This window comes from Bacillus sp. V3-13 (assembly GCF_002860165.1).
Taxonomy (GTDB): Bacteria; Bacillota; Bacilli; order Bacillales; family Cytobacillaceae; genus Bacillus_BJ.
Genome location: NZ_PGUZ01000030.1, coordinates 1 through 56,533 on the forward strand (window position 1 = coordinate 1; position 56,533 = coordinate 56,533).

50 protein-coding genes and 1 tRNA gene are annotated in these 56,533 nt (G+C 41.1%); 39 read left to right on the forward strand and 12 right to left on the reverse strand.

Translation table 11 applies throughout. The features are described 5' to 3' along the window. Positions 1–219: 219 nt before the first annotated feature. From CU633_RS12055 to helD, 5 genes are all read left to right on the forward strand, one after another. Positions 220–765 carry an outer spore coat protein CotE gene (locus tag CU633_RS12055; protein ID WP_101660881.1) on the forward strand — a complete coding sequence of 182 codons (546 nt, stop codon included), beginning with the start codon at positions 220–222 and terminating at the stop codon, positions 763–765. A gap of 126 nt (positions 766–891) precedes the next feature. Next, positions 892–3,483, forward strand: coding sequence for a DNA mismatch repair protein MutS (gene mutS / locus CU633_RS12060; protein WP_180954947.1), 2,592 nt, complete (start codon positions 892–894; stop codon positions 3,481–3,483). Positions 3,484–3,508: 25 nt separating this feature from the next. Further along, positions 3,509–5,383 (forward strand): DNA mismatch repair endonuclease MutL, encoded by a 1,875-nt coding sequence (gene mutL / locus CU633_RS12065; protein WP_101660831.1) that lies wholly within the window; start codon positions 3,509–3,511, stop codon positions 5,381–5,383. 262 nt (positions 5,384–5,645) lie between these two features. Next, complete coding sequence (locus tag CU633_RS12070; protein ID WP_101660833.1) at positions 5,646–5,903, forward strand: hemolysin XhlA family protein; 258 nt, start codon at positions 5,646–5,648, stop codon at positions 5,901–5,903. A gap of 220 nt (positions 5,904–6,123) precedes the next feature. Beyond that, positions 6,124–8,466 (forward strand): RNA polymerase recycling motor HelD, encoded by a 2,343-nt coding sequence (helD, locus tag CU633_RS12075; RefSeq protein WP_180954948.1) that lies wholly within the window; start codon positions 6,124–6,126, stop codon positions 8,464–8,466. 49 nt (positions 8,467–8,515) lie between these two features. Here helD and mreBH read toward each other — a convergent pair whose 3' ends face one another. Further along, positions 8,516–9,523 (reverse strand): rod-share determining protein MreBH, encoded by a 1,008-nt coding sequence (gene mreBH / locus CU633_RS12080; RefSeq protein ID WP_101660838.1) that lies wholly within the window; start codon positions 9,521–9,523, stop codon positions 8,516–8,518. Positions 9,524–9,828: 305 nt separating this feature from the next. Here mreBH and miaA point away from each other — a divergent pair, with 305 nt between their 5' ends. The 9 genes from miaA to CU633_RS12125 all read left to right on the forward strand — a co-directional run bounded on the left by miaA (position 9,829) and on the right by CU633_RS12125 (position 18,639). Next, positions 9,829–10,791 (forward strand): tRNA (adenosine(37)-N6)-dimethylallyltransferase MiaA, encoded by a 963-nt coding sequence (gene miaA / locus CU633_RS12085; RefSeq protein ID WP_101660840.1) that lies wholly within the window; start codon positions 9,829–9,831, stop codon positions 10,789–10,791. Positions 10,792–10,818: 27 nt separating this feature from the next. Next, on the forward strand, positions 10,819–11,055 hold the full coding sequence (gene hfq, locus CU633_RS12090) for an RNA chaperone Hfq (RefSeq protein WP_101578045.1): 237 nt from the start codon (positions 10,819–10,821) through the stop codon (positions 11,053–11,055). 439 nt (positions 11,056–11,494) lie between these two features. Continuing rightward, on the forward strand, positions 11,495–12,442 hold the full coding sequence (spoVK, locus tag CU633_RS12095) for a stage V sporulation protein K (protein WP_101660842.1): 948 nt from the start codon (positions 11,495–11,497) through the stop codon (positions 12,440–12,442). A 134-nt stretch (positions 12,443–12,576) separates the two neighbouring features. Then, positions 12,577–13,818, forward strand: coding sequence for a GTPase HflX (hflX, locus tag CU633_RS12100; protein ID WP_101660844.1), 1,242 nt, complete (start codon positions 12,577–12,579; stop codon positions 13,816–13,818). A gap of 30 nt (positions 13,819–13,848) precedes the next feature. Next, positions 13,849–15,117: a methionine gamma-lyase family protein gene (locus CU633_RS12105; RefSeq protein ID WP_101660846.1), complete on the forward strand. Its 1,269-nt coding sequence runs from the start codon at positions 13,849–13,851 to the stop codon at positions 15,115–15,117. 163 nt (positions 15,118–15,280) lie between these two features. Continuing rightward, complete coding sequence (locus tag CU633_RS12110) at positions 15,281–15,688, forward strand: MerR family transcriptional regulator (protein WP_101660848.1); 408 nt, start codon at positions 15,281–15,283, stop codon at positions 15,686–15,688. Positions 15,689–15,727: 39 nt separating this feature from the next. Further along, complete coding sequence (glnA, locus tag CU633_RS12115; protein ID WP_101660850.1) at positions 15,728–17,062, forward strand: type I glutamate--ammonia ligase; 1,335 nt, start codon at positions 15,728–15,730, stop codon at positions 17,060–17,062. 119 nt (positions 17,063–17,181) lie between these two features. Then, a complete protein-coding gene (locus tag CU633_RS12120) occupies positions 17,182–17,481 on the forward strand; it encodes a hypothetical protein (protein WP_101660851.1) in 300 nt (99 codons plus the stop codon). Positions 17,482–17,898: 417 nt separating this feature from the next. After that, positions 17,899–18,639, forward strand: coding sequence for a hypothetical protein (locus CU633_RS12125; RefSeq protein ID WP_101660852.1), 741 nt, complete (start codon positions 17,899–17,901; stop codon positions 18,637–18,639). Positions 18,640–18,811: 172 nt separating this feature from the next. On the opposite strand, the gene CU633_RS12130 is transcribed toward CU633_RS12125, so the two are convergent. Together CU633_RS12130 and lexA are read right to left on the reverse strand one after the other, a co-directional pair. After that, the gene (locus tag CU633_RS12130; RefSeq protein WP_101660853.1) at positions 18,812–19,141 is read right to left on the reverse strand and encodes a DUF4257 domain-containing protein; all 330 of its coding nucleotides are present in this window, start codon (positions 19,139–19,141) and stop codon (positions 18,812–18,814) included. Between the two features lie 281 nt (positions 19,142–19,422). Beyond that, entirely contained in the window at positions 19,423–20,046 is a 624-nt protein-coding gene (gene lexA / locus CU633_RS12135; RefSeq protein WP_101660854.1) for a transcriptional repressor LexA, read from the reverse strand. 159 nt (positions 20,047–20,205) lie between these two features. Here lexA and yneA point away from each other — a divergent pair, with 159 nt between their 5' ends. From yneA to tkt, 4 genes are all read left to right on the forward strand, one after another. Further along, entirely contained in the window at positions 20,206–20,523 is a 318-nt protein-coding gene (yneA, locus tag CU633_RS12140; protein WP_257958684.1) for a cell division suppressor protein YneA, read from the forward strand. Positions 20,524–20,537: 14 nt separating this feature from the next. Next, positions 20,538–21,185 carry a YneB family resolvase-like protein gene (locus CU633_RS12145; RefSeq protein WP_101660855.1) on the forward strand — a complete coding sequence of 216 codons (648 nt, stop codon included), beginning with the start codon at positions 20,538–20,540 and terminating at the stop codon, positions 21,183–21,185. A gap of 114 nt (positions 21,186–21,299) precedes the next feature. Then, positions 21,300–21,533 (forward strand): DUF896 domain-containing protein, encoded by a 234-nt coding sequence (locus tag CU633_RS12150; RefSeq protein ID WP_101660856.1) that lies wholly within the window; start codon positions 21,300–21,302, stop codon positions 21,531–21,533. Between the two features lie 266 nt (positions 21,534–21,799). Next, entirely contained in the window at positions 21,800–23,806 is a 2,007-nt protein-coding gene (gene tkt, locus CU633_RS12155; RefSeq protein ID WP_101660857.1) for a transketolase, read from the forward strand. A 179-nt stretch (positions 23,807–23,985) separates the two neighbouring features. On the opposite strand, the gene CU633_RS12160 is transcribed toward tkt, so the two are convergent. From CU633_RS12160 to CU633_RS12180, 5 genes are all read right to left on the reverse strand, one after another. Further along, positions 23,986–24,618: a DUF2238 domain-containing protein gene (locus CU633_RS12160; RefSeq protein ID WP_257958687.1), complete on the reverse strand. Its 633-nt coding sequence runs from the start codon at positions 24,616–24,618 to the stop codon at positions 23,986–23,988. A 222-nt stretch (positions 24,619–24,840) separates the two neighbouring features. After that, positions 24,841–26,313: an alkaline phosphatase family protein gene (locus tag CU633_RS12165; protein WP_101660858.1), complete on the reverse strand. Its 1,473-nt coding sequence runs from the start codon at positions 26,311–26,313 to the stop codon at positions 24,841–24,843. A gap of 128 nt (positions 26,314–26,441) precedes the next feature. Further along, entirely contained in the window at positions 26,442–27,158 is a 717-nt protein-coding gene (locus CU633_RS12170; protein ID WP_101660885.1) for an endonuclease/exonuclease/phosphatase family protein, read from the reverse strand. A gap of 393 nt (positions 27,159–27,551) precedes the next feature. Next, the gene (locus CU633_RS12175) at positions 27,552–28,511 is read right to left on the reverse strand and encodes a diacylglycerol/lipid kinase family protein (RefSeq protein ID WP_308314751.1); all 960 of its coding nucleotides are present in this window, start codon (positions 28,509–28,511) and stop codon (positions 27,552–27,554) included. 9 nt (positions 28,512–28,520) lie between these two features. Further along, a complete protein-coding gene (locus CU633_RS12180; RefSeq protein ID WP_101660860.1) occupies positions 28,521–29,417 on the reverse strand; it encodes a YegS/Rv2252/BmrU family lipid kinase in 897 nt (298 codons plus the stop codon). A gap of 167 nt (positions 29,418–29,584) precedes the next feature. Here CU633_RS12180 and CU633_RS12185 point away from each other — a divergent pair, with 167 nt between their 5' ends. From CU633_RS12185 to CU633_RS12225, 9 genes are all read left to right on the forward strand, one after another. Further along, positions 29,585–30,808, forward strand: coding sequence for a zinc-dependent alcohol dehydrogenase (locus tag CU633_RS12185; RefSeq protein ID WP_101660861.1), 1,224 nt, complete (start codon positions 29,585–29,587; stop codon positions 30,806–30,808). A 35-nt stretch (positions 30,809–30,843) separates the two neighbouring features. Then, positions 30,844–31,929, forward strand: a complete 1,086-nt coding sequence (locus CU633_RS12190; protein WP_101660862.1) for a class II aldolase/adducin family protein — start codon at positions 30,844–30,846, stop codon at positions 31,927–31,929. A gap of 214 nt (positions 31,930–32,143) precedes the next feature. Beyond that, complete coding sequence (gene lgt / locus CU633_RS12195; RefSeq protein WP_101660863.1) at positions 32,144–32,962, forward strand: prolipoprotein diacylglyceryl transferase; 819 nt, start codon at positions 32,144–32,146, stop codon at positions 32,960–32,962. A gap of 359 nt (positions 32,963–33,321) precedes the next feature. Continuing rightward, complete coding sequence (locus tag CU633_RS12200; protein ID WP_257958695.1) at positions 33,322–33,930, forward strand: YkoP family protein; 609 nt, start codon at positions 33,322–33,324, stop codon at positions 33,928–33,930. Positions 33,931–34,038: 108 nt separating this feature from the next. Next, the gene (locus CU633_RS12205) at positions 34,039–35,724 is read left to right on the forward strand and encodes a DUF6044 family protein (RefSeq protein ID WP_257958689.1); all 1,686 of its coding nucleotides are present in this window, start codon (positions 34,039–34,041) and stop codon (positions 35,722–35,724) included. 133 nt (positions 35,725–35,857) lie between these two features. Beyond that, entirely contained in the window at positions 35,858–36,298 is a 441-nt protein-coding gene (gene sirA / locus CU633_RS12210) for a sporulation inhibitor of replication protein SirA (RefSeq protein WP_101660865.1), read from the forward strand. Between the two features lie 88 nt (positions 36,299–36,386). Continuing rightward, positions 36,387–36,599, forward strand: coding sequence for a YneF family protein (locus CU633_RS12215; protein WP_101660866.1), 213 nt, complete (start codon positions 36,387–36,389; stop codon positions 36,597–36,599). Positions 36,600–36,781: 182 nt separating this feature from the next. Beyond that, the gene (locus CU633_RS12220) at positions 36,782–38,530 is read left to right on the forward strand and encodes an ABC transporter transmembrane domain-containing protein (RefSeq protein ID WP_101660867.1); all 1,749 of its coding nucleotides are present in this window, start codon (positions 36,782–36,784) and stop codon (positions 38,528–38,530) included. A gap of 3 nt (positions 38,531–38,533) precedes the next feature. Beyond that, on the forward strand, positions 38,534–40,327 hold the full coding sequence (locus tag CU633_RS12225) for an ABC transporter ATP-binding protein (protein ID WP_101660868.1): 1,794 nt from the start codon (positions 38,534–38,536) through the stop codon (positions 40,325–40,327). A 133-nt stretch (positions 40,328–40,460) separates the two neighbouring features. Here the strand turns inward: CU633_RS12225 and CU633_RS12230 are convergent, their stop codons facing one another. Next, positions 40,461–40,649, reverse strand: a complete 189-nt coding sequence (locus tag CU633_RS12230) for a Spo0E family sporulation regulatory protein-aspartic acid phosphatase (RefSeq protein ID WP_374703368.1) — start codon at positions 40,647–40,649, stop codon at positions 40,461–40,463. 335 nt (positions 40,650–40,984) lie between these two features. Between CU633_RS12230 and CU633_RS12235 the strand changes: the two genes are divergently transcribed. From CU633_RS12235 to CU633_RS12245, 3 genes are all read left to right on the forward strand, one after another. Next, the gene (locus tag CU633_RS12235; RefSeq protein WP_101660870.1) at positions 40,985–41,692 is read left to right on the forward strand and encodes a cytochrome c biogenesis CcdA family protein; all 708 of its coding nucleotides are present in this window, start codon (positions 40,985–40,987) and stop codon (positions 41,690–41,692) included. Between the two features lie 190 nt (positions 41,693–41,882). Continuing rightward, positions 41,883–42,242 (forward strand): response regulator, encoded by a 360-nt coding sequence (locus CU633_RS12240; RefSeq protein WP_101660871.1) that lies wholly within the window; start codon positions 41,883–41,885, stop codon positions 42,240–42,242. Between the two features lie 236 nt (positions 42,243–42,478). Continuing rightward, the gene (locus CU633_RS12245; RefSeq protein WP_101660872.1) at positions 42,479–42,970 is read left to right on the forward strand and encodes a CcdC family protein; all 492 of its coding nucleotides are present in this window, start codon (positions 42,479–42,481) and stop codon (positions 42,968–42,970) included. A 138-nt stretch (positions 42,971–43,108) separates the two neighbouring features. On the opposite strand, the gene CU633_RS12250 is transcribed toward CU633_RS12245, so the two are convergent. Next, positions 43,109–43,537, reverse strand: coding sequence for a DUF2621 domain-containing protein (locus tag CU633_RS12250; protein WP_101660887.1), 429 nt, complete (start codon positions 43,535–43,537; stop codon positions 43,109–43,111). 262 nt (positions 43,538–43,799) lie between these two features. Here CU633_RS12250 and CU633_RS12255 point away from each other — a divergent pair, with 262 nt between their 5' ends. From CU633_RS12255 to CU633_RS23640, 4 genes are all read left to right on the forward strand, one after another. Next, complete coding sequence (locus CU633_RS12255) at positions 43,800–44,510, forward strand: N-acetylmuramoyl-L-alanine amidase (RefSeq protein WP_101660873.1); 711 nt, start codon at positions 43,800–43,802, stop codon at positions 44,508–44,510. A 192-nt stretch (positions 44,511–44,702) separates the two neighbouring features. Further along, positions 44,703–44,796 (forward strand) — tRNA-Sec (locus tag CU633_RS22860). Positions 44,797–45,015: 219 nt separating this feature from the next. Next, positions 45,016–45,993 (forward strand): tyrosine-type recombinase/integrase, encoded by a 978-nt coding sequence (locus CU633_RS12260; RefSeq protein WP_257958693.1) that lies wholly within the window; start codon positions 45,016–45,018, stop codon positions 45,991–45,993. A gap of 169 nt (positions 45,994–46,162) precedes the next feature. Beyond that, entirely contained in the window at positions 46,163–46,276 is a 114-nt protein-coding gene (locus CU633_RS23640) for a hypothetical protein (protein ID WP_374703369.1), read from the forward strand. Here CU633_RS23640 and CU633_RS12265 read toward each other — a convergent pair. Further along, entirely contained in the window at positions 46,224–46,469 is a 246-nt protein-coding gene (locus CU633_RS12265; RefSeq protein WP_101660874.1) for a transposase, read from the reverse strand. The genes CU633_RS23640 and CU633_RS12265 overlap by 53 nt on opposite strands. A 91-nt stretch (positions 46,470–46,560) precedes the next feature. Here CU633_RS12265 and CU633_RS12270 point away from each other — a divergent pair, with 91 nt between their 5' ends. Continuing rightward, positions 46,561–47,247 (forward strand): hypothetical protein, encoded by a 687-nt coding sequence (locus CU633_RS12270; RefSeq protein ID WP_101660875.1) that lies wholly within the window; start codon positions 46,561–46,563, stop codon positions 47,245–47,247. 1,312 nt (positions 47,248–48,559) lie between these two features. Here CU633_RS12270 and CU633_RS12275 read toward each other — a convergent pair. Further along, positions 48,560–49,909, reverse strand: coding sequence for a sigma-54 interaction domain-containing protein (locus CU633_RS12275; RefSeq protein ID WP_101660876.1), 1,350 nt, complete (start codon positions 49,907–49,909; stop codon positions 48,560–48,562). A 369-nt stretch (positions 49,910–50,278) separates the two neighbouring features. Between CU633_RS12275 and CU633_RS12280 the strand changes: the two genes are divergently transcribed. From CU633_RS12280 to CU633_RS12295, 4 genes are all read left to right on the forward strand, one after another. Then, complete coding sequence (locus CU633_RS12280; RefSeq protein ID WP_101660877.1) at positions 50,279–51,364, forward strand: aromatic ring-hydroxylating oxygenase subunit alpha; 1,086 nt, start codon at positions 50,279–50,281, stop codon at positions 51,362–51,364. After that, on the forward strand, positions 51,361–52,809 hold the full coding sequence (locus CU633_RS12285) for an aldehyde dehydrogenase family protein (RefSeq protein ID WP_101660878.1): 1,449 nt from the start codon (positions 51,361–51,363) through the stop codon (positions 52,807–52,809). The genes CU633_RS12280 and CU633_RS12285 overlap by 4 nt, the downstream gene beginning before the upstream one ends. 2 nt (positions 52,810–52,811) lie before the next feature. Then, positions 52,812–53,903 (forward strand): tartrate dehydrogenase, encoded by a 1,092-nt coding sequence (locus CU633_RS12290; protein ID WP_101660879.1) that lies wholly within the window; start codon positions 52,812–52,814, stop codon positions 53,901–53,903. A gap of 152 nt (positions 53,904–54,055) precedes the next feature. Then, positions 54,056–55,603 (forward strand): BCCT family transporter, encoded by a 1,548-nt coding sequence (locus CU633_RS12295; RefSeq protein WP_101660880.1) that lies wholly within the window; start codon positions 54,056–54,058, stop codon positions 55,601–55,603. The last annotated feature ends 930 nt before the right edge of the window (positions 55,604–56,533 follow it).

Consider the following 56,533-nt stretch of genomic DNA (forward strand, 5'->3'; position numbering starts at 1 on the left):
AAACTACCGGATTTCCTCTAAACAAAAAAGGACCGGGCATGGTTTTCGCCCGGTTTTTCTTATATTTAAACACTCCACCGAACTCTGCACCCACAAGTGTTTATCCGCATAGTATGGACTATATTCCGGTGTGAAACTAGACCTGCTAAAAAGATAAGCACACTAGTCTAATATCCCGCATAGGATGAAGTGAAAATGAATGAGGAGGGTTTGCTCGCAATGGGAGAATACAGAGAGATTATAACAAAAGCGGTCGTAGCGAAAGGACGCAAGTTTACCCAGTCCAATCATACGATCAACCCCGCACACCATCCGTCCAGTATCCTCGGCTGTTGGATTATCAACCATAAGTATGAGGCAAACAAGGCCGGCAAAACAGTGGAAGTCAGCGGCTCCTATGACATTAACGTTTGGTACTCCTTTGATGATAATACAAAAACAGAAGTAGTGACTGAACGCGTAACGTATACAGATGTCATTAAACTTAAATACCGCGACCCTGATTCTCAGGATGACTCTGATGTAGTCGTCCGGGTATTACAGCAACCGAACTGCGTCGAAGCCGTTATTTCTCCTAACGGAAACAAAATCATCGTTCATGTTGAAAGAGAGTTTCTTGTTGAAGTAATCGGCGAAACAAAGGTATGCGTGGCCATTTACCCTGATGAGTGTGAGTGTGACGATGATGATTGGGGCCTCGATGTTGACGATGAAGAATTCGAAGATTTGAATCCTGACTTTTTAGTAGGAAGTGAAGAAGAATAACCGGCAACTAGGAAGATTATGCTTCCTAGTTTTTCTTTTTTTCCTGGTGCGTCAGTACCTTAAGTCAATTCTCTATTTATGATATAATAAGTTGTCGAAAGAAATAGAAGAATGTTGGGGGATATTATGGCTGCTTATACGCCGATGATCATGCAATACTTGCAAGTAAAGGCAGATTACCAGGATGCCTTTTTATTTTTTCGTTTAGGTGATTTTTACGAAATGTTTTTTGACGATGCGATCAAGGCATCCCAGGAGCTGGAGATCACATTAACAAGCCGGGATGGCGGCGGGGACGAGCGGATCCCAATGTGCGGGGTTCCATACCATTCTGCGTCTGGCTATATTGAACAGCTGATTGACAAAGGCTACAAGGTCGCGATCTGTGAACAAACAGAGGATCCAAAACAAGCGAAAGGCGTTGTCAAAAGGGAAGTTGTCCAGCTGATCACACCCGGAACGATGATGGAAGGCAAAGGGCTGAATGATAAGGAAAATAATTATATCGCTGCGATCAGCATCTTTGAAAATCATACATACGGATTTATTTGCAGCGATATTACAACCGGCGAAAGCCGGGCTACCCTGTTGTCAGGCAGCTTCGAAGAGGTATTAAACGAGCTCTCTCTATCCGGTGCCCGGGAAGTTGTCATTGCCAGCGACTTTGCTGAAGAGCTGCAGCGAAAAATGCGTGAGCGTGCCAGCCTGACTTTATCGTTTGAAGATGATACAGACAGTAAGGATGCATACCGCGATCTGTTGAAAAATTTAAACCATGACAGGCTCAGCGTCACAGCGTCCAGGCTGCTGAATTATTTATACCGGACACAAAAGCGCAGCCTCGATCATTTACAGCCGGTAACGCTATATCAAATTCATCAGTATATGAAAATCGATTATTTTTCAAAGCGGAATCTTGAATTAACCGAGACAATCCGCTCAAAGGGCAAGAAGGGTTCACTTTTATGGCTGCTCGATGAAACAATGACGGCGATGGGGGGAAGGCTTTTAAAGCAATGGGTGGACCGGCCCCTTATTGAACAGGACGCGATCCTGAGGAGACAATCGCTTGTCGGGATTTTAATAAATTCTTATTTTGAAAGAATTGAGCTGCGTGAAAGGCTGAAAGAAGTCTATGATTTGGAGCGCCTTGCCGGCAGGGTCGCCTTTGGCAATGTTAATGCACGAGATTTAATGCAGTTAAAGCGGTCGCTTCTGCAAGTTCCGGAATTGAAGGATTTGGTCGGAAAGCTTCCGGATGAAGAGGCAGCGAGACTTGCCGAAAGCCTCGATCCTTGCGAAGCGATTACCGGGCTGCTTGACCGCGCCATTGTCGAGAATCCGCCGCTCACGGTTAAAGAAGGGAACATCATCCAGGATGGCTATCACGAGGAGCTGGACCGCTATCGAGATGCGAGCCGAAACGGCAAAACGTGGATTGCCCAGCTCGAGCGCCAGGAACGCGAGAAAACCGGCATAAAATCACTGAAGATCGGCTATAACCGGATTTTTGGCTATTATATCGAAGTCACCAGAGCCAATCTCCACCTGCTTCAGGAAGGGCAGTATGAACGAAAACAGACGCTGGCCAACGCAGAAAGATACATCACTCCTGAATTGAAAGAGAAAGAAACGTTGATTTTACAGGCGGAGGAAAAAAGCGTTGAGCTCGAATACCAGCTGTTTAGCGAAATTCGCGAGCAAGTGAAGGAATACATTCCGCGGCTCCAGGCTCTTGCCAAAACATTAAGCGAGCTTGATGTTCTGCAATGCTTTGCCACGATAAGCGAAGAGCGCCATTATGTAAAACCGGAATTTTCGAGCGACCGGAAAATGATCATCAAAGATGGAAGGCATCCTGTCGTTGAAAAAGTGATGAATGCACAGGAGTATGTTCCGAACGATTGCGCTATGAATGCGGAAAGGGAAATGCTGCTGATTACCGGGCCAAACATGTCCGGAAAAAGCACTTATATGCGGCAAATCGCCTTAACGGCCATTTTGGCGCAAATCGGCTGCTATGTACCTGCGTCCAGCGCGGTTATGCCCATTTTTAACCAGGTATTTACGCGGATTGGGGCGGCTGATGATTTGATCTCGGGCCAGAGCACGTTTATGGTCGAAATGCTCGAAGCGCGGAATGCGATTGTCCATGCAACTCCGGACAGCCTGATTCTTTTTGATGAAATTGGCCGCGGGACATCGACTTATGATGGGATGGCACTCGCCCAGGCGATGATCGAATACATTCACGACCGGATCGGGGCAAAAACGCTTTTCTCGACCCATTACCATGAACTGACTGTACTCGAAGCTGAGCTTGCGCATTTGAAAAATGTCCATGTCAGTGCAATTGAACAAAACGGGAAAGTCGTTTTTCTTCATAAAATAAAAGAAGGTGCAGCAGATAAAAGCTATGGGATTCATGTCGCCAAATTGGCCGGGCTTCCTTCCGAACTGATCCAACGTGCAAACGATATTCTCTTCGAACTGGAACGAAAAGACAACAATCAAGGCGGGCAGAACACGAAACCAACTGCGGCTGCACAAGCGCCGGAACAGTTGTCATTTTTCGCAGAACCCGGGGAAGAAAAACTCCCTCTAAAAAGAAAAGAGAAACAGTTGATAGAAGATCTGAAAGAATTGAATATTCTTGAATTGACGCCGCTTCAGGCTTTAAATACATTATATGAGCTGCAAAAAAAATTGAAGGCTTAGGCACGCATGCCGGGAGGTGGAAAGAATGGGGCGAATCATTCAGCTTGATCATGCACTTTCAAATAAAATTGCCGCTGGCGAGGTAGTCGAGCGGCCAGCTTCGGTCGTCAAGGAACTGGTTGAAAATGCGATTGATGCCGGAAGCACGCTCGTGGAGGTAGAAGCTGAAGAAGCGGGACTTGCCAAAATACGGGTCATTGATAACGGCGATGGAATTGAAGCGGAGGATGTTCCGGTTGCTTTTCAGCGCCATGCGACAAGCAAAATCAAAGATGAAAACGACCTGTTTCGGATCAGGACGCTTGGTTTTCGCGGCGAAGCACTCCCGAGCATTGCTTCTGTCTCAAGGCTGGAGATGAAAACGTCAACCGGCGCTGATGCCGGAACACGGATTGTCATTGAAGGCGGGAACATCGAGATCATTGAAAAAGCAGCGAGCCGAAAAGGTACCGACATTTCGATCACCGATCTATTTTTTAATACACCAGCCCGCTTAAAATACATGAAAACGATTCACACGGAGCTTGGCAATATGACGGATGTCCTGAACCGGCTTGCCCTTGCCAATCCGCATGTATCGATCCGGTTTGTCCATAACGGCAGAAAGCTGTTGCATACGAATGGCAATGGCGATGTCCGCCAGGTACTCGCCGCCATATACGGCTTAAATATCGTCAAAAGCATGACAACGATTTCTGCGCAAAGCCTTGATTTTACCATCAGCGGGTTTATTTCAGTTCCGGAAGTGACAAGGGCTTCGCGCAATTATATTTCGACGATGATTAACGGCCGTTTTATTAAAAATTATCAGCTCGTTAAGGCGATTCAGGAGGGGTATCATACACTCCTGCCAATCGGCAGGTTTCCGATCGCGCTTCTTCATATCGAAATGGATCCGTTGCTTGTCGACGTCAATGTGCACCCATCGAAAATGGAAGTCCGTTTAAGCAAGGAGCAGGAACTGTATGAACTGATCTCAAATGGCATCAAACAAACCTTTAAGTCGAAAACCCTGATTCCGACTGGTTTCATACACGAAAGAAAAACCCGGCCTGTTTCCGTGCAAACAGCGTTGGAGCTTGATCATTTGCCGGCAAAAGAAAATCAACATGACCAGTTATTCAATAGTGGCCGGTCAGTGGATGGCAGCCGCAACGAAAGTACAATAAAGGAACCGCCAAATAATACGTTTCAGCCTGCCGAAGACACTCAGCCAATCATTTCCGCTGAGCCTCCAGCGCTGGAACAGGAAGTATTTGAACAGCCGGCAGACGATGATGATATCTCATTCGAAAAAACGGATCAGCAGCTGCCGGAACGGGTACCGCCTTTGTATCCAATCGGGCAAATGCATGGGACGTATATTATCGCGCAAAACGACAAAGGGCTCTATATCATTGACCAGCATGCCGCCCAGGAACGAATCAAATACGAGTTTTATAAAGAAAAAGTTGGCGAGGTCGCGAGCGAACTGCAAGAACTGCTTGTTCCGCTCACCTTTGAGTATTCCGCCGATGAATATATCAAAATTGTAGAATATCAAGATGAGCTGGAAAAGATCGGCGTTTTTCTTGAACCGTTCGGCAATCATAGTTTTATTGTCCGCTCCCATCCGCAGTGGCTTCCAAAGGGAGATGAACCAAGGATGATTGAAGGGATGATTGAACAGCTGCTGGCGATGAAAAAGGTCGATATTAAAAAGCTCCGCGAAGAAGCGGCGATCATGATGAGCTGCAAAGCTTCGATTAAAGCAAACCAATATTTACGCACTGAAGACATGCAGGCTCTCCTTGACAAACTGAGGCAAACGACAGACCCGTTCACATGCCCGCATGGCCGCCCGATCATTATTCATTACTCCACCTATGAAATGGAGAAAATGTTTAAGCGGGTCATGTAGCGACTAAATCTATTAGAAATCGTCTTTCCGAAAAAACGGGAGACGATTTTTTTAGATATTTTTTGTAAAAAATGACGCGGTGGTAGTTACCCGTACAAGCAATTATGCTAGCTATTAATATAAATATATCAGGAGGAGTTCAAGGCAATTTTAAAGTTTTAATGACATAGTAGAATCAGTTTCAAGCAATGATTCCTTCATAGATGTATGGGGGTTTTTTTAATTTTTACATGATCCTTAAGCAAGGAGGGAGGAAAGGGGAATGAAAAAAGAAGAGATCGAAACGTGGAAGGAAGCGATAGAAAATGATATTGATGAATTGAAAGAAGACGTTCGCCGACTGCAAGAAAAACAGCTGATTCAAGACCAGATCATCCAAAGCATTCAAAGCGACCTCGAAGAAATAAAGGAAGATACAAAGTGGCTGAGACGGACATTCACGAACGCAATCATCACTTCCATTTTAACAGCAGTCATCGGCGGTGCAATTACTGTTTTTATCTCTATTCTTATAGAGTAAAATGACACATTTCGTTACACTGATTGGATGAAGGGTTATATTTTGTTTAAAATAAAAAACACCCTTGAAAAATTCAGGGGTGTCTGTTAGTCTGAATATTGGTCTAACTCTTTTTCACTAAAAAAACATTATGTATAAAAAAACTCTATAATAACATTACCACAATCAAAACTGATTGTCAATGGTTAGACTAAAAAATTTTTACCGGGAAGTGACCTGTGTGAATAATCGCAATACCGAATGGCAGGAGGAACAAGCAAGAGTCAACCATGTGGTTAATAAAATCAACAGGCAAATTGAAAAATTAACTGAAGGGGCAAGCCGTATTAAAGCAGATGCTTCCGAAATTCGCAAGACGTTTTGGCATGATGTTACTGTCAACTTTGATGAAGCCGATGACATTGCTGAAACATATACAAGCATAAAGCAGCAGGCTGAACTTTTGGCGGAACGTGAGAGGAGCCAGCGACAATTTAACATTGCCCAAAGAACGCTTGAACGATTGGGGAATTCGCCTTATTTTGGCCGGATCGACTTTATTGAAGATGGTGAAGCTGCAGCCGATCCGATCTATCTCGGAATTGCTTCCTTTCGCGATGAAGAGAAAGATCAATTTCTCATTTACGATTGGCGCGCCCCTATATCAAGTCTCTATTACGATTTTATTCCCGGTCCGGCCGGGTATAAGACCCCGTCAGGTTTAATCGAAGGTGAGATAACGCTAAAACGTCAGTATATTATTCACCGCGCACAGCTGACCGGCATGTTTGATACCGGAATCACGATCGGAGACCAGCTTCTCATCGAAGTGCTCGGCAATCATGCTGATACGCAAATGAAAAGCATTGTCGCAACGATTCAAAAGGAACAAAATCAAATCATCAGGAATGAAAAAAGCAAACTGTTAATCGTAAAAGGCGTTGCCGGAAGCGGAAAAACTTCAGCAGCCCTTCAAAGGGTCGCCTATTTGCTGTATCGCTATCGGGGAACGCTGAATCCTGAAAATATATTGCTGTTTTCTCCAAATCCATTATTCAATAGCTATGTCTCTTCCGTATTGCCCGAGCTTGGCGAAGAAAACATGCAGCAAACCACCTATCAGGAATATGTGAGCAGCCGGATTAACCATGATATTCAATGTGAAGATGTTTATACCCAAATGGAATACTTGCTCACCAAAAGCGATGATCCGGATTATGACGACCGGGTCAAGAGCATCCGTTTTAAATCGAGTCTTAATTTCAAGGAGCTGATTGATGAATATGCCGGGTTTCTGGCAAACGAAGGGCTTGTATTTAAAGACCTAAATTTCCGTAAAAAAACGTTAATCAGCAAGGAACAGATTTATCAATATTTCTATTCTTTCGACCGTGGAATGCCGATTCCAAACCGTGTTGAACTTTTAAAAGCCCGGCTTCTAAAAGAGCTCAGGAAAGCGATGAAGCTGGAAGTGGAACAAGAATGGGTCGAAGAAGAACTGCATTATTTGGAAAAAGAAGATTATCTCGAGGCTTTTAAACAGCTGCAGAAGCAACAGCGATTCTTGGAAGACACCTTCGATGATTTCGAAAGAGAACGGCAGCTCCTCGCGCAAATGATCGTCAAGAAGCGGTTTAGACCTTTGTTTGCGCAAATGAAACGCTTAAAATTTATTGATATGCTTTCCGTGTACAATCGGTTGTTCCACCGTGATGTTCCCGCGGGGATTAAAGTCCCGGAACAATGGCCAGCCATTTGTTCGATGACAATCAAAAAATTGGAGGCGACCCGCGAAATATCCTGCGAAGACACAACGCCGTTTCTCTATTTACAAGATAAGATCGAAGGCAGGAAGTCCAACACCGCAATCCGTCATATTTTTATTGATGAGGCCCAGGATTATTCGCCATTCCAATTCGCTTTTTTGAAGGATCAGTTTCCCTATAGCAAAATGACTTTATTGGGCGATTTAAACCAGGCGATTTATGCCAATGCAACAGGCTCCGAACCGATTCTCGCTGCCGATGTCGATGGGGACGATGAGCAAGAAACGATTGTTTTGAATCGAACCTACAGGTCGACGAAAGAGATTGTCGAATTTACGAGCGAAATCATTGAAGATGTGAATATTGAACTTTTTAACAGGCGTGGCCGCAAACCGGTCTTGACTATCGTTCACAGCTTTGAACAGCTATACCGTTCGATTATTGAAACGATACAAACTTTTTTGAAATCAGGACATAAAACGATTGCTGTTATCTGTAAAACGGCAGATGAAAGCCGTGAAGCTTTTCAAAATCTGGACGGGATTGAGAAAAGGCTAATTGAAAAAGGTACTTCAGGATATGATGAGGGAGTGCTGGTGATTCCGGCATACTTGGCGAAGGGCATTGAATTCGATGCGGTCATTATGTATGATAGCTCAATCTATCAAAGAGAAAGCGAACGAAAGCTGCTATATACCGCCTGCACCCGTGCCATGCACGAGCTTCATATTTATTCATTAGAGAAAATCAGCCCGTTGCTCAAAAGGGTCAACGAGCAGAGGTACACACTTGTTAAACTGGATGACAGGAACAATTGACCTAAGAAAAAACGCCTCAAGCTGAGGCGTTTTTTCACAGTTGATTTGATTATCTGACCGCTTTTTGAAGCTTATGAATGAATTGCAGTGCTTTTCCGGTTCCGATTGCTACAGATTCAAGCGGGCTTGGCGCAAGGTGGACGGGAACGACGATTTCTTTGCTGAGCCAATCTTGCATTCCTTTCATCAGCGCACCGCCTCCGGTGAGGATGACGCCTCTGTCGACAATATCACCGCTCAACTCGGCAGGGCAATCCTCGAGGGTTGCGCGAATCGCTTCTAAAATATGTGAGAGTGATTCCTTCAGGGCATCACGAATTTCATAGGATGACAGGGTGATTGTTTTCGGCAGACCGGTCACAAGATCGCGGCCGCGAATATCCATGGTCAGCTCATCATGGTCAATCATTGCGTAGCCGATTTCCATTTTGATTTTTTCCGCTGTCCGTTCTCCAATCAGAACATTATAGACTTTGCGTACATATTGTACAATATCATCATCCAGGCGGTCACCGGCAATCCGGATTGAATGGCAGGCAACGACACCGCCAAACGAAATAATCGCGACTTCAGTGGTTCCGCCGCCGATGTCGACGATAACATTGGCAACCGGCTCATCCACGGGCAGTCCGGCGCCAATTGCCGCAGCAACCGGTTCTTCGATTAAATGGACCTTTTTTGCACCGGCGTTCCTAACCGCATCGTGAATAGCACGTCTTTCAACGCTGGTCGAGCCTGAAGGCGTGCAGACCACCACATTCGGTTTGCGGATCGCGAGACCGATCTTTTTGGATGCTTTTTTTATCACGTTCTTAAGCATTTCAGTCGTTACATCAAAATCGGCAATGACACCATCTTTTAACGGCCGGATTGCGACAATCTTACCCGGTGTTTTTCCGATCATGTCTTTTGCTTCTTTTCCAACTGCCAAAACATTTTTTGTTTCTGTATCAATGGCGACAACAGAAGGTTCGTTTAAAGCGATCCCCTTATTTTTGCTGTATACCAAAACATTTGCAGTTCCTAAATCAATTCCAATTTCTGAAGTTGACAGCATCAATCATCACCCAATTTCTATTTATTAGCTTGTTATATGATAAATCTACACCTTAAGGTACCATGAAATTGGGCCCAGGCATGCCATTGTTAACAAAACGTTAACGAACTGTAATGAAAGATGAAAATTTTATCAGGTTTGGTAAATTAAGAACCAGAAAAATTCCTGAATAGAAAGGAATATTTATGGTCATAATGCTTAGATGTTCAACTGCGGAAAATAATTGTGGTACGATAGACAAAAGGATAGGCCCGTCTTTGGGGCTTCCTCTTTAAAGCGTGCGAAAAGGCAGTGTGAAAAGATTCATGAAAAAAGAGAAGCTGATTGTTCTAATCGGGCCGACAGCAGTTGGAAAAACTAAGCTGAGCATTGAGCTTGCAAAGAAATATAATGGCGAAATTATCAGCGGCGATTCGATGCAAATTTATAAAGGGATGGATATCGGGACAGCGAAAATAACGAAAGAAGAAATGAACGGGATTCCCCATCATTTAATCGATATTAAAAACCCTGACGAGCCTTTTTCGGCAGCGGAGTTTCAAGTGCTTGTCCGCGCCAAAATCACGGAAATCTCTTCCCGGAACAAGCTTCCGATGATTGTTGGAGGGACAGGTCTTTATATCCAAGCAGCCATTTTTGATTATCAATTTTCCGATGCACCATCCGATGAATCCTTCCGAAAACAGCTTGAGGAATTTGCCAGGCGTGAAGGGAATGAGGCGCTTTACGATAAATTACATGATGTAGACCCTGTGAGTGCCGAAAGGATTCATCCGAATAACACGCGGCGCATCATCCGGGCGCTTGAAATTTATCATTGTACAGGAAAAACAATGTCTGACCTTCAAAGCAGTCAAGTTCCTGAAGTTTTGTATGAAACCGCGTTGATCGGATTAACAATGGAAAGGGCCCGGTTATATGACAGGATCAATCAGCGTGTCGATGAGATGGTGAAAGCGGGGTTGATCGAGGAGGTCGAACACCTGTATTCACGGGGGCTGCGCGACTGCCAGTCCATACAGGCAATCGGATATAAAGAGCTTTATGACTATTTCGATGGCAAGGTGACGGTCGACGAAGCGATTGAGAATTTGAAGCAAAATTCCAGGCGATATGCAAAAAGGCAGCTAACATGGTTTCGAAATAAGCTCAATGTGGAATGGTTTGATATGACGGATGTATTAGTTGATTCCCAGCTTGCAAAAAAAATCGCGGAAATTTCAGCTTTTATTGAAGGAAAGCTTAAAATAAAATCGAATACATACTAATAGAGATAAAAGAGGAGGATCCCAAAGATGAAACAGTCGATCAATATTCAGGACCAGTTCTTAAACCAGCTTCGCAAAGATGGCGTACATGTAACGGTATTTTTATTAAATGGTTTTCAAATAAGGGGGCAGATTAAAGGCTTTGATAACTTCACGGTTCTGTTTGAATCGGAAGGTAAGCAGCAGCTTGTTTATAAACATGCTATTTCCACATTTGCGCCACAGCGCAATGTTCAAATTGATATGGAAGCACCGCAGCAGTAATTTTAAATTACAACCATTAAACCAGCCTCAGCCCGTTTGATACGGGCTGATTTTTATTTTATAATCGGAAATCCTCCATGATCCACAATATAATAAAATAGCATTAATGAATTGTCTTGAAGCTGAATACATATAAAATGATACGCCTAAGCACGAGTCTCTTGCCGCGAGGGACTGAGTCACTTTTTTCGTAAGTTTGGGAAAAGTCAGAAATTATTTCTCGGGAAAGCGCAGGAACCGACAATGGCGGCGCGGTCAATGTAGATTCGTAAAGATGTATGTCGGTTTTTTGGGCAATTTCGGTATGTAGTCAGCGAAAATCTAAATCAACATATTAAAGCCGAAAATGAAATGGACGATTTTATCGGAATAAACTGGGCATTTGTCACAACTGATTTTTTTTAGCGTATACTGTTTCTGAGATGGTGAGGTGATAGCTGTGGACCAACCAATGCGCCTGAAAAATAATGGCCAAATAAGTATTGTTCTGAATAATCAAAAGCGAAAAGCTCTGGCAAAAGAAATGCCTGACAACCAACAAGTTCAAAAAGCGATCCCTTCCGAGCATACGGCTTTAATAGAAATTGAAGATGAGCTTGCCGGACTGGTTGGCATGGATGAAATGAAAAGAATGATTAAGGAAATATACGCCTGGCTTTATGTAAACAAGAAGCGGGAGGAGCTTGGGCTGAAAGCGGAACGGCAGGCTCTCCATATGATGTTTAAGGGCAACCCCGGCACTGGAAAAACAACGGTTGCAAGACTGATTGGCAAGCTTTTTTTAAAAATGAATGTCCTGTCGAAAGGACACTTAATTGAAGCGGAACGGGCCGATCTCGTCGGGGAGTATATCGGGCACACCGCCCAGAAAACCCGGGATTTGATCAAGAAATCGATCGGAGGCATCTTGTTTATTGATGAAGCCTACTCGCTTGGCCGGGGCGGGGAAAAGGATTTCGGCAAGGAAGCGATTGACACGCTCGTCAAGCATATGGAGGACAAACAGCATGAATTTATTTTAATTCTCGCAGGGTATTCGCGTGAAATGGATTATTTTTTAACGCTGAATCCAGGCCTGTATTCGCGGTTTCCACTAGTTATTGACTTTCCGGATTATACGATTGAGCAGCTGATGGAAATCGGCAGCAGGATGTTGAAGGAACGCGAATACAATTTAAGCCATGAAGCGGATCGAAAGCTGCGCGAACATTTAATCTGGGTGAAATCTGTTCTGAATCCGGCCAGTTTTTCAAATGGCCGTTACGTCCGGAACATCATCGAAAAGTCGATCAGATCCCAGGCGATGAGATTGCTGATGCAAAGCAGCTATGACCGCCACGACTTAATGACGATCCGCAGCAACGATCTTGTTTTTGAAGAAGATTGACAATGAAGCAACCAAACAAACGGCCGGAGATCAAGTTCCGGCCGTTTGTTTGGTTGTAATCAGAATGAAATTAGGATTAAAAAAATTTTTTTGGTATGATATTTAAAAGAGCGAACGCGGGAGGGGGAGTATACATGGAGCAGCATACAGAGTTCGAAAAGGTTATTCTTCTCGGGTGCCAAACCGGAGACGACGATGATCTTCGTTTTCAATATTCAATGGATGAGCTTGCATCGTTAACGGAAACCGCGAAAGGAAAGGTGCTCGTTTCCGTCGTCCAGAAGCGGGAAAGAGTCCATCCGTCTACATATATAGGAAAAGGGAAGATCGAGGAACTAAAAGCATTGGAAAAGGAGTTTGAAGCAGATATTATTGTTTGCAATGATGAACTGTCGCCAAGCCAGCTCAGGAATCTGTCTGCCCAGCTTGATGCGCGGGTTATTGACCGGACGCAATTGATCTTGGACATTTTTGCCCAAAGGGCCCGTTCGAAAGAAGGGAAGCTCCAGGTTGAGCTTGCCCAGCTTCAATATTTGCTGCCGCGCCTGGCCGGAAGAGGGATTGAGATGTCGAGATTAGGGGCCGGGATTGGAACGAGAGGGCCGGGTGAAACGAAGCTTGAATCGGACCGGCGCCATATCAGGCGCCGCATTGATGATATAAAATCACAATTGGAAATCATTGTTCAGCACCGCGACCGTTACCGGGAACGACGGAAAAAGAATAAGACCTTCCAAATTGCCCTCGTCGGCTATACGAATGCCGGGAAGTCAACTCTGTTTAACCGTCTCGCAGAAGCGGACTCTTTTGAAGAGAATCAGCTGTTTGCGACGCTCGACCCGATGACGAGAAAATTGATTTTACCAAGCGGGTTTATGACGCTGCTTACCGATACGGTTGGTTTTATCCAGGATTTGCCAACAACGCTAATCGCGGCGTTCCGTTCGACGCTTGAAGAAGTAAAGGAAGCCGATCTCCTCCTTCATGTTGTCGATATGTCAAATCCCGATTATTTTCAGCATGAAAAAACGGTCAACCAACTGCTTGACGAACTCGAAATTAAAGATATTCCGCAGTTGACCGTTTACAACAAGAGGGATCTTCAGCATCCGGATTTTGTGCCGACTGCTAAGACGGAAACTATTTTTATCAGTGCGTTTGACAACGAGGACCGCCACCGGTTAAAGCTGAAAGCAGAGGAAATCATCCTTGGCCTGATGGAGCCATATCATGTTCATATTCCATCGACGGAAGGGAAGCTGCTTTCGCAGTTAAAAAACGAAACGATCCTCAGGGAGCTATCTTTTAATGAGGAAAAACAGCTTTACGTATGCAAAGGATACGCACTCTCAGACCATCATATCGCAGGGAATTAGAAGAATTTCAGATTAGTTAGGAGCAGCAGCATGTTTCAGCATTTACAGTCATGGGAAAAGCTTTATCCTCTTGTCACAGAAATAGAAAAAAAAATTGCGGTCGTTCATCAAAAAATCGATGAGCGGATTGATACAAACCAGTATAGAGTGTTGCAAAGCTTTCAAAAATACCGAGTCAGTGATTCACACTTCATCCCTTCTACAGGCTATGGGTACGATGATGCAGGGAGAGAGACGCTTGAAAAAGTTTATGCGGATGTATTCGGCGGCGAAGCAGGACTCGTCCGGCCGCAAATCATTTCCGGAACTCACGCGATCTCAATTGCGTTATTCGGGGTGCTGCGCCCTGGTGATGAGCTTCTCTACATAACAGGCAAGCCTTACGATACTCTGGAAGAAATTGTCGGAATCAGGGGAACCGGAAACGGGTCTTTAAGAGAATTCGGTATTAACTATAACAGTGTTCCCCTTGCTGAAGGCGGAAAAATTGATTTCCAAGCCGTTAAAAAAGCGATCAAGCCGAATACGAAAATGATCGGAATCCAGCGTTCCAAAGGCTATGCGACAAGGCCCTCATTTACGATCCGTGAAATCGAAGACATGATCCGCTTTGTAAAAGAAATAAAAAACGATATTGTTGTATTTGTCGACAACTGCTATGGGGAATTCGTTGAAGAGCTGGAGCCGTGCCATGCCGGTGCCGATTTGATCGCCGGGTCGCTGATTAAAAATCCGGGCGGCGGTTTGGCCAAAACCGGCGGCTATATCATCGGCAAACAACAATGGGTGGATGCCTGCTCGTACCGGTTGACTTCGCCAGGAATCGGTGCGGAGGCGGGTGCTTCCCTTTATAGCCTGCAGGAAATGTACCAGGGCTTCTTTTTGGCACCACACGTAACAGGACAGGCGTTAAAAGGAGCTGTGTTCACAGCAGCCTTGCTGGAAACGCTCGGCATGAATTCTTCTCCGAAATGGGACGCGGAGCGAACTGATTTAATCCAGTCCGTTCAATTCGATGACCGTGAGAAAATGGTTGCTTTTTGCCAGGCGATCCAATTTGCTTCGCCGATCAATTCGCATGTAACCCCATACCCAAGTTATATGCCGGGCTACGGGGATGACGTGATCATGGCGGCGGGAACTTTTATCCAGGGGGCAAGCATTGAGCTGACTGCAGACGGCCCAACAAGGCCGCCGTATGTCGCCTATGTCCAGGGCGGATTAACCTATTCCCATGTAAAAATGGCCATTTGCATCGCGGTTGACCATTTAATCAGCAAAGGTTTAATTCAATTATAATAGGTAAATATAAATATGTGCAGCTAGATCGCTAGTTGCCCTGTTTAATTATGATATAAAAATTTTAAAATTTATATGTAAGAAAATCTAACATTTAATTGACAGAAAAACTTACATCAAATATAATGACGGTATAGTGGAATACAGAACAGGAGGAACCGTCTTGAGTGGAAGAGAAATTCGTCGATCAATGCCGCTTTTTCAAATAGGAACTGTCATGCAGCTTACCGATTTAACCGCGCGGCAAATTCGATATTATGAAGAGCATGGATTGATTTCTCCGGCAAGAACAGATGGGAAAAGACGCCTCTTTTCTTTAAATGATATTGATATCCTCTTGGAAATCAAAGATTTAATTGACCAGGGTGTTAACATGGCCGGAATCAAGCAGTTGTTCTCCGTGAAGGAACAGCAAGCTTTAACGGCGGAAATGCAGCAGCAAGCGGAAAAAGTGCGCCGCGATCTTTCCGATGACGAGCTGAGAAAGCTGTTGAGAAGTGAATTGATGCAGGCGGGCAGATTTAACCGCGCATCGCTTCGCCAGGGGGATATGTCACGCTTTTTCCATTAATAAAAATATAGAGCTTTAACTAAGGGAGGAACCATTTGAATGGCTAAGTATTCAAGAGAAGACATCGTACGCATGGCAAAAGAAGAAAATGTAAAATTTATCCGTCTCCAGTTTACAGACATTTTAGGGACAATCAAAAACGTCGAAATCCCAATCAGCCAGCTTGATAAAGCGCTGGATAATAAAATGATGTTTGACGGTTCTTCAATCGAAGGATTTGTCCGCATTGAAGAATCTGATATGTACTTATTCCCTGATTTGGACACTTGGGTTATTTTCCCCTGGACAGCTGAAAAAGGTAAAGTTGCCCGCTTAATTTGTGATATTTACAATCCAGACGGAACTCCATTCGAAGGAGACCCGCGCAACAACTTGCGCAGAATCCTTAAAGAAATGGAAGACCTTGGCTTCACTAATTTTAATCTTGGACCAGAGCCGGAATTTTTCTTGTTCAAGCTTGACCAGCACGGGGAACCATCATTGGAACTAAACGATAATGGCGGATACTTTGACCTGGCACCTACAGATCTAGGGGAAAACTGCCGCCGTGACATCGTTCTTGAGCTTGAAGAAATGGGCTTCGAAATTGAAGCATCCCACCATGAAGTGGCTCCGGGCCAGCACGAAATCGATTTTAAATATGCTGATGCAATTAAAGCCTGTGATGATATTCAAACGTTTAAGCTTGTTGTTAAAACAATCGCCCGCAAACACGGCCTGCATGCAACCTTCATGCCAAAACCGTTGTTTGGTGTGAACGGTTCAGGAATGCACTGTAACGTTTCTTTATTCAAAAATGGTGAAAATGCTTTCTACGATCCAAGCGGAAATCTTGAGTTAAGCGATACAGCGCGCCAGTTCATCGCCGGCGTTATCAAAAATGCCAAGAGCTTTACAGCTGTAACCAACCCGACTGTAAACTCATACAAGCGTTTAGTACCTGGTTACGAGGCTCCATGTTATGTAGCATGGTCTGCAAGAAACCGCTCACCGCTCATCCGTATCCCGGCTTCACGCGGACTCAGCACACGCTTGGAAGTGCGCAGCGTTGACCCTTCTGCAAACCCATACCTGGCAATGGCAGTTCTATTAAAAGCGGGTCTTGACGGAATCAAAAATGAACTTAATCCTCCAGCTCCAGTTGACCGCAACATCTATGTAATGAACAAAGAAGAGCGTCTGGCTGAAGGAATTGACGATCTTCCGGCAACATTGGCCCAGGCTCTTGATGCATTAAAAGCAAACGAAGTCATCACCTCGGCATTGGGTGAGCATATTCTTGAGCACTTCATCGAAGCAAAAGAAATTGAATGGGATATGTTTAGAACTCAAGTCCATCCTTGGGAGCGCGAGCAGTACATGCAAATGTATTAAGATTGAAGAAACCCTTGACACCAACTGGTGTTTAGGGTTTTTTTTTGTGGTATAGCCCTTAGTAGAGTATTCATTTCGACTGGAAGTTTTATATACTGCAGGAAAAAGGAGACGTTTATATGACTATTTATGATATTGCAGAAGTTTCGATAAATGATCAACAAATTTCAATAGGGAAGGGTTATCTTAATGTTCATGATGCAGATAATATTAGCTCATGGGATGTTGATCTTTTTGATGACGGCAGACATGAACATTTATTTGATGAGCTAGTGAGTAACAAAGAAGAGGTAAGTTTAGTCATAGAAACAAAGGACGGCAGCAGCTTTGTCGGGAGAGGTTTGCCAACAAGGTTGGATAGTTCTCCATTGGGAACAACTATAACTTTAGAAGGAACAGGAGATTTGCAGCCAATGTAAACTTAAACAAGCTAGGTCAAACATTACTATATACTACTTCACATCATACTATGCGTGATCGATCGTGAAGGCAGTTTGTAAGACAAGAAATATAAAGAAAAAAGCCTCCAAAAAATCTGCATAAATATATCTCCAAGCATCTCAAAATCCCCCTTAAGGATCATTATAGCTCAAGTCAAGGTAGCATTCTCTTCTTTCCAAAGTAAACTTTTATTAAACGACATAAACTAAAATATTTCGTAATAAAAATGTAACAAATTTTTAGCGAAAAACTAACTTTAAAGAATCCAATCCTTCTACAACATTGGGAAATTGAAAATTCATGATTCCGAAATGAAATATTTTTGTAAAATATGAGGCATTTTTAACCATAAACTAGTCTATATATGTAGAGAGAGAAAAGGGGAGTGATCAATTTTGAAAAAAAGCTTAGTGGTGATGAGTGTTAGTTTTGCCTCGATTTTTTTAGCTGGTTCTTACCATTATTCTGCTGTAAATGGATCTGCGCGGTCGGATTCTTACCAGCCGAAAGTAATGGCAGAAACCTATTCCAACCATTCATTAATGAAACAAAATGATGATTCTGTACGCTTTTCTCAGGATGGACAGCCTGCTGATGCGTATTCCTTGGAATTAACCAGCGATAATACAAATAGTGCAGCAAAGCCTGTCGCTATTAACAATATAAATATGAATGAAGAAAAAACGCCAACAGTTGCGAATGCCTCAACAGAAAATATGGAGGAGACCGTATACGTTGAGACCGAAATCAGAACGTTGATCGATTCCTCACATTATCATCTTAGCAAGGCCGGGATCATCGGATTGGTTGGAATTGATTATGTAGAATTGAAAGGGGCCATGAACGGAAACAAGCTCTGGAATTTCAGCATTGGGGCGGTGGAAGGGTATGAATATACACTCGAGGGCGATGCTGTCGATGTCGATGCACTTATGACTGATCGGGTTAAGTTCATTATCGTTTTTCATTTTTCAGACGATGGTGATTCGATAAGCTACATTTCTGGTTACTATAAAGATAAGTACGGTGTTTTTCATGAATATGGTGTTTTTCCGGATGGATCGATTAAAGATTTATCAGAACACGGAAGCTACTTTGTGAGTGCTGATGGGAAAGTAGAGCAAACTGTCTATTAAAACCATTTAAACAAATTCAATGTTTGATAGATTGAACAGAGGTGACTCTGAACATCCGGAGTCATCTTTGTTGTTTAGAAAGGGTTAATTTAATTTCAATGGTTGATCGGAATTTTTTTCAATGCTGGATTCAAAAAAAAATCCGTTGGACCTCAACAGATTAAAGTTCAGGCTATTTTTCTTTTTGGCAGTTGTCCGGCTTCTTGCCGGGCAAAGATTCCTCATGTTCCTGCCATTTTATTAATTCCAGTTTTCTGATCAATGCTTCTCCACCTAACCCGGCGATAATCGAAATAAAGAGAACGTTCAACACCGAGCTGATTCCCGAAGATAAAACGAGAAGAGCGGCCGACATTGCCCCCGTAAGAAAGTCCTCGAAAAAACCTAAATAAATAAATTTCTTTGTTTTCCGTGGCATGATCATTTTGCCCTTGCTTTTTACATGTCCAATAACCCCGGCAAGCCCACCAAATAGTGTTGCGAAGACAATGTTTTCATACATGCTTCCTTCACACCCCCAAAAAATATTTGGAAAGACCCTAGGTTAAATTCTTGGTGTATCTCTATTATAATAGTTTTCCTTTCCTGATAATATATGTAAATATATCGAATTTTCTGAAGAATTTACATGGTTCCTGATTCCTATAAATGGCAAGAGACTGAATCTATAGATTCATTTTCTTCCTTTTTTGTAACCTTTTGCACAAAGATATTCCAGTTTTGCCCGAGTAATGTGCAAAGAAAAGAAAGCAAGCCAGCCAGCTTGCTTTCTTAACAATTAAATTAATGGATATGGCGGTAGACACCGATTACTCTTCCCAATATCGAGACGTTGCGGAGGATAATCGGTTCCATGGTTGAATTTTCAGGCTGGAGACGAAAAAAGTCCTTCTCTTTAAAGAAACGCTTTACTGTTGCCTCATCTTCTTCCGTCATCGCTACGACAATATCCCCATTATTGGCAGTTTGTTGCTGCTTCACAATGACATAGTCCCCATCAAGAATCCCGGCTTCTATCATACTATCACCCATAACCTCAAGCATAAACACTGGATCATCCGCCGGCGCAAGCCGTTCCGGAAGCGGGAAAAATTCCTCCACATTTTCAACGGCTGTTATAGGAAGGCCGGCTGTTACTTTACCGACAATCGGAACATTTCTCACATTAACCTGCGGTATGTTTGCTGCTTCATCGAGCTCAAGTATTTCAATTGCCCGCGGCTTTGTGGGGTCACGACGAATGAGTCCTTTGCTTTCAAGCCGTGCAAGATGGCCATGGACGGTTGAACTGGAAGCAAGCCCTACTGCCTCGCCGATTTCGCGCACGGAAGGGGGATACCCTTTCTTTTTCACTTCTTCTTTAATAAAAGCAAGTATATCTTGTTGGCGTTTCGATAGTTTTGGCATAAACTTCGCACCTCATTATGGTTATTGTTGAATTAAGTATAGCATGTATGAGGACAGTATACAAACATAAGTTCGAATTTTTTTGTTGACACGAAACAAACGTTCGATTTATAATCATTTTAACAATACGAACGTATATTCTGAGAAGGAGTGTTTTCAATGAAATCGATCAAAAAACTATGGTCCAATTACTATTTTGCTATCCTGCTTATCTTGCTAAGCTTTGCCACAGCTTTATTGATTAACGGAGATGGCGAAGGCGAAAACTACATGAAAATTAAAGTCGTGGAAGGCGACACTTTATGGACGATATCGAACGAATTTTCCAATGAACACTCATTATCGCCACAGGAATTTGTCAGTTTGGTAGAAACGCTTAACGGGATCAACGGGGATGAAATTTTTCCTGGAGATGAAATTATGATTCCTGTCAGCGAAACATCGGCGGATGATATTGAAGTTTATGCCGGTGAATAAGGAGAATTAAAAAAATGAATGCTATTCTTTACAGCCGGGTCAGCACCACGAAGGAATCGCAGGAAACATCCTTAATCAGGCAGGAAGAAGAATTAACCGATCTTGCAAAAAAATACGGATACCAAATAGCTGCTTCGATAAAAGAACAGGCAAGTGGGTACGAACTCGATCGGGAAGGAATCCTTGATCTTCTCACGATTATTAGGGACCGAGATATTGATGCTGTTCTTATTCAGGATGAAACGAGGCTTGGGAGAGGAAATGCGAAAATAGCACTCCTGCACTGCATTTTAAAAGAAGGGGTGAAAATTTACAGTATCTCCGACAATGGTGAACTGCAACTGTCGGAGTCAGACTCGATGGTATTGAAAATAGTCGGAATGGTAGAGGAGTATCAAAGAAAGCTCCACAATATTAAAATTAAAAGGGGCATGGCTCGCGCAGTCAGCAAAGGCTACCGTCCTGAAAGGAATTTAAAAAACCTTGGCGAAAACTCAGGCAGAGACCGGATCAAAGTGCCGATCGAGGAAATCGTCCGTCTGCGGAAAAACGGGCTGACTTTCGCTGAAATTGCAGCTACACTAAGGGGATTCGGTTATGAAGTGTCGAAAGCTACCATCCACAGAAGATACCAGGAATATAATGAATCGAAACAGTCGTAGAAGCTTTTGCCTTGTCAAAAGCTCTTGTTTTTAGTAATATGACCATTAGTCTACAATAAAAAGCCGGAATAAATGGCATTCCTCTTTAAAGAATTTTTGTAAAGGAGTTTTTCCATGCTGTCTAAAGACAAGCTTGCCCGAATTAATGCACTGGCCAACAAGGCGAAGCAATCAGGATTAACAGAAGCTGAGGCAAGAGAGCAAACAAAATTGCGCAAAGAGTATTTAAAGTCTTTTCGATCCGGAATGCTCAACACACTAAAAGGTGTGACGATTATGGATCCGGAGGGGAACGACGTAACACCTGCCAAACTAAAAGCGCTTCAAAACAAAAATCGCCTTCATTAAGACATATATTAGGGATGCAAAACGATTGCATTCCTTGTTTTTATTTTTTTTGTTGATTATACAAATTCCCCTGTGGAAGGAAAGCAAGATGTGGAAATGTTATAATTGAAAGTAAGCTTATTCGGTACATATTCGGATTAGTTATGTCCAAAAATAAGAAATAGTTGTTTTTTTTTTGAGAAACGGATGAACAATTGGTTGTTTAAAAATTTCAATCACTATAATATTAAGGTTAGGAATCAACATACAAGGAAAGGATGTATCACATGTTTGATAAAATTGATGAGTTATCAATAAACTCTATTCGCACTCTTTCAATTGATGCAATTGAAAAAGCAAATTCCGGGCACCCGGGCTTGCCAATGGGCGCAGCACCGATGGCTTACACATTATGGACAAGGTTCATGAACCAAAATCCTGCGAATCCGGATTGGTTTAATCGCGACCGTTTTGTTCTGTCAGCAGGACACGGTTCGATGCTCTTGTACAGCTTGCTCCACCTCGCAGGTTATGACCTTTCGATTGAAGATCTAAAACAATTTCGCCAATGGGGCAGCAAAACGCCGGGACATCCTGAATACGGCCATACGGTTGGGGTAGAGGCAACAACAGGCCCGCTTGGACAAGGCATTGCAATGGCAGTTGGTTTGGCCATGGCTGAGCGTCATTTGGCGGCTGTTTATAACAAAGAAAACTATGAATTAATTGATCATTATACATATAGCTTATGCGGTGACGGAGATTTGATGGAAGGTGTTTCTGCAGAGGCCGCATCGCTTGCCGGGCATTTAAAGCTTGGCCGTCTCATCGTTCTTTATGATTCAAATGATATTTCGCTTGATGGTGAACTTGATCGCTCGTTCTCTGAAAGTGTTGAAAACAGATTCAAATCTTACGGCTGGCAGTATTTGCGGGTGGAAGATGGAAATGATCTTGATTCAATTGCAAAAGCCCTTGAGGAAGCAAGGCAAGACACAGCCCATCCAACTTTAATCGAAGTTAAAACGATTATCGGGTTCGGATCGCCTAACAAGTCCGGAAAATCGGATGTACATGGTGCTCCGCTTGGTGCAGAAGAGTTAAAGCTTACGAAAGAAGCCTATAAATGGACGTTTGAAGAAGATTTCTATGTGCCTGAAGAGGTTTATGCCCATTTTAAAAAGCATATTGCGGATAACGGCAGCAAAAAAGAGAAGGAATGGAACGAGTTGTTTTCCCAATATAAACAAGCGTTTCCGGAGCTTGGCAAACAGCTTGAACTAGCCATAAAAGGGGAACTTCCGGAGGGCTGGGACAAAGACCTGCCAGTTTATGAAGATGGAACAAGCCTGGCAAGCCGCGCATCTTCGGGAGAAGCATTGAATGCAATTGCGAAAAATCTTCCTTTCTTCATTGGTGGCTCAGCTGACCTTGCCGGTTCGAACAAGACGATGATTAAAGGGACAGGCGATTACACGCCTGACTCATATGAAGGCCGCAACATTTGGTTTGGTGTCAGGGAATTTGCGATGGCAGCCGCTTTGAACGGAATGGCTCTTCACGGCGGGCTTAAAGTGTTTGGCGGAACGTTCTTTGTTTTCTCGGACTACCTGCGTCCGGCGATTCGCCTCGCAGCATTAATGGGATTGCCTGTAACCTATGTATTCACGCATGACAGTATTGCGGTTGGGGAAGACGGGCCGACACATGAGCCAGTAGAACAGCTGCCTTCCTTGCGGGCAATGCCGAACTTATCTGTGATCCGCCCGGCTGACGCCAATGAAACAGCGGCTGCCTGGAAGCTCGCTGTAGAATCGAAAAACAAGCCAACCGCGCTTGTCCTGACGCGCCAAAACTTGCCGACGTTAAAAGGTTCCGTTAAACATGGTTATCAGGGAGTATCAAAAGGTGCGTATGTCATCTCTCCTGCTCGAAAAGAAGTGGCTGATGCACTCCTGTTAGCTTCAGGTTCCGAAGTAGCCCTGGCTGTGAAAGCTCAAGAAGCGCTGGCTGCAGAAGGAATTGACGTGTCTGTTATCAGCATGCCTTCATGGGACCGCTTTGAAGCCCAAAGCAAAGAATACAAACAAAGCGTTCTCCCTAAAGAGGTCAAGAAACGCCTTGGCATTGAAATGGCTGCATCATTAGGATTCCACCGTTACACAGGAGATGAAGGCGATGTATTGGCGATTGACCAATTTGGAGCCTCAGCACCTGGAGACAGAATTATCGAAGAGTATGGGTTTACAGTTGAAAATGTCGTTGCACGCGTAAAAGCGCTGCTGCAAAACTAATTTATAAGTGCAGCCTCCATTGGTGAGGATGCACAATATATAAAAAGAGCATCGATATGATATTCGATGCTCTTTTTATATCTCTAAAATCTTGGTCTACCAGGTGCCTAAAGTTTGGTTGTTGGTTTTCTAATGGAAAACCGTTGTTGTGATTCATAAGCATTTCTAAATAAAAAAACTTACTCTTTTATTAAGTGTTTTTTCAGGAGGCGGTTATGTAATTTTGAGAAGAGGAGTAATGCAAGAATTGAACCAATCAAGGCAAATGACATATCCCATTGTGAATCCCAGATGTCGCCCTGATTACCGAGAAAGTCTTTAGATGCTTTTCCTCCCTTTGTTATCATCGAAACTAACCATTCAATGATTTCGTAAAAGGCAGCGAGTGCAAGGGAAATACTTGTCACAATGGTAAATAACCAGGCGCCTGTTGTTAACGGTGTTTTTCGTAATAATATTTCTCTTATGACGATCACAATCAAACCCTTTATTAAATGTCCAAACCGGTCGTAGTGATTGCGTTTTAAATCGTAAACGTCTTTTAACCAATTAAATAGGGGGACTCTTGAGTAAGTATAATGACCGCCGACAAACATGATGATTGCCAAAATCGCGATAATGATATATGAGAGGGTAGTGAGACGAAATTTATTGTATGTCGCAATTGCGATAATCAGACCGACAACGGCAGGTGCCACCTCCAATGCCCACGTCAAATAACCGCCTGTCGGCTTAATCATTGACCATATAAAAATTGCCGCAACCAGGAATAATAGAGATAAATGAATCGAAGTACCCTTATGTTTATTCACTTCTTTCGCTCCTTTATCAAATGGCTATTCACAGTATTTGATAATTAATCCTTTTCAATACAGAGTACGGATGAACTGGTTAAGGAAGAGTAAAAATACTTGATCATCACCTTGAAGAAAATAGGATATTCGGTTGAGAGTGTTTGAAGTTTAACTAAAATAAAGGTAATACATAACAGGTTCAGTGGATTGTTAGAATTACCCGATTGCTCGAAGTTCACTTTATTGAATTAACGACAAAAGCCAATCCTTTATATCTAATGTGCGTAAGTACTTCGGTGTTGACTCGGTACCTGCAATGATCATTGAAATAACAGAATCTTGTTTGTGTAACCCTCCGTGACTTGCACCACCCACATGAGTAGGAGAACCTTCACCTATGAATTCATAGCCAGGTTTCGCACTTGCAATCATGTATTCACCTTCATGTGAGAATAATGATGCATATAACCTTGCAAAAGCATCGGGGTAATCCCCAAATTCAATTTTTTTGTTCGAAATGGTGAGATCCAATATTTCTTTATTCCCTTCAAAAGACCAGGATTGTCCATATTGATCCACAAAGTCTCCCTCAGGTTCAAAATGAAGGTGTCCATTATGAATTCCGGATGTAACAGTTATCGTGTTTCCTTTTTTAAATGCAATGACATCAATTCGGTTATCTTTTTGCAGGATATTTGCTATATCACTTAAAGGTACTTTTTCAGTGTTAAGAGAATAAATATAGGACATCCTCTCGTTGACACCAAGAACAATTTGGTCTTGTGGCGTAATTCCTTTTTTTAACTTTACTATTTTGTATGAACTTAAAAGCTTTCTTAAATCAATTAAAGCTTCATGACGATTTTTATCGATCCATGCTTGACCATTATCTCCAAGAATAATCCAAATGTTCTCGGTCAGAGCATCATTCCATGATTGATATTGATTTAAAATATCCTGCAATTTCTGATCAATCTTTTGGACACCCTTTATCTCTGTTCTTCCATTTTTATGTATGCTTTGATCTAAATTGGGAAAATAAGCAATCGTGAAGGGCGGAAGTTTATGCTCGTTTATAAGATATTTCAATTGGTTTGCTGAAAAATTATCATTAAATCCATATTTTTGCCAAAAGAAAGAGTTCTTTTTTAAATGATTAAACCGGTGTAAAGCTCCATACGAAAACAACTCTGGAGAATAAGTTATTTGCTCTTTTTTCATGCCTGTTAACAAAGATAATAAAAAGGGTACTTTCAATATGTTAGGTTGACTTCCCCTATATATAAGCGTGTTGATTGAAGCCGTCTTGATTCCTTTATCTTTTAAAATTTCATGGATCGTTTTATGCTGCTTGCTTAAATGCTTATTATTCAAATTATAAAGGATATCTTCCATGGATTGCGTCAGTCCCAGTTTTAAAAGCTCCCTTACATGACTTCCGTAATTAATAATTCTTTTTTCTTTTTGATCATACCAAACTAAGCCTGGGACTTTATGTTTATTGCAGTACACTCCAGTTAATAATGTGCTGTCGACATTGACTGACATAGTTGGAAATGGACTGACAACATCGGGAAAGTAACGGCCGTTTTCAATAAAAAATTGTAAAGCAGGAGCTTGTCCACTCTTTACGGCAGCTTGTACAGTCGAACCCATTAATGTGTCAATCAAAAGCAGGATCACTCTTTTTTTCTGAGAAAGGGGTGATGTCATCATTTATCTCCTCACTATAAAACATTAATTTCTTGTTTTATTATGGATTGTCGCACATAAAATTATTTGAGCATTTTTTCATATCATCGTCCAAAGAATTCGTTTATTGCGGCAATATTCTCTTCATTCTATTGACTGAATAAAAGCGTTGCTTTTAATGGCAAATGGTCGGATGCATGCGGTATATTTGCTATCACTTCTGCATCAACAACCTGAAAAGAAGGGCTGACGAAAAGGTAGTCCAATCTTAATCTTGGTCGAAGGGATGGATAAGTAAATCCAGTTTCATTGCCCGCATGTTCCCATACATCTTGGAACTCAGTGGTCATTTTTCTCCAACCTCTTGATCCTGGCTTCATATTCCAATCACCCATAATAATCATAGGATGAGAATTTTTATGTAATTGATTAACAATAAAATTTGTTTGTTTGCGATGAAGAAAGGGATTAAGACTTAAATGCGTGACATTAATATCAAATAACTTTTTGTTGTGCTCAACAGTGGCGGTGAGCAATGATCTTCCTTCAATTAACCCGGGAATAAAATTAAATAAATAACTCTTTTCTGATACGATCGGAAAGCGGGACAAAAGGGCATTTCCATACTGTCTCTTTGTGGCTGTTTGTTTAGACGTCAAAGTGAGCGAGGGGCTGAAAGCATGATACATATTTAATTGTTGTGCAAGCCACATACTCTGGTCCAGATAATCACTTCTTTCAGAATAATGCTTATCAACTTCGTTCAGGCCAATGATGTCTGCATCACTTTTTTCAATTACTTCGGCAATTCGGTGCAGATCTATTTGCTTATCCATACCTTTTCCATGGTGAATGTTATATGTCATGATTTTAAGCTCCAAAATATCTCACCTCGAATTTACATTAGTTTTATAAAATCAAAGAATCTCAAGACGAAGATAATCCGTTCTAACACCCGTTAAGAATCAAACAGAAATTTTAAGAAGCCTGTATAGCAAATCCTTTTTTTGATCAACTTAAAATGATTCCATATTTTCAATAATATGGACAGACAAACTTCAAATCAAAGAAAGGGGTTCAAACAGACATGATTGAGATTATTAAGGGGTTTATTCAAACAATAAACCGAATGCTTGTGGCACTAGTTGAATTTGACTATGACGAAGCGTTGGAAAAAATGAAAAAAAATAAATAACTTTTAGCGAAGAAAACCCTTATTTCAGCCTTTAATGAAACAAGGGTTTCTTTATACGTATTCCCTACAAGACGTGTAATGCGCATGGTTTCATTGTAATTCGGACAGGAGTTTGTCCAATTACTTCCCCATCCCCGTGTACCAACAGTGGAGAGGAGGAATAAATCTCCAACTCCTTTCCTCTAATGATCTTTATCGATGGGGAGGAGGTATGTTTTCCTTTAAAAACCAATGGAAATATACAAAGAAATTCCCACTTGGACATCTCTTGAACAATACATATATCAAAAAAACCATCATTGTTTTCGGCCTCCGGGCAAATTACAAGCCCTCCAGCGTAAAAAGGTGAATTGGCTACCGCGATTAGCCATGCCTTAGGAATATTGTGGAGTTTATTATCAATCATTAAGGAGATATCCAGTGGTTTATAGCGAAACAGCACATTTAATGCACTAATAATGTATGAAATTCGCCCCATTCGGATGAGATTAAGGAATTTTTTATATTTAGATCCATTCGCCGACCGTGCTACTTCCCCGTCAAATCCTATTCCTGCAACTGTACAAAACAATCTGGAATTTACATTTCCAATATCGATGACTTTAGGTTTCCCGCTTAACATACGTTCTAAAGCTCTATCATGTTTGAGCGGAATACCCAATCCTCTTGAAAAATCATTTCCTGAACCGGCTGGGATAATTCCTAAAGGTATATTAGTACCAATTAATCCATTGACTACTTCCTGGATGGTTCCATCCCCGCCAACTGCCACCATCACACTCACTTTTTCATTGTGAACCAATTCCCGAACTAATTCTGTGGCGTGTGTCGGCTTCTGAGTAAAATGAACAGAGTAAAACACGTTTTTTTCATTAAGCATTTTTTCTATTTGATACCAAACTTTAAGAGCTTTTCCATTACCCGCAGCTTTATTAACAATAAAACAAAACAAAAGTCTCACCCAGCTATCCATTTTTAACAAAATTATAGCCAAGTTTACTTGTGAAAATACATTCTTTAACATAGGCAGTTTTTATTTACAACAAAAAAAACGAAGGTGCTGAGGCAATACTGTAAAATCCAGGCTTTTCACATCAGCTTTTTCTCCATCAAGATTGAGGGCGATGGACTCTGGTATCGTAAAGCAACCAGATTTTATTTTTGTATGATTGATGAGTGATGATTTGTCAGGAATGTTAAGCATTTTGGCAAGTAATGAAACAAGCAGTTGGAACCGATTGGTTTTTTTACATGTAATCAAATGAAAATAACCATCATGATCAGTTGAATTTTTAATTAGATGTTCAAATGGACCGACTGAGTTTCCATTCATAATTAAAAATAAACAGATATCCGAAATCACTTGATCCGAGGAAACATCAACGGATATTGCATCCGGCTGTTTTGTCAAAAAAAACGTTTTAAGAAAATAATAGCAATAGGCCCATTCACCAAAATACGATTTGAAAGCAGGAGGTGTTCGATAGGTTATATCCGACAACCATCCCGCTGCTGCAATGTTGGCAAAGTAGCGGTTTCCAAATTTTCCGATGTCAATTTGTTTAGTATTTCCTCCCTCGATAATTGAGAGAGCTTCCATCGGGCATGACATTCCTAAATATTTTGCAAGCTCATTGCTCGTTCCAAATGGGAATACCCCTACAGTTGGTCTATATTCTTCTTCCGCTATAAATTGGATTGTTCGGTTTACTGTGCCGTCTCCTCCGGCAATAAAGACCGCATCCCATCTGTTTTGGCATGCATTTTTAATAGCTGTAACCATATCTTCGAACCCCGATGGCGGCTGAATCGTGATTCGATAACCCATTTCCGTAAGTCTTTGTATTAGTAAAGGAAAGGCTTTGTGAGTGGTCTTTTTCCCGGAAAAAGAGTTATAAACCATTAAAGCCTGTTTGTTTCTTGTATTCATTGTCCAATCCTCCGACGAAAAGAAAACTTCTTTGACCAATACTTATTTTTCTTTTTTTTCGGCCAAAATACACAGAAGTTGTTTCCATATTTATCAAGAGCATGAATAACAAGGTACCGATCTGGAAAAATTATTTTTATAACGTTCAAGAAACTAGGTGATTCGCATTGAAAGCTTTGCAGTTTGATTATAAAGCACCCCGCTATATCTTCAGTAAAATAACGGGAAGGTTATTTCCGTCTGTTTATTGGGATTCACGGCTATCCTGTTTACAATTTCTTGAACAACCGGAGCCCGAGCTTCCCAATCAAAACTGGGTTAAAGTAAAGGTGAAATATGGCGGTATTTGCGGCAGTGATCTTAATCTGATTTCTTTAAGGGATAGTCCTGCTACGTCGCCATTTGTTTCGTTTCCTTTTACGATCGGGCATGAAATTGTAGGAACAATTGCGGAAGCGGGTTCACAAGTTACTGGTTTGAACAGGGGAGATCGAGTGGTAATAGATCCAATCTTGTCGTGTGTGTCACGAGGAATAGACCCTCCTTGTCCCGCTTGCCTTAAAGGAAATTTTAGTTTGTGTGCCTATAAAACGGAAGGAAATTTATCGCCGGGACTGTTAATAGGAACCTGTCATGACACAGGTGGGGGCTGGGGTTCATATATTGTGGCCCACAAGAGTCAGGTTTTTAAGCTCCCTGCAACCGTGGATGATTTAAACGGAGTGATGATAGAGCCTTTTAGCTGCGCTTTACATAGTATTTTAAGGAACCGGCCTGGTAAAAACGACACCGTCCTGGTGATAGGTGGAGGGGTGATTGGGCTATGCGTTATTGCTGCGATTCGGGCACTGGAAATCCCGTGTAACATTGTTGCTTTGGTGAAACATGATTTTCAGGCCGGGTTGGCATCCAATTACGGGGCAAACAAAATAATCTTCTTGCGAAAGCAAACTTACGTTGGGGACCTAACAAAATCTATTAAAGGACAAGTATTAAAACCGCTTTTTGGTCCTGAAGTGATACAGGGAGGTGCGGATATTGTATTTGAATGTGTTGGGAAAAAACAGAGTATCAATGATGCACTGCGGTTTGCAAAAAATGGCGGAAAAATTGTGCTGTTAGGTCTTGCCGGGATCATGGACGGAATTGATTGGACCACAGTGTGGCTTAATGAGTTAAATGTCAAAGGAAGCTTCGCTTATAGCACAGAAGTATTTCAAGGAAAAAGAAAACGGACGTTTGATATTGCCATTCAGTTAATGCATGCTGGAAAACTGGATCTATCACCAATGGTTACTCATAGATTTCCATTAGAAGAGTACCACAATGCGCTCAGTACTGCTTCAAATAAGAAAAGTAGTGCAGCCATGAAAGTAGTTTTTGAACCGTAAGATGAGTATCTTGATAGAAATTAGGAGGAAGACATATGAATAACTTTGCGATAACAGGTGCCCAAAAAACTCCTTTCCTGACATGGTATATGGAAGGATTAAGAGAAAAATTTTCGAACGAAGGATATACATATTGTAAAGAAACAGTCGATGATATTAGGATCGTGTTTAATGTCATCGATCAAGAAAAACCCCGTCCATTTCGTCGAAAAGCACAGGCGACTTTTGTTATCTCAATACTTGAGACAAATGAAGAACCTGAGAATATCTTTGAAGCTGCTTATCCATATCTAATCAGGTCATTAGCCAACCATTTAATGTTTATCATAAACACTAAGGAAAAAATGGATGTTTATTTTATTACTCCTGAACAAGGATTTTACAAATTAAGTTACCAAAATAACGCGGAAGACTTTTTCAAAAAGATTTATGAAAGATTGGAACCGGTGGCATCAGCTCAATTAGTCATCGACAATGAGTTTGCAGAGGATCTGGATGAAAATTTATGGAATGGCAACGAAGTCACACAAACAATGTACAAATCAGGAAAAAAATTAGATGAAATGAATTTATTACCTGCACCATTTCCACTTGAAAAATATTTATCATATCGTGATATGCGTCAGTTGAAAAAATTATATGGGATTGGCGGTCTAAGCTATGGTAATCTTAGCAGCCGTCACGATGACAAGGGATTTTGGATGAGCGCAAGTGGTGTCAATAAAGCGAATATGCGCGTAATAGGACAAGATATTTTATATATTAAAGGATTTAATCCGAAGAAAAATGCGATGGAAATAAGTGTTCCACCTTCTATTTCTCCAAAAAGAGCATCAGTTGATGCGATTGAACATTGGATGATTTATAAAGAACATCCAAAAGTGGGGGCTATTGTTCATATTCATGCATGGATGGATGGGGTAAAAGCCACTGACATGAATTATCCTTGTGGTACGATACAACTGGCAGAAACTGTAGCCGACCTGGTACGAAATGCCGATGATCCTTCAAGGACGATCATTGGTCTTAGAAATCATGGTTTAACCATTACAGGGCGTGACTTAAGTGACATTTTTGAACGTATTGAAGGAAAAGTCATTCCCCAAGTACCGATGGGATAAAAAGTTTAGGGATGCCAAACAAATGATCCGGCAAATATTATATCATCTGTGTCCGATCGGGTAGGCATGAATGAATGACTTTTGTGAAACAGATGTGTATGATTCGGTATCAACCGGGATGTTAAATGCCAGACAAGCCATGAATGTCGTTTAATTCTAATTTCAACTACAAAAACAATTTGGAATAAACAAAATTGTAAAAAAGGGTGAGCATATGGAAGTAACGGTTGAATCGATTGACAGGGTTGCAATCGATCTCGGTTTTATCCAAGTTTACTGGTACGGTGTTATTATCATTGCCGGTGTCCTTCTCGGCCTGTGGATCGCCATGCGTGAGAGCGAACGACGAGGCTTACCAAAAGAAACCTTAGTTGACCTCGTCCTTGTTGCGGTTCCAATTTCGATCATCGTTGCCCGCATTTACTACGTGATATTTAATTGGGATTATTACATCGAAAATCCCGGCAAAATCATCGCTATCCGGGAAGGCGGATTGGCCATGCACGGTGTACTAATCGGTGCCGTATTGACGATATTCGTGTTTGCGAAGCTACGGGATATTTCCTTCTGGAAACTTGCCGATATTTTGGCACCAAGTATAATTCTTGGTCAAGCAATCGGACGCTGGGGAAATTTTATCAATCAAGAAGCTCATGGTGGACCGGTCTCGCGGGAATTTCTCGAAAGTTTGTATTTGCCCGATTTTATCATTAATCAAATGTATATTGAAGGGACTTATTTTCATCCGACGTTTTTATACGAGTCTCTTTGGAATTTTGCCGGTTTTATTGTGTTGATGTCCCTGCGCAGGACAAATTTAAGACGTGGTGAATTGTTTATAACATATATCATCTACTACTCATTCGGCCGTTTCTTTATCGAGGGAATGAGAACGGACAGTTTAATGCTTACAGATGAATTACGGATGGCACAAGTCATTTCTGTCGTGTTAATCTTTGTGGCCATAATGATCATATTCTACCGCCGTAAAAAAGGATATGCCAATATACGTTATTTGGATAAAAGCATGTAATAGACAAGAAACAAACGAAGTGGCACGTTGTTGTTATACGGGTTCAGACATATACTCAAAGCATTAAGCAGGAATTTGGATATCCTGCTTTTTTGCATTTCTGCCTGAACCTGATTGCTTTCACCCAGAACATAACGCTCAGGAAATACTCTTTCTCATGTCAATTTAAAATACGCTCAAAACCAGACGATAGGGCCGATTCAATTCATCGGTGACAAATATGCTACCTTCTCCCTGCAGTAATAAGACATGTACCACAACCTACAATTTCCACCTATATTTACTCAGAGACTTAGTCAAAATAAAATCAGTTGTTAATGAACAATGTAAACATATTTGCAAGGAGAATGACAATGAGACTGAGACAGTACTTGCTATTGGTATGGAGTATAATCGATCCGGTGTACTTTTTCTTTTCTCGCTTAAATTATCTTGACCAAACGGAAGAAAAAACTGCCATATTTCGGGTAAGGCTGACACGCTATAAAGGACGTGAAGTCGTTTTGGCGGATGGAACAAAGATAAAGAAAAATGATGTGCTGCTAAAGATACATTTACATAACGTCCGTTTATTAAAAGAACTTCAAAATATTGATAATGATGTTAAAAAGGCTGTAATCCTGTATAAAAAAGTAAAAGAGTCGCTGCCTTATATTGCGCTATATATTCATCAGCATAAATATAACAGAGAAATTAAAGGTATCATTGGCATCACAATGCTTAACAAAGGGATTGAACGATTAGGATTTGAGCCTCATCCAATTTCGAGTCGCACATATAAATGGATGAAACAATTGGCACTCTACCCAATTTATCTCCTTTCAAAGTCAAAAGCACCTAACGCTGGTAAAAGGCCTTATCCATTGTATTTATTTATTTCAAAGGAAAGCTTATTAAATAAATATGGAGTGCATAATCAGTCTCTGGAAGAATCGCCATTGATTCGGGTAAATCATGCAACACAATGAAAAACGAAAATAATACAGCCATGATGAACGGCAAGTATTTTGAAAATTATATGAATTATAGTTCCAGTACAGAAGGAAATAACAGCATAAATTTTTGAGGTGGAAAAATTGCTTTCGAACTTGCTTACCAATGAACGGAAACTAATGGTTGTTGCTCTCATTTTTATCGCGCTGTTTCTCTCTCCTTTATTTATTCTTGGTGAAAATGCGCACATTCGTGTTCATGACAATCTCGATTCGAATTTGGCCTGGTACAAGGTACTGGCACGAAGTGGAGAGATTTTTGGTTCGGTTAACGCAATCATCCCACAGATTATAAACGGAAATTTGTCTCGAAATGCTTTTGGTACAGAATTGAGCGCGATCGTATGGCTGTACTCGTTTTTTCCCACTATGATGGCTTATGGGCTTAGCCAGGCGATTACACGTTTTATTGCTTTTATCGGAATGTACTTGCTTTTAAAAAAACATTTTATCCAAAAGCCTGAGCTGGCCTGGATTCGTGTTGGGGTTGCTTTAACGTTCGCGCTGCCTCCCTTTTGGCCATCGGGAATGTTGAGTACGCTTGGAATGCCTCTCGCTCTCTGGGCGTTCTTGAATATACGAAGCGGGGAAAGCTTATGGAGAAACTATCTTGTTCTGACCCTGATTCCATTTTACTCAAGCATCGTATTGGGGTTCTTCTTCTTCTTGAGCGCGATGGGAATTTTCTGGCTGTCAGATGTGATAAGAGGGAAAGGATGGAATTTGAAATTTCTTTTCTCGATTGTTTATATGACAGTTGTTTACCTCGTTATTGAATACAGGCTGGTCTATTCCTTTTTATTCGACAAGGTGCCGAACAGCCGGGATGAGTATTTTCATGCAAGGCTGTCGTTATGGAGGGCAATCCGCCTCACTTTCAAAAACTTTATCCTGGGACATCATCATGTAATGACCGTTCACACATTTGTGATCCTTCCTGTGATGTTGATTGCGTTTTACTTTGTTGTTAAGAAAAAACTTTGGAGGCAGGAAAGGGGTTTTGTATTTTTATTCTGCCTGAATTTTTTCCTGTCTGCATGGTATGCGTTTTGGTTTTATCGGGGTTGGGTGCCGCTGACCGAACGTTTTCACTTTATGGATACATTTAATTTTGCCCGTTATCATTTCTTAAGGCCGCTCGTCATCTATCTGTTGTTTGCTCTAGGCTTGAAAATTATGTATTTTCATGGGTCAAAATGGAGAAAAGCGGCAGTTGCATCTGTGATGGCTCAAATAGTACTTCTCACAATATTCAATGAGGAAATTATTTTTCATGGTGAGCCTACAGTTAAAGAATTTTTCGCAGTGGAGCAATTTAAGGAAATTAAAAATTATATAGGCATGCCGCAGGAAGATTACCGGGTTGCGTCCATTGGCCTTCACCCTGCGATCGCTCAGTATAATGGGTTTTATACTCTGGATACTTACAACAATTTTTATCCGCTTTCTTATAAGCATAAATTCCGGCAAATCATTGAAAAAGAACTGGAGAAAAATAAGAGCATTCGTACATACTTCGATGAGTGGGGAGGCCGCTGCTACATTTTTACCGATGAACTGGGAAAGCATTATATGTTTAAAAAAAATTCGAAGAAACGGCTGAAAAACCTGGAGCTGAATGTAACGCCGTTTACAGAAATGGGAGGGCGCTATATTCTCTCTGCTGTGCCGATTGATAATGCTGAGGAAAATAAGCTTGAACTGGTTAAGATCTTTGAATCCAGGGAATCCATTTGGAAGATTTATTTATATAAACCGCTGACAATTTGATAAGATATAGTGTAAATTAATAAAAATTTCCGAATTCGACAAAAAAATCATTATTTTATAACATCTTCAGACAAACAACCCCTTTTTTATTCATTATAATGAAAGAAAAAGTTTGTCCTTGAGGAGGGCAGCGATGCGGAATTATCGCCTTTATTTAATTGAAGATGAATTTGCCTGCCACTATTACGGAAGAGAAAGAATGTTTTACCAGCTTTTTAAGGATTATGAACAATCGCATGGCCAGCTGCGCTCAATACTGCGTATGCAAATCGACTATATTACGAAAAAGATTCCTGCATTGAAGCTTCATCAGCTTATCCATCAACAGCTCATCAAGAACCGGGGATTCCGTATTGAGCAAAATTCGTATTTAATTGAGAAAAGCGGAAATGCAAGCTTTGCCAAGCTTGACGTCTATGACTGCCTAGTGACAGTGGAGTCATACGGCAGCTATGATTCGGAAACGATTTTTTTCGAGGTACTTCGCAAATGTGAACGCTCTTTTTTAGCGGTTGATACATCGCAAAACCGGTACGGATGGCTGAAACCGATTAAAGAAAGAAATTTTGTATAAAACAAGGAAAAAACGGCGCAAATATTGTATAATAACGTGTGGTCTAGTACACTGTATGGTAGACAACACGAAGGAGGAAGTTTAAGCTATGTGGGATCTTATTCTAGTTGGTATACTGGCACTGTTAGCTGGTGTAGCGCTAGGATTTTTCATTGCTCGCAAATATATGATGAGCTATTTAAAGAAAAATCCGCCAATCAATGAGCAAATGTTAAAAATGATGATGATGCAAATGGGCATGAAGCCATCGCAAAAGAAAATCAACCAAATGATGGCTGCGATGAATAAACAAACAAAATAATGAAGGACAAGCACTCGGGGAGAGTGCTTTTCTTATGGCCCCGAAACGAATAAAACAGACCAAGCTGCGTCAACTATGCGCTGGTGCATGCATTAACCTTCCTTATTTTGTGAATATTTGATAAACTATTTTTACATTTGTTTTGTTTCCTATAATTTGACTCGAGCTCTGGGGGATGCACCATGAAAGTTTTTCATGATTTAATGTGGTTTTTTAAGGAAGAGAAAAAATCATATATTTCCGGAATTATACTATTACTATTTGTTGCGTTTCTTCAGCTGGTGCCGCCAAAGGTAATTGGAATCGTTGTTGATCATATCGAAAACGGCACATTATCAGGCCGGATTCTTCTCCAGTGGATCGGCATCCTGATTGTTGTCGCGCTAATGATGTACTCTCTGCGTTACTACTGGAGGATTATGATTTTTGGATCCGCGGTTAAGCTTTCGCGCTTATTGAGGAACCGTCTGTATCATCATTTTACAAATATGTCGCAATCGTTTTACCAGCGGCACAGAACCGGGGATTTGATGGCGCATGCGACAAACGACCTGCAGGCTGTGCAACAGACAGCGGGAGCAGGCGTGCTGACGCTTGTCGACTCGCTTGCAACTGGCGGCTTTGTGATTATTGCGATGGCGGCGACAATCAGCTGGAAGCTTACACTGATCGCGCTGATTCCAATGCCTTTAATGGCGATGCTGACCAGCTGGTACGGAACCCTTTTACACAAGGAATTTCACAGAGCCCAGGAAGCTTTTTCTTCATTAAATGATAAAACCCAGGAAAGCATATCCGGGATTAAAGTCATTAAAACGTTCGGGCAGGAAAAAGAAGATATAGAGGATTTCCGTAAACAGTCTGAAGATGTGGTGCAAAAAAATATTGCTGTGGCGAAAATTGATTCTTTATTCGATCCAACGATCAGCATTATCGTTGGAATTTCCTTTTTCCTGTCGATTGCCTTCGGGGCAAGATATGTGCTGAATGGAGAACTGACGATCGGACAGCTGATTTCTTTTACGACTTATCTCGGTCTGCTCATTTGGCCGATGCTTGCCTTTGGCTGGCTGTTTAATATTGTTGAGCGCGGCCGGGCATCTTATGACCGTATTTCAGCACTTTTACGCGAAACGGTCGATATCGTTGATGATGAGCATGCCGTTGATCGACTGCCGACTGGAAATATCACTTATGCGATTGATTCATTCCAGTACCCAGGCGAATCAAAATCAACGCTTTCAGACGTCCATTTCAATCTGAACAGGGGAGAAACGCTTGGCATTGTCGGAAAAACCGGCGCCGGAAAAACAACCCTTTTAAAGCTGTTAACAAGAGAGTTTGAAGGCTATGATGGACATATCAAGTTTGGCGGCGAGCCATTAAGCTATTTTAAGATTGAAAAATTACGCGAAGCAATTGGCTACGTCCCGCAGGACCATTTTCTATTTTCTGCAACGGTTGCCGAAAACATTGCATTTACGAATCCGAATGCGCCGCGAGAAGAGATTTATCATGCCGCGAAAATGGCTCATATTCATGAAGACATTCTTCAATTTACTGATGGGTATGAAACAGTCGTCGGTGAGCGCGGTGTTTCTTTATCAGGCGGGCAGAAACAGCGGATTTCGATCGCCAGGGCATTGTTGATGGATCCGGAAGTGCTGATTCTCGACGACTCCCTGTCAGCCGTTGATGCAAAGACAGAGGAAGCGATTTTATCCTCGTTAAAAGAAAACAGGCATGGGAAAACAACAATCATTACTGCGCACCGGCTCAGTGCGATTCACCATGCCAACCTGATCATTGTTCTGGATCAGGGCAAAATCATCCAGAGAGGCACCCATGAAGAATTAATGCAGCAGGAGGGCTGGTACAAGGAAATGTATTTGCGCCAGCAGCTGGAAGAACTTGTCGAGCATGGAGGATAACCAATGGAGAAAATAACCACCCTAAGCGGCAAAGAGCAGAGGCAAGTGCTGTTTCGCCTCCTGTCATATACGAAACCGCATATAAAAACGATCACCCTCGCCTTCGGATTGCTTATTTTAACAACGGTTGGGGATATATTGGGCCCGATTTTAGTGAAAATCTTTATTGATGATTATTTAACGCCCGGCAATTTGGTGAGAAGTGCCCTCGTTGGCCTTGCTTCGGCCTATATCGGCATCCAGGTTGCCAATGTTCTCGTTTCTTATTTCCAGTTGTTAACGTTTCAAAAAATTGCTTTGAAAATTATCCAGCAGCTCCGGATTGATGTTTTTTCAAAGGTGCAGGAGCTTGGATTGAAGTATTTCGATAAAACGCCGGCCGGAAGTATTGTTTCGCGCGTGACCAACGATACGGAAGCGATTAAAGAGATGTTTGTAACGGTTCTTGTAACCTTTATTCAAGGCTTTTTTCTGCTCGCTGGAATCTTTGTAGCGATGTTTATTTTGAACGTCCGATTAGCAGCCTTTTGTTTATTGATTCTGCCGATCATTTTAATGATCATGAAGTCGTACCGGAAATACAGCTCCCTGTTTTACCAGGATATGCGCGAAAGGCTCAGCCAGCTGAATGCCAAGCTTAGTGAATCACTGCAGGGCATGGCGATTATTCAAATGTTTCGCCAGGAAAAAAGGTTGCGTGCTGAATTTGGCGAGATTAATGAGAAACATTATTTGGCCGGGATGCGCAACATCAAGGTCGACGGCTTATTGCTCCGGCCTGCGATCGATTTGGTCTATGTCTTTGCCCTGATCATTGTATTGAGCTATTTTGGCGTTACTTCGTTAAACAATACGATAGAAATCGGCGTTCTCTACGCGTTTATCAATTACCTGGACCGGTTCTTTGAGCCTGTTAACCAGATGATGATGCGCTTGTCTTTATACCAGCAGGCGATTGTCGCCGGATCGCGGGTTTTTAAGCTGCTTGATGAACACGAAGTGGCTCCGGCACAAGCAGTTGTTAAGAATCATAAAGTATCCGACGGGAAAATTGAGTTCAAAAATGTCAGCTTTTCGTATGATGGCAAAAGGGATGTCTTAAAAAATATTTCCTTTACTGCCAACCCGGGTGAAACCGTCGCTCTTGTTGGCCATACGGGAAGCGGGAAAAGCTCGGTCATTAATCTGCTGATGAGGTTTTATGAATTTGAACGGGGAGAAATCCTGATTGACGGCAAATCGATCAAGTCGTTTTCGATCGAAGAGCTGCGTGATAAAATGGGGCTCGTCTTGCAGGATCCTTTTATGTTTTATGGAACGATAAAGGATAATATTCGATTGCACAATACTGACCTGACAGAAGAAGAAGTAGAAGAAGCGGCCCGGTTCGTTCAGGCCCATACATTTATTGAAAAGCTGGAAGACAAGTATGACCATAAAGTCGTCGAAAGGGGAGCAACGTTCTCAAGCGGTCAACGGCAGCTGCTTGCATTTGCCAGAACGATTGCCGCCAATCCGAAAATTCTCGTTCTTGACGAGGCGACCGCCAACATTGATACAGAAACAGAAGAAGCGATTCAAACTGCCCTTTCAAAAATGCGAAAAGGCCGGACAACGATTGCGATCGCGCACAGGCTTTCAACAATCCAGGATGCTGAATTGATTCTCGTCCTGCATCAAGGTGAAGTTGTGGAACAGGGCACCCATCAAGAACTCCTTGCCAAGCGCGGCCTTTACCACAAAATGTATTTATTGCAAAATGGTTCAGCTGAGCGGCTTGAGGATGTGGTCGGCTAGAAACCACCTAAAAAAGGGAGCAGGTACAATAAAAATTCCTGCTCTTTTTTTAGTTTTATTTTTGGGAATAGCTAGAGTGCTTGCGGATTGGCGGAAGAATTTCCATTGTTAATGCAGGGGATGGTTCTAAAACTTAATAGGTCCGCATTTTCTTTATAAAGGAACGGTTATATTCATTAAGAAGATGGTCGAGCTCTTGGCTGTGGCGAATTGCTGCTGTCGAATTTAATCCTGTTTTGCCAGCGATTTGAATGAGTTCAGCACGCTTTTGTTCAATTAGGGAAAGCAAATTTTGTTTCGACACGGCTGATACTCCTTTCATGGAAAATGGAAGAGTTACCTGAGAGATTATGTATAAAGATGAAAGATAATAGCAATAAATGTTTAAACCTTTTAACAGTATAGCGGATTAAGATGATTAATTCAAAAGAAAAACCAGGATATTTCAAGTTATTTAGTTAACAATTTTTACCTCGATAAAAAAGAGACCCTTACTGTCAAAAACCTTTCATTTTTTACTGCTGTTTTCGTTATGAATGTTACAGATATAGTGAAAAAGATAAGGTATTTTCAAAAATTGTTCACATCTTGTCCATTACCATTAAAAGAAAATTTTTGTTAGAATGAATACGAATCGATTGAAACGGAGTTGTGATTATGACCGACGTAAATATTTTTCTGGCCCTTGGTGCAGGGTTTTTAAGTTTCATCTCACCTTGCTGCCTGCCGCTGTACCCGGCCTTTCTCTCATATATAACCGGAATGTCCGTTGGGGACTTGAAGAGTGACAATGCGAAACTTCCAAAGCGGAGCATGCTCCATACATTGTTCTTTTTAATCGGATTTTCCAGTATTTTTATAGCACTGGGGTTTAGCGCCTCACTAATCGGAACTATTTTCAAAGAGTATCAGGATTTAATCCGCCAAATTGGTGCGATTCTAATCGTATTATTTGGCTTGATTATTGTAGGAGTCCTCAAGCCTGAATTTCTTATGAAGGAAAGAAGATTTGAATTTAAAAACCGGCCTCCCGGTTACTTGGGTTCAGCTTTAATCGGTGTTGCATTTGCTGCCGGATGGACCCCATGCACAGGTCCAATTTTAGGCGCTGTCTTTTCACTGTCATCAACGAATCCTTCCTCGTCCATGATTTATATGATTGCGTATATCCTTGGCTTTGCCATTCCATTTTTCGTTTTATCATTTTTCGTCGGGAGGATGCAATGGATTAAGCGAAACAGTGTTAAGATCATGAAAATCGGCGGATATATTATGATCGTTATGGGTGTTGTTCTGTATTTTGACGGGATGACGAAAATTATTGCGATTTTCTCCGGCTTGTTTGGCGGTTTTACCGGTTTTTGATGAAACATGCCCACGTGAAATAACGGTAACAAAGTTCGAAATTTGTCGGATTCTTTCAATTGAAAATTAGGACAGGTTTCGATATATTTGAAGCAGTGTTCATTTGTAACGGACTAATGTATTTTTAATAATTTTACCGAACCATTCAATAGACTTTTCATCCGTTGTGAGTATCAAGGAGGAAGCCGCGTTGGCAAAAATATTAATTGTAGATGATGCAAAATTCATGAGAGTAACATTGTCCCATATTTTAAAAAAAGCAGACCATGAAATCGTCGGAGAGTGTGGAAACGGTAAAGAAGCGGTCAGTTTGTATCGTGCATTCCAACCTGATTTAGTCACAATGGATATAACAATGCCCGAAATGAGCGGACTGGAAGCTGTAAGGGTTATCAAAAATGAATTTCCTGAGGCAAAGGTCATTATGTGTTCATCGATGGGTCAGCAGAAAATCATCGTCGAAGCGATCGAGGCGGGCGCCAAAGACTTTATTCTCAAACCATTTGATGAAGCACGTGTGATGGACGCTGTTAATAGAGTGTTAAGTTGATAGTTATAAATGAATCTTAAAGGCTGGCAGCATCGGAACCGTTCTTCCATTTGCGCCAGCTTTTTTTTAAAGTGCAAAATGGCCGCGGCAGAGTCGTTAGCGCCCGGGGAAATTGATTTTATCCGCAATTCGATGAAAATATCCGCGGACAACCTCCCGGAAAATGCCTTTTAGCCAAGCTCTTTTTAAGTTATAATGATTCAGACAACAATGAAATTTATGTGAGGATGAAGTTTATGAACATGGTCATTGCTTCTTCGATTGGAGCGATTGGCATGGCGATTCTTGTCATGTTCATCCGGATAAAGGCTGCAAGCAAACCGGTCACAGCGAGAAAAATTATTCTGCCGCCGATTTTTATGAGTACTGGCGCCTTGATGTTTTTATTTCCTGTTTTTCGGGTGACCCCTCTGGAAATAATAGAAGCATCAACCGTCGGTATGCTGTTTTCCATCCTTTTAATCAAAACCTCCCGTTTTGAAATTCGGAAAAATAAAATTTATTTACAGCGTTCAAAAGCATTTGTGTTCATTTTAATTGGCTTGCTGATCATCCGGATCATCGGAAAAACGGTGCTGAGCGCGTCGATCGATTATGGTGAACTAAGCGGAATGTTTTGGATTCTTGCATTTGGCATGATCGTGCCGTGGCGAGTGGCGATGTACTTAAGCTACAGAAAGCTGTACAGTGAAATCCATGGGCCGCCAAGACCGGTCCGCTTTCAATAAAAAGGGGCTGCCTAAAACGTCCATATTAAGTAAAATGCACTCAAATTAAAAACCCAAAAATGTTGATTTAACAGCATTCTTGGGTTTTATTTTTTTAAGGCTTCGGCTGAAATACCACTTTTGGGACAGCCCCTTTTATTATTCGAAAAGATGTTTATATGGTGTAATATCAATTTGTTTTTCTGCCAGCTTTTTTCTTAAAAATTTATGGTCACGTTTCGGCGTCGCTAAAATATAGCCGCGAATGACAAGATCTTCGGTAATTTGTTCGGCATGGTCCTTAAGCGCGAGCTCGCCGATCTTTCCAGCGATTTTGTGCCTGGCCACATCCCTGAATAATTCCGGGACCGGGCTTACCAAATCATCAAGGAGCTCCTTCTGGCTGTCATTCCAGAGCTGCCTCGTTTTATTCACATAATGCTCTTCCCAATCCATATCCGATTTGCCATCTTCCTTCGGGAGCCTCTTCAGGAATTTGCGAAACATAAAAAATCCGCCAATGGCAAAAGAACCTATCAAAATAAAAATCCAAAATAGAATAAACCATAAAAACCAGCCTTCAAGCATAATCCTCACCTGCAAATCCAGTTTAAGCAGTTGCCCGCTCACGCTTTCCATCCTATTATAATGTTTTCAAAGTCAGATCGACAAGCCGAAAATTTCCCGTGATCAATGACCAGCACTTTGATAGTACGGGAAGTCATGGAAAGAATGCTTCTCTCTTAGCTATGTCGGTGGTTTCAAAATCTCTTATTATGTTTGAAAGCCATTAAAACAACCCATATTTAAAACTTATTCATATATAAAAAGTAAAGAAGGGATGATAGACATGGTTAAATTTTTTATTGACCCGGGGCATGGGGGAAGGGATTCTGGTGCAATCGGTAACGGCATCGAGGAGAAACAGATTAATTTACAAATTGCTTTAAAAGTCAGGGATATTCTTATGGCTGAATACGAAAATACAGAGATCAAAATGAGCCGGACCAGCAACCAAACCGTGAGCCTTGCAGAACGAACAGCTTTGGCGAACGGCTGGGGAGCCAATTATCTGCTTTCGATTCATGTGAATTCCGGCGGTGGAACAGGATATGAAGATTATATCTATTCTGGAACAGGAGCACCGACAACCAGCTATCAAAATATCGTTCATGAAGAAGCAGTAAAAATTACGGGCTTCCGTGACCGCGGCAAAAAACAAGCCAACTTTCATATGCTTCGAGAAACGGCAATGCCTGCGCTGCTGACAGAGAACGGCTTTATCGACAACCAGGCAGATGCGGCCAGCCTAAAGCAAGCTTCATTTATTGAAAGAATCGCCCGGGGACATGTGAATGGACTTGCCCGCGCTTTCAACTTGCCGCAGAAAAAGGATGGATCAGTTACGACTTTCGAACCAATGATGTATACGGTAAAAGCCGGGGATACACTGAGTGAACTTGCTGTGAGGTTTGGTACATCGGTGGGAGAGTTGGTGCGGTTGAATAATATTAAGGATCCGGACTTGATTCGGGCGGGGGAGAGGATTCGGGTTAGATGAAGACAGTTTTTAATTGATTAGGGAGAACAATCATTTAGACGATTTGTTCTCCTGATTTTTTAAAAACATAATACATGGTTTAAAGCCAAAGATTTTAATTTAAGGACATTAAAATTGTCCGTTTTCTGGTCAAACCTCTTTCCTGCTTGATAGACTAATTATTAACATGTATAATTGGAATGCTCAATATACGGGGCTGAATGGGGTACTGGTGTCCCCCACGGTCTTCAAAACCGCTTGTGACCTGCGTGCCAGGTCAGGTGGGTTCGATTCCCACGCAGTCCCGCAAAAAAACCTTTAACGGCAAGGGTTACGCTGTTTTACCGTTGTTTTAAGGACGGTAATTTTAAACGTAATACCATAACGTATTTTACCCGTTTTGAGGGTAAACCGTTGGCAACCGTTAATGGTAAACCGTTGGTGAACTACATAGTATTTAACGCATTTATAGCCTGCTATTAACGTGATGTACGCAAATCTATTACGTTATAGGAGGCTTTTTATTATGGCAGGAATACGCAAGTTTAAACGGGAAGGCAAGTTAAAGCAGAGCGAAAAGCGTACCGCAGTTACTAATGCCGTTGGTAAGCTGACATTAAAGGAAATGCACCGTAACTTTATGCGGTATAAAAGGGCAGAAGGGTTAGCTCCCCGAACTTTACACGATTACGAAGTAACGTTTGGCTACCTGTTAGATTTTATCGGCGGTGACTTGCATAAGAACGAAATAACCGCAGAAGTATTTATTGCGTATAAGGATTATATGCTAAACGATAAGGGCTACTCACCACATACGGTAAACGTAAGGGTACGCGCACTACACGCCTTTTTAAAATACTGCTACGAAGAAGGGTATATATTAGAGCCGTTGCATAACAAAGTAAAAACGGTCAAAGCACCGATAGATAACGTGGATGCACTAACGCCACAAGAAGTTAAGGCATTGTTATCCGTTATAGACGAGGATTGGTTTACCCAGTACCGTGATAAGGTGATTATTATAACGCTACTTGATACCATGACAAGGGTAGGCGAATTGTTTGCGGTTAAGAGGGATAACGTTGATTTAAACGGCGGTACGATTTATTTAGAGGGTACAACAGTAAAAACACGGCAAGGGCGTACAGTACCGATAAGCTACCGTACTTGTAAGTTATTAGCGGAGTATATGCAGGAAACAGCCGATTTTAATAGCGAGTATCTATTTGTTACGTATGATGGGCGGAAGTTAAATGAAGCTACATTTAGGCATAGCCTGCGTGATTACGGAAAGAAAGCAGGGTTAAAAGGTAACATACATCCGCATAAACTACGGCATACAGGGGCGTTATTGTACGTTATGGCAGGCGGTGATCCATTTAGTTTGCAAAAGATATTAGGGCATAACGATATTAGCATGACACGGCGTTATATACAGATGGCTAACGCAAATGTTAAAGATAAGCATGAGCGGTTTAGCCCGTTAAATAACATAAAGTTTTAAACGTACTAGCCTGCCATTTGCGGTGGGCTTTTTCTTTATCCTCTTATATTTACTTATCTAACTATCATTGGATAAAATAAACATATAGAGATTAGGGGGGATAGTTTTGCAATCTTTTTCGCAAAGAATGGGGTATAAACCTATTAAAACTATTATACAAACAGAATCGATGGATAATACGTTAAGAACAGGAATATGGAATGTTATTTATATAAACTTTTTGGAAACTCTTAAAAAAGGTGGGAGTAGAGGTTTTGAATCTGGTCTTCATAATCAGAGATGAGTTGATCCTGTTTTTTGTTCTCTTTCGTAAACAGTTGCGGCATTTGTTCTAAAGCTGCATTTTTCCATTGCCTCAATTGGTTTGCATGGATCACATGTTGGGAAGCGAGTTCGCTTAAGGACTTCTCTTCCTTCAATATTTCTAGCACGATTTGAGATTTAAACTCTGGAGTATATCGATTTCTTTTTGTCATAAACCTACTTTAACATCTCCTCATTTCGTGTCTAGTTTTATGGGTCCATTATAAAGAAAAGGTAGTTCAAGAGGCTTTTAATATTAAACCTTTGCAAGAAGAAGTTGAAAATTCTCCTAAGAATTTAATCATTACCGAAGGTAAAACTGATTGGAAACATTTAAAGCAAGCATTAAATAAGTTAAACCTGCAAGATATTTTAGGGGAAATAGAGTTTTTAGAATTTGAAGAGGATATCGAAATGGGGAGCAGTAACTTATTTAATCTTTGTACTTCACTGTCAAAATTAAATCAAAACAAAAAGATAATTGCAATTTTTGATCGAGATGAACCGGCTTTCATTAGAAAAGTATCAGGAGGAGATGGTGTCAGCTTTAGATCATGGGGAAATAATGTTTATTCATTTACTCTTCCAGTTCCTTCTCACAGAGAAGCTACCCCTCACATTTCCATTGAACATTATTATAAAGATGAAGAGATAAAGTTAGAAGATGAGAATGGGAGAAGGTTATATATAGGGAATGAATTTTCTTTGACATATGGTTTGCATATTTTTGAAGAAAAAATTTGTAAAAATAAAAATAAGTGTGGAGAAAACTCTATTCAAATTATAGATAATGGTGTTTGTCGTATCAGTGATGAAAGTATTAATATTGCCCTTACTAAAAGTAGATTTGCCAATTATATTCTCACTGAAAGACCGCCATTTGATAATATTGATTTTCAAAGTTTTTTGTTGGTTTATGAAGTGGTTAGAGAAATATTAAATGCAGAATAAAATGGTTTTCATCATGGTTGAAAGGGGAACCAAAGTGGTCCATAAATTTTAATGATGATTATTACAGGGGACCAATGGAAACCAATAGAGTCTATGGAGGCTTATAAGTTACTATTCTTGTTGACCAATTATTGCCGAAATACACATTAACTAACTATACAGATAAAATCAAGTATATAATTTACAAAAGCTAAATTAACAAGGGTTTAGTTTACCTTACAAACATACAACTAACCTGCGATTCTAACTTGAAAGGGTAGAGATCACTTTTTATCCCATCATTCGCAGTATTAAAGGCTATCATTTCGGATAGCCTTTTTCTTAAAAGTAGTCTATCACTAGAAGCAAATGAGCGATAAAAGCTCATATGACTGGCAAATAAAACGGTATTGTGGTGCCATGCTTGGTGCCCAAGTTTTTAAAATTAGAAACCATAAAAAAATATTAGAAATCAACAAACCTTGATTTAACAGTATTGCAGGGTACATCAAGGTACTAGAAAAACAGATGCTAGCAAAGTTCAAAACCGCTTGTGACCTGCGTGCCAGGTCAGGTGGTTCGGTTCCCACACAGTCCCGCCAACTCAACCCATCTGTTTAGTACATAGACCGACGCGCAACCGGTCTTTTTTTTATTTGGTGATACCCAAATGGTGCTATTGCAATCAAGGTGCCTAAACCTTAATCAAGTAACCCATTTAAATGTCACCAGCTATTGCTCCTATTTTAACAGTATATATCAAGCCGATGCCATCTAGCTTCAATTCTGTGAGGTGATTTGTGTAATAGCATAGGGGAAACAAAGGAGAATTAAAACACGCTCCTAAACCTTAATTTTACCAGGGTAGGAGTGCGTCTTCTTTACAGCGTTTTTGGAAAGAGAGGAAACAAAGTAGCATTTAGACATCACTAAAAAAGCCAACTTTTATTGGGCTGACTATAAACAAACTTTTATAAATTGTTCTCCCAATGGAGAAAGTTGTATTTTACCTTTTTGAATCCAAGGCTCCATATCTTGAAATTCTGTAGATTTATTGGCTTCTTTAGCCTTCATCTTGTAAAGGTGATTTATGGAAAATTTGGCTGTCATAAGAAATTTCTACTAATCCTAGTCTTTGAATGTTCATAAGAGTGGTGGCAATGCCAAAGCGAGACCGCATTTCTATAGAGAGCAAATGATTCAAGTAGTAATTAATCTTCAAACTTCATTTGAGATATTAGTAAGAAATACACATAAGCTTGTATTAATTAATAATAATACTACACAAGATCAACTGGAGAAAGCCTCTTGCAGCAACCTCCTTACAATTGAGCTATTCCACTAAATTCCCACAATACTGGTTAATAAGTTTCACAGCCCTAGTTTGGGTTATGTTTAAATCCTTTGCTACTTTTCTAGAACTCTTATATTTTTTATAAGATTGTACAACCAAAGTTTCCTTCACATATTCAAGCGCATCATCCAGCCTCGGGGGGAGAGCCATTTTTGCTCGCGGCCGGATGTTATTCGTGATTAGCTCAGGGAGATCATTTCTTTGGATGATCGAGTCGCTGGTGACAACCAGCCTTTCCATGACATTTTCAAGCTGACGAATGTTCCCTGGCCATGAATACGAATAGAAAATATCCAAACATTCATGGGAGATGATCTTACTCATTTCATATTTCTTATTAAATTTGTACAAAAAGTTATATGTCAGTGGAATGATATCTTCCCTGCGTTCCCTTAATGGTGGGAGGTGAAGATCAATAATATTCAGGCGGTAAAATAAATCTTCACGAAACAGTTTTTTTTCCACCATATCGAGTAAATCGCGGTTTGTGGCTGCAATAATACGCACATCCACTTTCTTTATCTGATTTTTTCCAATCGGTATAAATTGTTTTTCCTGTATGACCTGCAGCAATTTTGCCTGCAAGGATAATGGCATTTCCCCAATTTCATCAAGAAATATTGTGCCTTGGTCCGCTATCTCCAGTAGCCCTTTTTTCCCGAATTTGTTTGCACCTGTAAACGCCCCTTCGGCATATCCAAAAAGTTCAGATTCCAACAGGTCCTCAGGAAGGGCAGCACAATTGATTTTTAAAAAGGTTTTATTTTTCCGTCTGCTGATTTCATGAATGTATTGTGCCAACACTCCTTTGCCTGTTCCTGATTCTCCCTGAATTAATACAGTTGAATCTACTTCGGCAAGCTTTTCACAAACCTTCAAGATATCTTTCATCTTTTTACTATTGGTAATAGGGCTTGCGATCTCATTGTCGGCCGGATTATTTTCCCGCTCTTTTTTTATTCTTGTGAAAGTCTGCATCTCCTGTGATGTGATTACCACAAGTTCAATTTCATTATTCGCATTTAGAATTGGAACAGCAGTGGTGATTAGTTCCGCACCAATATAGGTTGTTTGTTTCATACTTACCAGTTTTTTCTGTTCAAAAACCAACGGCACAATCGATGGCTTCCAATATCCTTTTTCGAATAATTCTGAATTATTTTTCCCCACAACCTCTTCAGGCTTTAGACCATAATGCTTTTCACATACACTATTCACAAAAATTATCCGCTGATTCTTATCAAGTACAAAAATTTCATCAGAAGAATGATCCAGTATTCTTCTAAGTGTTTCGCCTGTGATATCTGGTATTTGCACTTGTTCCAACATACAACTCTTCTCCTTTTTAATTGAGTTGTTTTTAATTCGAGTGAGTTAAAAATAACTCAATTTTTCAAGTGGATTTGAACAAAAAGTGACATTTTTAAAGTAAACGACGGTATTTTGTAGGTTGGCACGATACCTGCATTAGATATATATGAACAAAGTTAAGAGATGGATATCTCTTAATTTAATTAAACTAAATATTCTGCCTATAGTAAACGTTTTACACTATTTTAATAGTGCAAAAAAGTAAATCTATGAGTGAAGTGGTTTTAACTCAGCTTTGGGCAGGAAGAGATATTTAGTTTAATCCCAAATCAATGAGGAATGGATGGAATTTAACAAATTAAAGGGAAAGAAGGAGAGGAATTTAGCATGGCGACTTATAATCCAGTTATCAACAACTCTAGCAAAACATTTGAAAGAACTTTAACGTATGATCTTTATACGGATCCAAAGGTATATCAGCAGGAACTAAATGATGTATTTGCAAAATCATGGCAGTTAGTCGGCCATGTCAGCCAGGTTGAAAAAGTTGGTCAATTTTTCACAACTGAGGTTGCGGGTGAACCCATTATTGTCACCCGTGGTAAAGATGAAGTAATTCGCGCATTTTACAATGTATGTCCACACCGCGCAACAAAACTTGAAAAAGAAGAAGCCGGTACGAAGAAAATCTTTGCCTGCAGTTACCATGGCTGGACATTCCATTTAGACGGCCAATTGAATAAGGCTCCAAACTTTTCCGGTGAGGATGCACATTGTGTTAGTGACCGCTGCTTACGCCAGGTAAGAATGGAAATTGGGGAGGGAATAATTTTCGTTAATCTTGATGACCATGCTGCGCCTTTAGCTGCAACATATGGTGATTTCTTTGACCGTTTAGCGAAGTTCCCATTCTTGGGAGAGCTTAAGAGAATTAACCAACAGACACGTGTGATTAAGTCAAACTGGAAGGCATTTATTGACAACTATTTAGAGTGTGACCACTGTCACGTGGCACATCCGAGCTTTATCGCAACGTTAGATATGAAAAACTATCAAATTGTTACTTGCCAAAACTATTCTGTCCAGGCTTCTGTTGTAAAACCTGATAAGAAAATGGGTACAACGAATTTAAATGAAGTGGAATTTCAGGGTGGCGAGTTCTACTGGTTATGGCCAAACCTGATGGTTACAATTTATCCTGGACCAGCAAATATGGCTACAATTCAAATGATACCAATTGACCATGAAACAACGTTAGGTGTTTATACCTACTATTTCAGGGATGAAAACTTATCCCAAGAAGAGCAAGACTTAGTAACGTTTGCAGAACAAGTACGCCAAGAAGATGTTGAGTTGGTTGAATTAGAGCAAATCGGTTTCCGTTCACGTGCATTCAACCAAGGGATTTACTCTTCATCTGAAAAGGCAATTGTTCAATTCCACGAAATGGTATTGGAGGCGTTGGGTAGATGATTAAAGCAGCAAAAACAGAAAAAAAACATCTATTTATTAATGGTGGAGAGGTAGAGGCGGCTGAATATGCCCCTCTTTACTCCCCGTACTCCGGAGAAGAAATCGCTCAAATTGCAATGGCGGACGAAAAGCTGGTAAAGGAAGCAATCAAAGCCGCTGAGGCGGGTTTTCAAGTTATTTCGAAAATGCCGGCTTACAAGCGGGCAGCAATTTTAGAAAACGTAGTGAAATTGCTAGAGGAAAGATTGGATCAGGCTGCCGAAGTGATTTCAAGGGAATCTGCCAAGCCGATTACGTTTGCAAAAGGCGAGGTTTCAAGAACGATTGAAACGTATAAATTTGCGGCAGAAGAAGCGAAAAGAATACATGGGGAGACCATTCCTTTTGATGCTTCCCCAGGTGGTGTTGGTAGAATCGGTTATACAACCCGTAAGCCAATTGGCGTAATCGGAGCGATTACTCCGTTTAACTTCCCTATGAATCTTGTAGCACATAAGGTGGGTCCAGCGATTGCTTCCGGCAATTCAATCGTTTTAAAACCGGCATCGCAAACTCCATTATCCGCGCTTTTTATTGCCGAATTGTTTAAGGAAGCAGGTTTGGCGGATGGAGTATTAAATGTTGTGACTGGTTCTGGATCTGTGGTCGGAGAAGCAATTATTAGAGATGACAGTGTTGCAATGATTACTTTTACCGGCAGCCCGGCGGTAGGGATCTCGATTCGTAACAAAGCCGGTTTAAAGAGAACGACATTGGAACTTGGTTCTAACGCGGCTGTTATCTTAGATAAAGACACGAACGTTGATAAAGTCGTGGATCGTCATATTACAGGGGCCTTCTCGAATCAGGGCCAGGTCTGCATTTCATTACAGCGTATTTATGCCCATAAAGAGGTATTTGATGAATTTATAGAAAAATTTGCCGCTAAAGCCAAGCAGTTAAAAATCGGTGACCCTCTAAATCCTGACACTTATATTTCTGCTTTAATCTCCAAAAAAGAAACAGAACGCGCATTAGGTTGGATTAAAGAGGCAAAACAAAACGGTGCTGAAATTTTAGCCGGAGGAAATTTAACAGCGGATGGTGTGGTGGAGCCAACGATTCTTACAAACGTGGATCCGAAATTGAGTGTTTCTTGCCAGGAAGTGTTTGCACCGGTCGTTATTGTTAATAGGGTATGTTCCGTTGAAGAGGCGATCGGCTACGTTAATGATTCCAGATACGGCCTTCAGGCAGGAATTTATACAGGAAATGTGAACAATGCACTGCTGGCAAGTGAAACACTGGAAGTAGGGGCTGTCATGATTAATGACATTCCAACATTCCGTGTTGACCACATGCCTTACGGGGGAGTAAAGGAAAGTGGTGTTGGCCGCGAAGGTATTAAATATGCAGTGGAAGAAATGACAGAATTAAAATTAGTTGTATGGAATCGAGGCGAATAATGATGAGCACCTATAAAATTGCTGTTATTGCCGGAGATGGAATCGGCCCTGAGGTGCTACAGGAAGGAATCAAAGTTTTAGATAAAATTGCTGAACTGGATGGTGCCCTTCAATTTGAATACACCTACTTTCCATGGGGCTGTGAGTATTATAGCCAGCACGGGGTCATGATGGATGAGGACGGAATTGAGAAATTAAAAGAGTTTGATGCCATTTATTTAGGTGCGGTCGGATTTCCGGGGGTCCCGGACCATATTTCGTTATGGAATCTCCTGTTAAAAATCAGAAAGAGCTTTGATCAATATATCAATATCCGCCCTATTAAACTAATAAAAGGTGCTCAATGCCCATTAAAAGACGTAAATTATGAAGATGTGGACATGCTGTTTATCCGTGAAAACAGTGAAGGCGAATATTCGGGTGCCGGAGAGTGGTTATTCAAAGGCAAAGAAAATGAAGTTGTGCTCCAGACGGGAGTATTTTCCCGAAAAGGCACGGAGCGAGTGATCCGCTATGCTTTTGAAACAGCACGAAAAGAAGGGAAATCCCTTACTAGTATAAGTAAGAGCAATGCCTTAAACTATTCAATGGTGTTTTGGGACCAAGTGTTTGAGGAGGTAGCGAAAGACTTTCCAGATGTCAAAACCTCATCGTACCTTGTTGATGCGGCGGCGATGCTGATGATTACCGACCCAAAACGATTTGAAGTCGTGGTGACATCGAACTTATTTGGAGATATTTTAACAGACTTAGGTGCATCGTTAGCTGGAGGAATTGGACTGGCTGCCGGTGCCAACATTAATCCTGAAAGAACGTACCCATCGATGTTTGAACCAATTCATGGGTCAGCACCGGATATTGCCGGTAAAGGGCTGGCAAATCCGTTGGCTGCGATTTGGTCGGCGAGCCAACTACTCGACTTTTTTGGATACGAACACTATGGAAAAATTGTCCTTGATGCGGTAGAGGAACTGATTATAGAAGGGAAAGTTTTAACTCCTGATATGAAGGGGGCAGCTTCTACATCTGAAGTTGGCGACCAGTTGGTAAGTATTGTAAGCTCATTACAATTAGCTAAAGTGGTAGAATATTAACAATGTGGCAGAATATGGGGTTGTAGTCTTCATATGTTGCTAGCTCAAATTTTCGGAACACTTAGTATATTTTGTAAATTACATTTTTTATTTTAAAAACGTTTACAGGTTAAGGGCTCTACACCAAAAGAAATAGATAAGGGGATGGTTGGATGAATAGCAAGAAGGCCGTTTTTCGTATTTCTTTAGTTCTCAGCCTATTGTTAATCAGCATAGGCATTTTTGCTCCAAAGCAATTGGAGAGATTCTCAAATTCATCTTTAAATTTTATTTATAATAATTTAGGCTGGTTTATTCTTGGAAGTACCTTCCTTTTCTTTGCTTTCTGTATGTATATCGGAATCTCGAAATTTGGTCGTGTTCGTTTAGGGGATGACGATGATCGCCCTGAATATAAAACAGCTACCTGGATTGCGATGCTTTTTAGTGCATCTATTGGGATCAGCCTTGTTTTCTGGGGGGTAGCAGAACCAGTTTCCTACTATATTGACCCTCCGTTTGGTAAAGCTAATTCCGAGGAGTCTGCAAAGCTTGCAATGCAAGTTGTCTATCTGCACTGGGGAGTTTCAGCATGGGCATGTTACGCGGTTGTAGGTGTTTCGTTAGCATTCTTCCAATTTAGAAAAAAACTTCCATCATCTTTAAGCTCTGTTTTTTACCCATTAGTCGGTGACAAAATTTACGGTGCTTTTGGTAAATTTATTAATATTATTGTCATTCTATCGATTGTTATTGGAATTGCAACCTCCTTAGGATTTGGAACACTTCAAGTGAACAGTGGAATGAATTATCTTTGGGGGATTCCAGTAAGTTTTTTCGCCCAGGTTATTATCATTGCTATTACAACCGTTCTATATCTTGCATCTTCCGTTTCCGGACTACAAGCTGGTATCAAACACTTATCTAATCTTAATATGCTTTTAGCCTTTCTTTTATTAGGATTTATGTTGATTCTTGGACCAACACAATCTATTTTTAAAATCTTTTTTCAAGGCATTGGCGATTATGCCCAAAATTTTATAAGCATGTCATTCCGTCTGGAGCCGTATAGTGCCGAGAAGGGTAAATGGATTGGAAGCTGGACATTATTCTATTTTGGCTGGTGGATTGCCTGGGCACCGCTTGTAGGAAGCTTTGTTGCAAGGATTTCAAAAGGAAGAACCATCAAAGAATTTATGATGGGGGCTGTCTTTATCCCTGTTGTTGGCGGGTTTTTGTGGTTTGCTGTGATGGGAGGTTCGGCGCTTGATCTTATCCAAAATCAGGGCAAAACAGCCATTGCAGAAGCTGTCTCCTCTGATGTGACATCTGCTTTATTCAAGTTTTTCGAGTATTTTCCGATGAGTACGTTTTTAAGTGTTTTGGCCATGGTGCTTGTCGTTATCTTCTTCATTACTTCTGCGGATTCTGCCATTTTTGTGCTAGGTATGATTAGTGAAAACGGAAATCCAAATCCTGCTGCTTTTACTAAGATCATTTGGGGTGTTGTAATTGCGGCGGTATCTTCTGTTCTGATTACGACAGGGGGCTTACAAGGATTGCAGTCAGCTCTTGTTGCAACCTCCATCCCACTTGCTATTTTAATGTTGTTTATGTGTTACTCCACTTTTAAAGGTCTTAAAGATGAATTGATCCAAACATCCGATAAAGAAAGCAAACAAGTACAAACTATAATACCCCCAGAAAAAAAAGCACAGTAAGGTATTAAGGGGGGGTTCTCCTCACCCCTCCTTATTCAAGATTTTTTTGGAAAAATTAAAAAAGACGAAGGTGTTAAGTGCGAAAAAAAGAAGGTGGGATTTGCAACAAAAGAGGAATTTAGAGCAAACTTGGACCATAAGCAAACACTGAAAGAACTAATATAAGTTATAAATAAATGCAATATAGTAAAGACAATTTATAATATGGGGATTAATCAGGTTTATTCTACAAATTCATTTAATACAACGTATACTATTTGGAACTATGGAAACCAAAGGTTTCATCAAAGGCACCAGAAAAGGTATAGTCGAAATATCGACAACGATTCCTTTTCAGCAGGTGGCCTTATTTTTATGGAATAGAAAAGTAAGAGAGTAACAAGTTGATAAAGGGAATTATTAAAGTGAACAAGGATGCTACATCTCTTAAGTATAGGCTTCTACAATCAGCAGTCCAGTCAGGTTGAGTGTGGAAAATCGGAATGGTTAAGCCCAAAATATCACCGGTTCAATCTAATAAATTGGAGTAAACCAATGATAAATGGCACCACATTGTCCACGACCAAATAAAAAAAGACCGATTACACTCGGTCTCCTGCTTTAACTATTTGTGCCTTTGTAAACTTTGCTGGCCTACCAATGTGAAAGTCCTCCCGTCGTTTTGCTATCGCTCTCTCTTCCAGCGTGCGCTCAACTATAAGATTACGCTCGAACTCAACGAAGCCTCTCATAAGTCCACTCCAAAATTCAAGTAACAACGGACACCTATTCTCCCTGACAGATTCAATTAAAGGTATTGCCGGAAATCATTTATATGGCTTGCTTCCTGAAATGTATCATCCCTTTTTAAAGAAATTCTATTATGCTCTACCATGAAAATAAACTTCTGTAACTCAGAGAAAAAGGCAATACTAAAGAAGACGCAGCTCA

Bases quoted from the DNA above. Each gene is read 5' to 3' on its own strand.
- CU633_RS12055 (WP_101660881.1), top strand. From the start codon at position 220: ATGGGAGAATACAGAGAGATTATAACAAAAGCGGTCGTAGCGAAAGGA.
- mutS (WP_180954947.1), top strand. From the start codon at position 892: ATGGCTGCTTATACGCCGATGATCATGCAATACTTGCAAGTAAAGGCA.
- mutL (WP_101660831.1), top strand. From the start codon at position 3,509: ATGGGGCGAATCATTCAGCTTGATCATGCACTTTCAAATAAAATTGCC.
- CU633_RS12070 (WP_101660833.1), top strand. From the start codon at position 5,646: ATGAAAAAAGAAGAGATCGAAACGTGGAAGGAAGCGATAGAAAATGAT.
- mreBH (WP_101660838.1), bottom strand. From the start codon at position 9,523: ATGCTGTCAACTTCAGAAATTGGAATTGATTTAGGAACTGCAAATGTT.
- miaA (WP_101660840.1), top strand. From the start codon at position 9,829: ATGAAAAAAGAGAAGCTGATTGTTCTAATCGGGCCGACAGCAGTTGGA.
- hfq (WP_101578045.1), top strand. From the start codon at position 10,819: ATGAAACAGTCGATCAATATTCAGGACCAGTTCTTAAACCAGCTTCGC.
- hflX (WP_101660844.1), top strand. From the start codon at position 12,577: ATGGAGCAGCATACAGAGTTCGAAAAGGTTATTCTTCTCGGGTGCCAA.
- CU633_RS12105 (WP_101660846.1), top strand. From the start codon at position 13,849: ATGTTTCAGCATTTACAGTCATGGGAAAAGCTTTATCCTCTTGTCACA.
- glnA (WP_101660850.1), top strand. From the start codon at position 15,728: ATGGCTAAGTATTCAAGAGAAGACATCGTACGCATGGCAAAAGAAGAA.
- CU633_RS12120 (WP_101660851.1), top strand. From the start codon at position 17,182: ATGACTATTTATGATATTGCAGAAGTTTCGATAAATGATCAACAAATT.
- CU633_RS12130 (WP_101660853.1), bottom strand. From the start codon at position 19,141: ATGTATGAAAACATTGTCTTCGCAACACTATTTGGTGGGCTTGCCGGG.
- lexA (WP_101660854.1), bottom strand. From the start codon at position 20,046: ATGCCAAAACTATCGAAACGCCAACAAGATATACTTGCTTTTATTAAA.
- yneA (WP_257958684.1), top strand. From the start codon at position 20,206: ATGAAATCGATCAAAAAACTATGGTCCAATTACTATTTTGCTATCCTG.
- CU633_RS12145 (WP_101660855.1), top strand. From the start codon at position 20,538: ATGAATGCTATTCTTTACAGCCGGGTCAGCACCACGAAGGAATCGCAG.
- CU633_RS12150 (WP_101660856.1), top strand. From the start codon at position 21,300: ATGCTGTCTAAAGACAAGCTTGCCCGAATTAATGCACTGGCCAACAAG.
- tkt (WP_101660857.1), top strand. From the start codon at position 21,800: ATGTTTGATAAAATTGATGAGTTATCAATAAACTCTATTCGCACTCTT.
- CU633_RS12165 (WP_101660858.1), bottom strand. From the start codon at position 26,313: ATGACATCACCCCTTTCTCAGAAAAAAAGAGTGATCCTGCTTTTGATT.
- CU633_RS12170 (WP_101660885.1), bottom strand. From the start codon at position 27,158: ATGACATATAACATTCACCATGGAAAAGGTATGGATAAGCAAATAGAT.
- CU633_RS12175 (WP_308314751.1), bottom strand. From the start codon at position 28,511: ATGTTAAAGAATGTATTTTCACAAGTAAACTTGGCTATAATTTTGTTA.
- CU633_RS12180 (WP_101660860.1), bottom strand. From the start codon at position 29,417: ATGAATACAAGAAACAAACAGGCTTTAATGGTTTATAACTCTTTTTCC.
- CU633_RS12190 (WP_101660862.1), top strand. From the start codon at position 30,844: ATGAATAACTTTGCGATAACAGGTGCCCAAAAAACTCCTTTCCTGACA.
- lgt (WP_101660863.1), top strand. From the start codon at position 32,144: ATGGAAGTAACGGTTGAATCGATTGACAGGGTTGCAATCGATCTCGGT.
- sirA (WP_101660865.1), top strand. From the start codon at position 35,858: ATGCGGAATTATCGCCTTTATTTAATTGAAGATGAATTTGCCTGCCAC.
- CU633_RS12215 (WP_101660866.1), top strand. From the start codon at position 36,387: ATGTGGGATCTTATTCTAGTTGGTATACTGGCACTGTTAGCTGGTGTA.
- CU633_RS12220 (WP_101660867.1), top strand. From the start codon at position 36,782: ATGAAAGTTTTTCATGATTTAATGTGGTTTTTTAAGGAAGAGAAAAAA.
- CU633_RS12225 (WP_101660868.1), top strand. From the start codon at position 38,534: ATGGAGAAAATAACCACCCTAAGCGGCAAAGAGCAGAGGCAAGTGCTG.
- CU633_RS12230 (WP_374703368.1), bottom strand. From the start codon at position 40,649: ATGAAAGGAGTATCAGCCGTGTCGAAACAAAATTTGCTTTCCCTAATT.
- CU633_RS12235 (WP_101660870.1), top strand. From the start codon at position 40,985: ATGACCGACGTAAATATTTTTCTGGCCCTTGGTGCAGGGTTTTTAAGT.
- CU633_RS12245 (WP_101660872.1), top strand. From the start codon at position 42,479: ATGAACATGGTCATTGCTTCTTCGATTGGAGCGATTGGCATGGCGATT.
- CU633_RS12250 (WP_101660887.1), bottom strand. From the start codon at position 43,537: ATGCTTGAAGGCTGGTTTTTATGGTTTATTCTATTTTGGATTTTTATT.
- CU633_RS12255 (WP_101660873.1), top strand. From the start codon at position 43,800: ATGGTTAAATTTTTTATTGACCCGGGGCATGGGGGAAGGGATTCTGGT.
- CU633_RS12260 (WP_257958693.1), top strand. From the start codon at position 45,016: ATGGCAGGAATACGCAAGTTTAAACGGGAAGGCAAGTTAAAGCAGAGC.
- CU633_RS23640 (WP_374703369.1), top strand. From the start codon at position 46,163: ATGGATAATACGTTAAGAACAGGAATATGGAATGTTATTTATATAAAC.
- CU633_RS12265 (WP_101660874.1), bottom strand. From the start codon at position 46,469: ATGACAAAAAGAAATCGATATACTCCAGAGTTTAAATCTCAAATCGTG.
- CU633_RS12275 (WP_101660876.1), bottom strand. From the start codon at position 49,909: ATGTTGGAACAAGTGCAAATACCAGATATCACAGGCGAAACACTTAGA.
- CU633_RS12280 (WP_101660877.1), top strand. From the start codon at position 50,279: ATGGCGACTTATAATCCAGTTATCAACAACTCTAGCAAAACATTTGAA.
- CU633_RS12285 (WP_101660878.1), top strand. From the start codon at position 51,361: ATGATTAAAGCAGCAAAAACAGAAAAAAAACATCTATTTATTAATGGT.
- CU633_RS12290 (WP_101660879.1), top strand. From the start codon at position 52,812: ATGAGCACCTATAAAATTGCTGTTATTGCCGGAGATGGAATCGGCCCT.
- CU633_RS12295 (WP_101660880.1), top strand. From the start codon at position 54,056: ATGAATAGCAAGAAGGCCGTTTTTCGTATTTCTTTAGTTCTCAGCCTA.